Source organism: Streptomyces sp. NPDC045431, assembly GCF_040646655.1.
In the GTDB taxonomy this organism is placed as follows: domain Bacteria; phylum Actinomycetota; class Actinomycetes; order Streptomycetales; family Streptomycetaceae; genus Streptomyces.
On record NZ_JBEZAQ010000005.1, the window covers coordinates 274,176 to 330,033 of the forward strand.

The 55,858-nt window shown below is 73.1% G+C and carries 53 protein-coding genes (2 of these 53 only partly in view); 25 read left to right on the top strand and 28 right to left on the bottom strand.

Annotated features, from left to right (window positions below; all coding sequences use genetic code 11):
- Positions 1-500, bottom strand: the start of a protein-coding gene (locus AB0A69_RS14915) for a hypothetical protein (RefSeq protein ID WP_361420528.1). Its footprint begins 706 nt before the window's first position; only the first 500 of its 1,206 coding nucleotides appear in the window; its start codon is at positions 498-500; the stop codon falls past the left edge of the window.
- Between the two features lie 246 nt (positions 501-746).
- On the opposite strand from AB0A69_RS14915, the gene AB0A69_RS14920 reads away from it, so the two are divergent.
- Positions 747-1,904, top strand: coding sequence for an ROK family transcriptional regulator (locus AB0A69_RS14920; RefSeq protein ID WP_361420807.1), 1,158 nt, complete (start codon positions 747-749; stop codon positions 1,902-1,904).
- Positions 1,905-1,999: 95 nt separating this feature from the next.
- On the opposite strand, the gene AB0A69_RS14925 is transcribed toward AB0A69_RS14920, so the two are convergent.
- Positions 2,000-2,746 carry a GntR family transcriptional regulator gene (locus AB0A69_RS14925; RefSeq protein ID WP_361420531.1) on the bottom strand — a complete coding sequence of 249 codons (747 nt, stop codon included), beginning with the start codon at positions 2,744-2,746 and terminating at the stop codon, positions 2,000-2,002.
- A gap of 203 nt (positions 2,747-2,949) precedes the next feature.
- A complete protein-coding gene (locus tag AB0A69_RS14930) occupies positions 2,950-3,936 on the bottom strand; it encodes an RNA polymerase sigma-70 factor (protein WP_361420810.1) in 987 nt (328 codons plus the stop codon).
- 99 nt (positions 3,937-4,035) lie between these two features.
- On the opposite strand from AB0A69_RS14930, the gene AB0A69_RS14935 reads away from it, so the two are divergent.
- From AB0A69_RS14935 to AB0A69_RS14950, 4 genes are all read left to right on the top strand, one after another.
- On the top strand, positions 4,036-4,869 hold the full coding sequence (locus AB0A69_RS14935; RefSeq protein ID WP_361420535.1) for an alpha/beta hydrolase: 834 nt from the start codon (positions 4,036-4,038) through the stop codon (positions 4,867-4,869).
- Between the two features lie 135 nt (positions 4,870-5,004).
- The gene (locus AB0A69_RS14940; RefSeq protein WP_361420538.1) at positions 5,005-6,390 is read left to right on the top strand and encodes an SWIM zinc finger family protein; all 1,386 of its coding nucleotides are present in this window, start codon (positions 5,005-5,007) and stop codon (positions 6,388-6,390) included.
- The gene (locus AB0A69_RS14945) at positions 6,387-9,077 is read left to right on the top strand and encodes a DUF6493 family protein (RefSeq protein WP_361420541.1); all 2,691 of its coding nucleotides are present in this window, start codon (positions 6,387-6,389) and stop codon (positions 9,075-9,077) included. Before AB0A69_RS14940 ends, AB0A69_RS14945 begins: the two co-directional genes overlap by 4 nt.
- Before the next feature lie 76 nt (positions 9,078-9,153).
- Positions 9,154-10,614, top strand: a complete 1,461-nt coding sequence (locus tag AB0A69_RS14950; RefSeq protein ID WP_361420544.1) for a GNAT family N-acetyltransferase — start codon at positions 9,154-9,156, stop codon at positions 10,612-10,614.
- Here AB0A69_RS14950 and AB0A69_RS14955 read toward each other — a convergent pair.
- A complete protein-coding gene (locus AB0A69_RS14955; RefSeq protein ID WP_361420547.1) occupies positions 10,517-11,761 on the bottom strand; it encodes a PLP-dependent transferase in 1,245 nt (414 codons plus the stop codon). The two genes, AB0A69_RS14950 and AB0A69_RS14955, sit on opposite strands and share 98 nt — an antisense overlap.
- A gap of 60 nt (positions 11,762-11,821) precedes the next feature.
- On the opposite strand from AB0A69_RS14955, the gene AB0A69_RS14960 reads away from it, so the two are divergent.
- Both AB0A69_RS14960 and AB0A69_RS14965 read left to right on the top strand, forming a co-directional pair.
- Positions 11,822-12,328, top strand: coding sequence for an Lrp/AsnC family transcriptional regulator (locus AB0A69_RS14960; RefSeq protein WP_361420550.1), 507 nt, complete (start codon positions 11,822-11,824; stop codon positions 12,326-12,328).
- A gap of 48 nt (positions 12,329-12,376) precedes the next feature.
- A complete protein-coding gene (locus AB0A69_RS14965) occupies positions 12,377-14,065 on the top strand; it encodes a DUF885 domain-containing protein (RefSeq protein ID WP_361420553.1) in 1,689 nt (562 codons plus the stop codon).
- A gap of 77 nt (positions 14,066-14,142) precedes the next feature.
- Here AB0A69_RS14965 and AB0A69_RS14970 read toward each other — a convergent pair whose 3' ends face one another.
- Positions 14,143-14,655 (bottom strand): rhodanese-like domain-containing protein, encoded by a 513-nt coding sequence (locus tag AB0A69_RS14970; protein WP_361420556.1) that lies wholly within the window; start codon positions 14,653-14,655, stop codon positions 14,143-14,145.
- A 95-nt stretch (positions 14,656-14,750) separates the two neighbouring features.
- On the opposite strand from AB0A69_RS14970, the gene AB0A69_RS14975 reads away from it, so the two are divergent.
- On the top strand, positions 14,751-15,197 hold the full coding sequence (locus tag AB0A69_RS14975; protein WP_361420559.1) for an Lrp/AsnC family transcriptional regulator: 447 nt from the start codon (positions 14,751-14,753) through the stop codon (positions 15,195-15,197).
- A 72-nt stretch (positions 15,198-15,269) separates the two neighbouring features.
- On the opposite strand, the gene AB0A69_RS14980 is transcribed toward AB0A69_RS14975, so the two are convergent.
- From AB0A69_RS14980 to AB0A69_RS14990, 3 genes are read right to left on the bottom strand one after another with little or no spacing between them, the layout of a single operon-like run.
- Positions 15,270-18,326 (bottom strand): SMC family ATPase, encoded by a 3,057-nt coding sequence (locus AB0A69_RS14980; RefSeq protein WP_361420562.1) that lies wholly within the window; start codon positions 18,324-18,326, stop codon positions 15,270-15,272.
- On the bottom strand, positions 18,323-19,492 hold the full coding sequence (locus tag AB0A69_RS14985; RefSeq protein WP_361420565.1) for an exonuclease SbcCD subunit D: 1,170 nt from the start codon (positions 19,490-19,492) through the stop codon (positions 18,323-18,325). The genes AB0A69_RS14980 and AB0A69_RS14985 overlap by 4 nt, the downstream gene beginning before the upstream one ends.
- A 42-nt stretch (positions 19,493-19,534) precedes the next feature.
- On the bottom strand, positions 19,535-20,161 hold the full coding sequence (locus tag AB0A69_RS14990) for a YigZ family protein (protein WP_361420568.1): 627 nt from the start codon (positions 20,159-20,161) through the stop codon (positions 19,535-19,537).
- Positions 20,162-20,262: 101 nt separating this feature from the next.
- Between AB0A69_RS14990 and AB0A69_RS14995 the strand changes: the two genes are divergently transcribed.
- Positions 20,263-20,676: a CoA-binding protein gene (locus AB0A69_RS14995; protein ID WP_361420571.1), complete on the top strand. Its 414-nt coding sequence runs from the start codon at positions 20,263-20,265 to the stop codon at positions 20,674-20,676.
- Between the two features lie 11 nt (positions 20,677-20,687).
- On the opposite strand, the gene AB0A69_RS15000 is transcribed toward AB0A69_RS14995, so the two are convergent.
- Together AB0A69_RS15000 and AB0A69_RS15005 are read right to left on the bottom strand one after the other, a co-directional pair.
- Positions 20,688-21,257: a YbaK/EbsC family protein gene (locus AB0A69_RS15000; protein ID WP_361420574.1), complete on the bottom strand. Its 570-nt coding sequence runs from the start codon at positions 21,255-21,257 to the stop codon at positions 20,688-20,690.
- A gap of 57 nt (positions 21,258-21,314) precedes the next feature.
- Positions 21,315-21,887: an XRE family transcriptional regulator gene (locus tag AB0A69_RS15005; protein ID WP_361420577.1), complete on the bottom strand. Its 573-nt coding sequence runs from the start codon at positions 21,885-21,887 to the stop codon at positions 21,315-21,317.
- A gap of 97 nt (positions 21,888-21,984) precedes the next feature.
- Between AB0A69_RS15005 and AB0A69_RS15010 the strand changes: the two genes are divergently transcribed.
- A complete protein-coding gene (locus tag AB0A69_RS15010) occupies positions 21,985-22,851 on the top strand; it encodes a DMT family transporter (protein WP_361420813.1) in 867 nt (288 codons plus the stop codon).
- Here AB0A69_RS15010 and AB0A69_RS15015 read toward each other — a convergent pair whose 3' ends face one another.
- A complete protein-coding gene (locus AB0A69_RS15015) occupies positions 22,852-23,661 on the bottom strand; it encodes a DapH/DapD/GlmU-related protein (protein ID WP_361420580.1) in 810 nt (269 codons plus the stop codon).
- 141 nt (positions 23,662-23,802) lie between these two features.
- On the opposite strand from AB0A69_RS15015, the gene AB0A69_RS15020 reads away from it, so the two are divergent.
- The gene (locus tag AB0A69_RS15020; RefSeq protein WP_361420583.1) at positions 23,803-24,333 is read left to right on the top strand and encodes a gamma carbonic anhydrase family protein; all 531 of its coding nucleotides are present in this window, start codon (positions 23,803-23,805) and stop codon (positions 24,331-24,333) included.
- A gap of 150 nt (positions 24,334-24,483) precedes the next feature.
- Here AB0A69_RS15020 and AB0A69_RS15025 read toward each other — a convergent pair whose 3' ends face one another.
- The 3 genes from AB0A69_RS15025 to AB0A69_RS15035 form a co-directional block, all read right to left on the bottom strand.
- Positions 24,484-25,170 carry a DedA family protein gene (locus AB0A69_RS15025; protein ID WP_361420586.1) on the bottom strand — a complete coding sequence of 229 codons (687 nt, stop codon included), beginning with the start codon at positions 25,168-25,170 and terminating at the stop codon, positions 24,484-24,486.
- Positions 25,171-25,323: 153 nt separating this feature from the next.
- Complete coding sequence (locus AB0A69_RS15030; RefSeq protein WP_361420589.1) at positions 25,324-27,819, bottom strand: glycoside hydrolase family 3 N-terminal domain-containing protein; 2,496 nt, start codon at positions 27,817-27,819, stop codon at positions 25,324-25,326.
- A 123-nt stretch (positions 27,820-27,942) separates the two neighbouring features.
- Positions 27,943-28,395: a DUF4442 domain-containing protein gene (locus AB0A69_RS15035; RefSeq protein ID WP_361420592.1), complete on the bottom strand. Its 453-nt coding sequence runs from the start codon at positions 28,393-28,395 to the stop codon at positions 27,943-27,945.
- 95 nt (positions 28,396-28,490) lie between these two features.
- On the opposite strand from AB0A69_RS15035, the gene AB0A69_RS15040 reads away from it, so the two are divergent.
- The gene (locus AB0A69_RS15040; protein ID WP_361420595.1) at positions 28,491-29,582 is read left to right on the top strand and encodes a hypothetical protein; all 1,092 of its coding nucleotides are present in this window, start codon (positions 28,491-28,493) and stop codon (positions 29,580-29,582) included.
- Positions 29,583-29,650: 68 nt separating this feature from the next.
- Positions 29,651-31,054, top strand: a complete 1,404-nt coding sequence (locus AB0A69_RS15045; protein WP_361420598.1) for an MFS transporter — start codon at positions 29,651-29,653, stop codon at positions 31,052-31,054.
- On the opposite strand, the gene AB0A69_RS15050 is transcribed toward AB0A69_RS15045, so the two are convergent.
- A complete protein-coding gene (locus tag AB0A69_RS15050) occupies positions 31,016-31,864 on the bottom strand; it encodes a fused MFS/spermidine synthase (RefSeq protein ID WP_361420601.1) in 849 nt (282 codons plus the stop codon). The genes AB0A69_RS15045 and AB0A69_RS15050 overlap by 39 nt on opposite strands.
- A 150-nt stretch (positions 31,865-32,014) precedes the next feature.
- On the opposite strand from AB0A69_RS15050, the gene AB0A69_RS15055 reads away from it, so the two are divergent.
- Positions 32,015-32,440, top strand: a complete 426-nt coding sequence (locus AB0A69_RS15055; RefSeq protein WP_361420604.1) for a contact-dependent growth inhibition system immunity protein — start codon at positions 32,015-32,017, stop codon at positions 32,438-32,440.
- A gap of 17 nt (positions 32,441-32,457) precedes the next feature.
- Here AB0A69_RS15055 and AB0A69_RS15060 read toward each other — a convergent pair whose 3' ends face one another.
- On the bottom strand, positions 32,458-33,684 hold the full coding sequence (locus AB0A69_RS15060) for an SUKH-4 family immunity protein (RefSeq protein WP_361420607.1): 1,227 nt from the start codon (positions 33,682-33,684) through the stop codon (positions 32,458-32,460).
- 181 nt (positions 33,685-33,865) lie between these two features.
- Positions 33,866-35,044 carry an elongation factor Tu gene (gene tuf / locus AB0A69_RS15065; RefSeq protein ID WP_361420610.1) on the bottom strand — a complete coding sequence of 393 codons (1,179 nt, stop codon included), beginning with the start codon at positions 35,042-35,044 and terminating at the stop codon, positions 33,866-33,868.
- 301 nt (positions 35,045-35,345) lie between these two features.
- Here tuf and AB0A69_RS15070 point away from each other — a divergent pair, with 301 nt between their 5' ends.
- The 5 genes from AB0A69_RS15070 to lnt all read left to right on the top strand — a co-directional run bounded on the left by AB0A69_RS15070 (position 35,346) and on the right by lnt (position 39,790).
- Positions 35,346-36,053 carry a TVP38/TMEM64 family protein gene (locus AB0A69_RS15070; RefSeq protein ID WP_361420613.1) on the top strand — a complete coding sequence of 236 codons (708 nt, stop codon included), beginning with the start codon at positions 35,346-35,348 and terminating at the stop codon, positions 36,051-36,053.
- 126 nt (positions 36,054-36,179) lie between these two features.
- Positions 36,180-37,055: an undecaprenyl-diphosphate phosphatase gene (locus AB0A69_RS15075; RefSeq protein ID WP_361420616.1), complete on the top strand. Its 876-nt coding sequence runs from the start codon at positions 36,180-36,182 to the stop codon at positions 37,053-37,055.
- Positions 37,056-37,327: 272 nt separating this feature from the next.
- Positions 37,328-37,543, top strand: coding sequence for a hypothetical protein (locus tag AB0A69_RS15080; protein ID WP_073755598.1), 216 nt, complete (start codon positions 37,328-37,330; stop codon positions 37,541-37,543).
- Between the two features lie 49 nt (positions 37,544-37,592).
- Complete coding sequence (locus tag AB0A69_RS15085; RefSeq protein WP_361420619.1) at positions 37,593-38,051, top strand: nuclear transport factor 2 family protein; 459 nt, start codon at positions 37,593-37,595, stop codon at positions 38,049-38,051.
- A 56-nt stretch (positions 38,052-38,107) separates the two neighbouring features.
- Positions 38,108-39,790 carry an apolipoprotein N-acyltransferase gene (lnt, locus tag AB0A69_RS15090; protein WP_361420622.1) on the top strand — a complete coding sequence of 561 codons (1,683 nt, stop codon included), beginning with the start codon at positions 38,108-38,110 and terminating at the stop codon, positions 39,788-39,790.
- Here lnt and AB0A69_RS15095 read toward each other — a convergent pair.
- Together AB0A69_RS15095 and AB0A69_RS15100 are read right to left on the bottom strand one after the other, a co-directional pair.
- Positions 39,711-40,619, bottom strand: coding sequence for a Gfo/Idh/MocA family oxidoreductase (locus tag AB0A69_RS15095; RefSeq protein WP_361420625.1), 909 nt, complete (start codon positions 40,617-40,619; stop codon positions 39,711-39,713). The genes lnt and AB0A69_RS15095 overlap by 80 nt on opposite strands.
- Positions 40,616-41,884 carry an FAD-dependent monooxygenase gene (locus tag AB0A69_RS15100; protein ID WP_361420628.1) on the bottom strand — a complete coding sequence of 423 codons (1,269 nt, stop codon included), beginning with the start codon at positions 41,882-41,884 and terminating at the stop codon, positions 40,616-40,618. Before AB0A69_RS15100 ends, AB0A69_RS15095 begins: the two co-directional genes overlap by 4 nt.
- Before the next feature lie 93 nt (positions 41,885-41,977).
- Here AB0A69_RS15100 and AB0A69_RS15105 point away from each other — a divergent pair, with 93 nt between their 5' ends.
- The 3 genes from AB0A69_RS15105 to AB0A69_RS15115 all read left to right on the top strand — a co-directional run bounded on the left by AB0A69_RS15105 (position 41,978) and on the right by AB0A69_RS15115 (position 43,843).
- Positions 41,978-42,673, top strand: a complete 696-nt coding sequence (locus AB0A69_RS15105) for a TetR family transcriptional regulator (RefSeq protein WP_361420631.1) — start codon at positions 41,978-41,980, stop codon at positions 42,671-42,673.
- Positions 42,674-42,713: 40 nt separating this feature from the next.
- Positions 42,714-43,247: a DinB family protein gene (locus AB0A69_RS15110; RefSeq protein WP_361420634.1), complete on the top strand. Its 534-nt coding sequence runs from the start codon at positions 42,714-42,716 to the stop codon at positions 43,245-43,247.
- 92 nt (positions 43,248-43,339) lie between these two features.
- Complete coding sequence (locus AB0A69_RS15115; protein ID WP_361420636.1) at positions 43,340-43,843, top strand: hypothetical protein; 504 nt, start codon at positions 43,340-43,342, stop codon at positions 43,841-43,843.
- Between the two features lie 102 nt (positions 43,844-43,945).
- Here AB0A69_RS15115 and AB0A69_RS15120 read toward each other — a convergent pair whose 3' ends face one another.
- From AB0A69_RS15120 to AB0A69_RS15150, 7 genes are all read right to left on the bottom strand, one after another.
- Positions 43,946-44,419 (bottom strand): hypothetical protein, encoded by a 474-nt coding sequence (locus AB0A69_RS15120; protein WP_361420816.1) that lies wholly within the window; start codon positions 44,417-44,419, stop codon positions 43,946-43,948.
- A 163-nt stretch (positions 44,420-44,582) separates the two neighbouring features.
- Positions 44,583-45,269 carry a uracil-DNA glycosylase gene (locus AB0A69_RS15125; protein ID WP_361420639.1) on the bottom strand — a complete coding sequence of 229 codons (687 nt, stop codon included), beginning with the start codon at positions 45,267-45,269 and terminating at the stop codon, positions 44,583-44,585.
- A 140-nt stretch (positions 45,270-45,409) separates the two neighbouring features.
- Positions 45,410-46,984: an ABC transporter substrate-binding protein gene (locus AB0A69_RS15130; protein WP_361420642.1), complete on the bottom strand. Its 1,575-nt coding sequence runs from the start codon at positions 46,982-46,984 to the stop codon at positions 45,410-45,412.
- Between the two features lie 116 nt (positions 46,985-47,100).
- Entirely contained in the window at positions 47,101-47,871 is a 771-nt protein-coding gene (locus tag AB0A69_RS15135) for an SDR family oxidoreductase (protein WP_361420645.1), read from the bottom strand.
- Between the two features lie 14 nt (positions 47,872-47,885).
- Positions 47,886-48,647 (bottom strand): 3-oxoacyl-ACP reductase FabG, encoded by a 762-nt coding sequence (gene fabG, locus AB0A69_RS15140; RefSeq protein ID WP_361420648.1) that lies wholly within the window; start codon positions 48,645-48,647, stop codon positions 47,886-47,888.
- Positions 48,648-48,821: 174 nt separating this feature from the next.
- Positions 48,822-49,205, bottom strand: coding sequence for a DUF3037 domain-containing protein (locus AB0A69_RS15145; protein WP_361420651.1), 384 nt, complete (start codon positions 49,203-49,205; stop codon positions 48,822-48,824).
- A complete protein-coding gene (locus tag AB0A69_RS15150; protein ID WP_361420654.1) occupies positions 49,202-50,050 on the bottom strand; it encodes a HipA family kinase in 849 nt (282 codons plus the stop codon). Before AB0A69_RS15150 ends, AB0A69_RS15145 begins: the two co-directional genes overlap by 4 nt.
- A gap of 715 nt (positions 50,051-50,765) precedes the next feature.
- Between AB0A69_RS15150 and AB0A69_RS15155 the strand changes: the two genes are divergently transcribed.
- Entirely contained in the window at positions 50,766-52,154 is a 1,389-nt protein-coding gene (locus AB0A69_RS15155) for an RICIN domain-containing protein (protein WP_361420657.1), read from the top strand.
- A 51-nt stretch (positions 52,155-52,205) separates the two neighbouring features.
- Here AB0A69_RS15155 and AB0A69_RS15160 read toward each other — a convergent pair whose 3' ends face one another.
- Together AB0A69_RS15160 and AB0A69_RS15165 are read right to left on the bottom strand one after the other, a co-directional pair.
- The gene (locus AB0A69_RS15160) at positions 52,206-52,757 is read right to left on the bottom strand and encodes a hypothetical protein (protein WP_361420660.1); all 552 of its coding nucleotides are present in this window, start codon (positions 52,755-52,757) and stop codon (positions 52,206-52,208) included.
- A gap of 43 nt (positions 52,758-52,800) precedes the next feature.
- Entirely contained in the window at positions 52,801-53,889 is a 1,089-nt protein-coding gene (locus AB0A69_RS15165) for a hypothetical protein (protein ID WP_361420663.1), read from the bottom strand.
- Positions 53,890-54,292: 403 nt separating this feature from the next.
- Between AB0A69_RS15165 and AB0A69_RS15170 the strand changes: the two genes are divergently transcribed.
- Both AB0A69_RS15170 and AB0A69_RS15175 read left to right on the top strand, forming a co-directional pair.
- A complete protein-coding gene (locus AB0A69_RS15170; RefSeq protein ID WP_361420666.1) occupies positions 54,293-55,015 on the top strand; it encodes a hypothetical protein in 723 nt (240 codons plus the stop codon).
- Positions 55,016-55,082: 67 nt separating this feature from the next.
- On the top strand, positions 55,083-55,858 hold part of the coding region annotated (locus AB0A69_RS15175; protein ID WP_361420669.1) for an RICIN domain-containing protein (this coding region is incomplete at its 3' end). Its footprint extends 535 nt past the window's final position; 776 of 1,311 annotated nt are visible.

Sequence of the window (55,858 nt, forward strand, 5' to 3'; positions counted from 1 at the left end):
CGCAGGTCCGAGCGGGAGAGCTTGAGCGCGGTCGCGGTCTCGGTGGGAGTGACGGCGAAGTTCTCCCCCACGAGCACGCGGCTGAACAGGCCGTAGTCCGGGTCCCCGGAAGCGATCTTCGTCAGTACGCGCTGCTTGTAGCCCTCCTGGAACGCCTTCATGTCGGAGAACATGTAGAAGACGATTTCGCCGTGCCCGACGCGGTCGCTGCACACCCCGCGCTCGGTCACCGACCACTTGCCGGGGGCGGTGAACTCGGTGAGCGGCAGCCGGCCGTCGGTCGGGTCCGTACTCATCCGCTCGCACGAGGCGTACCGCTGGACGTAGACCTGCGCCTGCTGGAGCGTGTCGGCGTGGGCGCCGCCGTCCTTGGAGGGGCCGGGCCCGGTGGTGGGGCCGGACACGGCGGGCGTGCGGTCGGCGTCGGCGTCCTCGCAGGCGGTGACGAGAGAGAGGGAGACGAGGGCGGTGGTCGCAGCGATGATCCGCTTGAGATGCATGGTTCGCTTTCGTCGGGGCGGCGTGCCGCCCAGTCAGTGGCGTGCACATGCTAGGCAAGATCGATCTTGCCGGGCCAGCCTTCCCGTGACCGCACGCAGGCGGTGATCGGCGCGTACGCGGCGGGTTTCGCGGCACCGTCGGAACCGGCCCGGTGGCCCGCCGGGCCGGGCGCCGGGCGCCGCTCGCCGACCGTCCGGGCATTGAGTACGATCCGCAGACACGCGTTCGAGCTGGGAGGACACACGGTGGGCCGGCTGACCGGCGGAGATCCGTCGCTGTTGCGGCGGATCAACTCCGCGGTGGTACTCCATGCGCTGCGGGGCTCCGACGCGCGTACGCTCACGGACCTCACCCGCATCACGGGCCTGTCCCGGCCCACCGTCGAGGGCGTGGTCGAAGGGCTCATCGAGACCGGTCTGGTGGTCGAGGCAGCGGCCGAGGAGGGTGAGGCCCGGCGCCAGGGGCGGCCGGCGCGGCGTTTCCGGTTCCGCGCGGAGGCGGGGCACCTGATGGGCGTCGAGATCGGCCCGCACCGGGTGGCCGCGCTCATCTCGGGGCTGGACGGCCGGATCATAGGAGCGGGGTCCCGGGAGGTCTCGGAGACGGCTTCGGCGGACGAGCGGCTGGAGCGCGTGCGGACGGTCGTCGCCGATGTGCTCCGGCGCACGGGGGTGCCGCGCAGCAATCTGCGCGCCGTGGGCGTCGGCACGCCCGGCATCGTGGAGGCGGACGGGACGGTACGGCTCGGTACGGCGCTGCCCGGCTGGACCGGACTGGCGCTGGGCGAGCGGCTGCGGCGTTCGTTCCGCTGCCCGGTGCTGGTGGAGAACGACGCGAACGCGGCTGCGGTGGCCGAGCAGTGGAAGGGCGCCGCCACCGACTCGGACGACATCGTTTTCGTGCTCGCCGGGCTGAGTCCCGGGGCCGGCTCCCTGATCGGCGGGCGGCTGCACCGGGGCTTCGGCGGGGCCGCCGGGGAGATCGGCGCGCTGCACCTGCTGGGGCGGGGGGCGACGCCGGAGAAGCTGCTGTCGACGACCGACGAGCCGCTGCACCCGCTGGACGAGCACGCGGTGGCGGAGGTGTTCGCGCTGGCCCGGAAGGGCGACGCGCGGGCGCGGGCGGCGGTGGAGCGGTTCATCCAGCGGCTGGTGCACGACGTGGGGGCCCTGGTGCTGGCGCTGGACCCGGAGGTCGTGGTGATCGGCGGCTGGGCGGCCGGTCTGGACGGGATACTCCCGCCGCTGCGGGAGGAGTTGGCGCGGTTCTGCCTGCGCCCGCCGCGGGTGGTGCTGTCGATGCTGGGTGAGGCGGCGGTGGCGACGGGTGCGCTGCGACTGGCGCTGGAGCACGTGGAGGAGCAGCTCTTCGCGGTGGAGGGCACGGTGACGGCCCGCCGCTGAAGAGTGAGACGGCGGGCCGGTATCCCCTGACCCGTGGCCCGTGCGCGCCTGGCCCGACCACGCGGGTGAGGGCGCGGCGTGCTCGGGTGACGCCGTCAGGACGCGATCTGGAAGTCGCCCGCGTCGCCGAAGGTCAGCCGGCAGGTGTCGGCGCGGTACGTGGCCACCGAGACCGCCGCCGTACGGCCCTCGGAGACGTACCGCGTGGTGACGACGAGCACCGGGGCGCCGGGCAGCCGGTCGAGCTCCCTGGCGTCGTCCGCGCGGGCGGAGCCCAGCTCGACGGCGCGCTCCTGGCCCTCCAGGGTGAGGCGCTGCAGCTCGCGCAGGACGGTACGGGCGCGGGCCGGGCCGGAGGGTGCCTGGATGGCGGTGAGGTCCGGCACCGAGGCGGTGGGGACGTACAGCTGCTCGGCGGCGACCGGCTGGCCGTGCGTCACGCGCAGGCGGCGTACGGAGTGAACCGCCTCGTCGGCGTCGGGGGCGAGGTCGAGGAGGCGCACGACGGCGGCGGGCGGCACGGTGGAGACACAGTCGACCGGCTCCCAGGCCTCGTCGCCCGGGCCGGGCCACTGGTGCTGGGTGGTGGAGACGTCGACGCCCACGCGCGGCGGGGCCACGGTGGTGCCGACCCCGCGGCGGCGCTGGAGGCGGCCTTCGAGTTCGAGCTGTTCGAGCGCCTGGCGCAGCGTGGCACGGGCGACGCCGAAACGGGCGGCCAGTTCACGCTCGTTGGGCAGGATCTCCCCCACCGCGAAATCCGAGTCCAGCGCCTCGCTGATCACGGTCTTGAGGTGCCAGTACTTGGGCTCCGGCACCGATTCCAGCTGCGTGGTCCCCACCCTGATCCTCCGCGATCGCCCTGCCCCGGCGGCTTTCCGTGCCTTGTTTATTAAAGGTTCCTGCACTAACCCTCCGACCGACCATAAGGGGGCGCTCCCCCTTGGTCAAGACCAATGCGCGCCGGACACGAGCGTGGGAGCGCGCCGGCCCCGCGTCCGGGAGGGGAGCGCGGGGCCGGTGGGAAAGGAGGCGGACCAGCCGCTTACGGCAGCGGTCGCGGCAGCGTGAGAGCGGCCAGCTTGTCCGGGTTGCGGATGACGTAGACGGTGTGGATCCGGCCGTCGACCGCTTCCACCTGGATGAGGGTTTCGGGCTTTCCGTCCACGAGTACGACCAGCGCGGGGGCGCCGTTGATCTCGGTGTAGCGGTACTCCGAGCCCGGCAGGGGCGCCTTGGCGATGGCGAAGAAGAAGCGGCCCACCTTGTCGGCGCTCTCGATGACGCGCAGCGGCGCCTTGGCCTTGCCGCCGCTGTCGCCGACCAGCCGGACGTCGGGTGCCAGCAGGGCGAGCAGCTCGCCCAGGTCGCCGCCGGCGGCCGCGGCCAGGAAGCGCTCGGTGAGGTCACGGCGCTCGGCCGGGTCCACGTCGTACCGGCGCCGGCCCTCGTCCACGTGGCGCCGGGCGCGGCCGGCGAGCTGGCGCACCGCCGCCTCGGACCGGTCCAGGGTGGTGGCTATCTCCGCGAACGGGAAGCCGAACGCCTCGCGCAGCACGAACACGGCGCGCTCCAGCGGCGAGAGGGACTCCAGGACGACCAGGACGGCGAGCGAGACGGAGTCGGCGAGCACGGCGCGCTCGGCGGTGTCCGGGACGGTGGGCCCGAAGTCCGTGGTGACGGGCTCGGGGAGCCACGGTCCGACGTACGACTCGCGCCGCGCCTGCGCCTGGCGGAGCCGGTCGATGGCGAGCCGGGTGGTGATCCGTACGAGGAAGGCGCGCGCGTCGCGGACGGCGGCGTGGTCGGCGCCCGACCAGCGGAGCCATGCCTCCTGGACCACGTCCTCGGCGTCGGCGACACGGCCGAGCATCCGGTAGGCCACGCCGGTCAGGACGGGCCGCTGCGCTTCGAAGACCTCGGCGATGCCGGTGACGTCGGAGACGTCTGACTGGGTATCAGTTGCCACGCGTCCATCCCAGCCGACGGGAAAGGGCGTGTCCAGGTGAGAAGGATGCGGTTCTGACCACATGTGGACGGCCGTGCCCCTTGAACTGAACACTACCGAACGGTAATGGTTGCTGACAGCGTCGTCGACAGGGCGCCCAGGCAGGGAGCAGGTGCAGCCAGCATGGCCGGACAGGTCTCGTTCACCGTCGAGTCCCTCCAGGGGCCCCGCACAGTGACGCTCGAGTACGAACGGGCCGGTTCGGGCCAGCCGCTGCTCCTGCTCCACGGCATCGGGCACCACTGGCAGGCGTGGCAGCCGGTGCTCGACATCCTGGCCGCCGAACGGGACGTGATCGCCGTCGACCTGCCGGGCTTCGGTTCCTCGCCCGCGCTGCCCGACGGGCTGCCGTACGACCTGCCCACGGTGGGCCGGGTGCTGGGCATGCTGTGCGAGACCCTGGACGTCGACCGTCCGCACGTGGCGGGCAACTCCCTCGGCGGGCTGCTCGCCCTGGAACTGGGGCGCGAGAGGCGCGTGCGGTCCGTGACGGCGCTGGCCCCGGCGGGGTTCTGGAACGAGAGCGAACGGCGGTACGCCTTCGGGACGCTCCGCGCGATGCGGACGGGCGCCGAGTCCCTCCCCCTGCCGGTGATCGAACGGATGTCACGGTCCGCTGCCGGGCGGGCGGCACTGACCAGCACCGTCTACGCCCACCCGGGGCGGCGGTCACCGGAGGCGGTCGTCGCCGAGACGCTGGCGCTGCGTCATGCGTCCGGCTTCCACCCGACGCTCACCGCGGGGCGCGACGTCCTGTTCACCCACGACGTGCCGGGTGTGCCGGTCACCATCGCCTGGGGCACCCGCGACCGGCTGCTGCTGCGCCGGCAGGGCGTCCGCGCCAAGCGCGCCATCGCCGACGCCCGGCTGGTGAGCCTGCCGGGGTGCGGGCACGTGCCGATGAGCGACGACCCGGCCCTGGTCGCGCGCGTCCTGCTGGACGGGAGCCGCCGCTGAGCCGCCCCGCGAGAACGCCGACGGTGGACGGGCGTCGGCGGAGGGGGTCCGCTCACCGCGTCGGCGCTGAGGCCTGGACCGGGGGCGGGAGTTCGGCCGGGGCGATTGTCAGTGGTGGGTCCTACCGTCTTCTCCATGACGCGATCCGTGCAGGCACTCGCCTATTCCCGTCCGTCCGCCCTGGAGTCCTCTCAGGCCGGACGGCTACTCGGCCTGGAGACGTCGGGCGGGCTGACGCCCGCCGGCGCCGAGGCCCATCCCCGTTTCTTCTCCGGTTTCGTGACGTCGCCGCAGATAGCGGCGCGCGGCCTGCTGGCGGTCGCGGACGTCGCGGCCGCCCGGTACTTCCAGCGGCTGCGACCGGCGTCGCTGGACCCGGTGGTGACGGGGAACGGCGACCGGCTGCGCTTCGAGTCGTTCTCGGGCTGCGGCGGGGTGTACGCGCGGCTGGACGTGCTGAGCGAGGGCCTCGACGGCGCCGAGACCGGGCACGGCACGACCAATGTGGACGTCAACAACCCGCTGCGCGAGGCGCTCTCCCGGCTGACCGGCGAGGACCCGCTGCACCTGCGCGTCGGGCCCGAGGAGTTGGCCGTGACGACGCTCGGCGGCGCGGTGGTGGAGAAGAAGGTGCCGTTGCCGGACCGCTGGCTGCGGGGCTTCGCCGAGGCCCAGGTGGCGTGCGCCGGGTTCGACCTGCGCGCGGAGCTGTCCGCCGCCGAGGCCGTACGGTTCCTGCGGTCGCTGCCGCGGACGGCGGGCGGCTCCGGGCGCGGGCCGCTGTGGGTGGTGCCGGCCGGGAAGACCCTGCGGCCGACGACGCGGCCGGTGCCGGGCGCGGTGTGCCTGCCGGGTCCGGAGCGGCTGGTCGCGCTGCAGCGGGTGCTGCGGCACGCGACGGCGCTGCGCGTGTACGGGCCGGTGGCGGACGGGGCCGCGACGGCGAGCGCCTGGGAGGTGGCGCTGCCCGGGATGCGGCTGACGCTCACCCTGTCCCCGGACGCTTCGCGCGGCTTCTCCGGAGAGGGCGGGGTGCTGGAGGCGCTCGCCACGGAGGAGGCGGCGCAGGACGCCGAGCTGGTGTCGGTGCTGCTGGCGTGGGAGCCGCGGATCGACCTCGCCGACCTGGCCGCGCAGGCCGGGCTGTCGGTGGAGCGGGTGCGGGCGGCGCTGACGCGGCTGGGCACGGCGGGCCGCGTGGGCTACGACGTGGCGGACGCCGCGTACTTCCACCGTGAGCTGCCGTACGACGCGGGCCGCGCGGAGCGGCACAACCCGCGGCTGGTGGCCGCACGGGCACTGGTCGCGTCGGGCGCGGTCGAGCTCTCCGGGGACGAGGGCCTGGCGCTGGTGTCCTCGGGTGAACGCCGCTACCAGGTGCGGCGGTCGGAGGGTGGCGTGCTGAGCTGTACGTGCCAGTGGTGGGCGGACTACCGGGGCAGGCGGGGGCCGTGCAAACACGCGCTGGCGGTCAGGATGGTCCGCCGTGGCGCCCTGGCGGTCGCCGGAGGTGCCCGATGAAGGCGGTGGAGGAACTGCTGAAGGCCGTGCGCGAGGGGCGGCGGGACGATGTGCCGGCCCTGGTGAAGGGGCTGGACCCCGCCGGGCGCAAGGCGGCGCTCGCGGAACTGAAGGAGCTGCGCAAGGAACTGCGCGGCTGGGACTGGGACCGCTGGGAGGAGCGGCGGAGCATCTCGCGTGCGCTGCTGGTGGCGGGCGCGGGCTGCCACACGGGGGCCGCGGCGGCGGCCGCGTGGATCGGCGCCCGCGATCTGCGGGACTGGGAGCGGCTGCCGACGGGGATGCTGCTCGACCTGCTCGCGGACCGGGAGGCGGGGTGGCTGGGCGATGTGGCGCACCGGCTCGCCGGAAGGCCCGCCACGGCCGAGGAGGACTACCCGCTGGTCCACGAGCTCGTCCGGCTCGCCGACTGCCCGGTTCCGGTGACGGACGGGTACGTCCACGGCTGGTCGGACGCGGTGGCCCAGCAGGGCGTCCTGCCCGCGCTGCGCACCGACCCGTATGCGCCGGTGCTGGTTCCCCGCCTCTTCGAGACCACAGAGCTGCCGAGCACGCTGTCGTGGCGCTCCGACGACTGGCAGGCCGGGCTCGTGGCGCTGGCCGACGAGGGCGTGGTGGAGCGGGGCGTGCTCGTCGACGCCTGTGTGGCACGGCTGCTGCGCGGGGCCAAGCCGGGGGCCGTCCGGTTCTTCCTGGACCTGCTGCGGCGGTTGCGGCTGACGGCCGATGAGGAGCGGGTGCGCAAGGCCGACTGGATGGGCATGGCGGCCGACGGCCCGTCGATCGTGGCGGCGCACGCCCAGGAGGTGCTGGCGCGGCTGTCCGCGGCGGGTGACCTGTCGGCGCGGGAGCTGGCCGAGGTGTCGGGGTCGGTGCTGTTCCGTACGGAGAAGAAGCTGGTGCGGGCGCAACTGGTCCTGCTGGGCAAGGCGCTGCGGCAGGGTGGCGCGGACGCGGCGGCGGAGCTGCTGCCCGCGGTCACCGAGGCGTTCGGCCATGCGGACACCGGGGTGCAGGAGCGGGCGCTGAAGCTCGTCGGGCGCCATCTGTCCGGCGTGGGCGAGGAGACGCGTGCCGAGCTGGCCGGGGCGGCCGCTCTGCTGAGCCCGGTGCACCGGGCCGCGGCGGCCGAGGTGTTCGGCGAGGCGTTCCCGGCGGAGGGGGACGGGGAGGCGGAGCCGTACGAGGAGTTCCTGCCTCCGGCGCCGGAGGCGCGGCGCGTGGCCCCGGCGGCGGACAGCCTGCCGGAGCTGGTGGAGGACGTGGCGGTCCTGCTGAAGGCGGGCGACGACGTCCTGGGCGTCGAGCGCGCGCTGGACGGCCTGGTGCGGTTCGCGTACCGGGACCTCGACGCGCTGCGTGAGGCGCTGCTGCCGCTGGTCGCGGACCTGTGGTGGTACGAGCGCGACAAGCGGAACCTCATGGAGTACCTGCAGCCGGTGGACCTCGTCGTGGCGGCGGTGGTCGAGCGCGTGACGGTCGGGCGCCTGCACGCCGAGCTGCGGGCCGGGGGGACGCAGGCGTGCGTGCACCGGAGCCTGGACCGGATCCCGGTCCGCCGGGCGCAGGAGGCGGCGTTGACGATGCTGCGGTGTCCCGTGCCGTACCTGCTGGCCACCCCGACCTGGCACACCGGTGCCGTGGACCCGGGTGAGCTCGTCGAGCGACTGCGCGGCTACGAGCGCCTTGGCGCCCGGCCGGGCGAGGTCGACTTCGCTCAGGCGCTGCTGCGGGTACGCCGGACGGCGCCGGGAGCGGCGGAGGCGGCCGAGGCAGCCGCACGGCTGGGCACCAGGGAGGGGGAGCGCCTGGCACGGTGGCTGACGTCCGAGAAGTCACCGGCGCCCGCGCTGCGCGGCGTGGTGGAGGCCGAGAAGCGGAGCTTCCACTCGGGGCACTGGTCGCACGCCTTGGTGCGGCGGATCGTACTGACTCCTCGGGAGCGTCCCGTCGTAGAGCGGGAGTTCCCGCCGGCGTTCCACTGGTTGGGGCGTGTCACGGCGGGCACCGGCGGCTGCCATCGCTGGATGACCGGGGAGCCGCATTGGACCGCCGTGCTGCCGGAGGACCGCGAGACGCTGGCGACATGGCTGCTGCCCATGGCTTCCACGGCCGCCGACGACGAGATGCGCGGCGGCACCTGGTTCCTCGCGCCGCTCGCCGAGGCCGGCGGCGAGGCGGGGCCCGCGCTGCACCTCGCGCTGGCCACCGGGCTGGGTGCGCGGCACGCGGAGGACCGGCTCGTGGCGGTCGACGCCTTCCTGGTGCTGGCGGCGCGCGGCGAGCTGGACGCGGCGCGGCTCGGCCGGGACCTGGCGGAGCTGGTGCGCATCGGCACGGTCAAGCCCAACCGGCTGGCCGACTCGGCGCGTACGGCCGCGGCGACCGGGGCGTACGCCACCACATGGGCGGTGCTCGCGAGCGCGCTGCCCGGCCTGGTCGACGGCGGTGAACCGGTGCGCGGGCTGGGCGAGATACTGGCGGTCGCCGCCGACTGCGTCGAGCGGTGCGGTGCGGTGTCGGCCCGCGTCACGGTCCCGGGGCTGGACGCGCTGGCGGCCCGCCGCGGCTCGTCGCAGCTCGTCACGCAGGCGAAGCGGCTCGCGCAGGCCCTGGCGAGGACGCCGGACTCCCCCGTACATCCGGTCGAACAGTCCACGCCAGAAACGGCGGAAAGTGGTCGTTAAAGCACCAGATCCATGCTTAACCCATCAGTCACAAAGGGTTCGTGATCACGCAACACCGCTGGGTCACAGTGATGCCATGACTGATGTGACCGCTACGAAGAGCGCCCGCCGCCAGCACCGCCACCACCACTGGCGGCGGGACCTCGTCGAACTGGCCGCCCTGTTCACCGCCGTGGCCGTCGCGGACGCGGTGGCGAACACCATCGCGCACGGCCCCGAAGGGCCGTACCTCCTCGCCGTCTCGGCGGTCGTCCTGATCGCCACGGCGGCGTTCCACACCTGGTGGGCACGGCGCCACAGCCATGCGCCGCCGGCCGAGGGCGGCCTTGATACCGGCGGCGGCACGGCGCCCGCCCTGTCCGCCGTGTCCGCCGCCCCGGAACCGGCCGGGGCGACGACCCCCGAGGATTCCGCGCTGTGGCGGATGCGCACCACCGTGCGCGACGAGCCGGGCAGCCTCGCCGCCCTGTGCACGGCGCTCGCCCGACTCCGCGTCGACATCCTCACCCTCCAGACGCACCCGCTGGCCGAGGGCACGGTGGACGAGTTCCTGCTCCGCGCCCCCGCCTCGCTCCCGGCGGCCGAACTCACCCGGGAGGCCGCCGCGGCGGGCGGCACCTCCACCTGGATCGAGCGCGCCGACGCGCACGATCTGGTCGACACCCCGACGCGGGTGCTGGGCCTGGCCACCCGTACCGCGCTCGACGCCGCCGAACTGCCCCTCGCCCTGCGTCGGCTGCTCGGCCGGTGCACCATCCACTCCGTACCCGCCGTCTCGCTGTCCGGCCGCCCCACCGGTGCGACCGCCCCGGTGGAAGGAGCGCTGGAGGACGGCGACAGGGTGATGCGGCTGCGTGACCCGAACGGCGGGGTGATCACGATCGAGCGCCCCTACCTGCCGTTCACGCCCACCGAGTTCGCCCGCGCCCGCGCGCTCGTGGAGCTCGACGCCCGCCTCGGCCCGCGCATCCCCCGCGGGCAGGACGTGCTGACGCTTCCGGAGGGCAACGAGATCACCGTCCGCCGCGCCGACCGGAGCGACCTGCGGGCGGCACGCGCCATGCACGACCGCTGCTCGGACCGCACGCTCGGACTGCGCTACCACGGGCCGGTCGGCGACGCCGACCGCTATCTCGACCACCTCCTCAGCCCCCGCTTCGGCCGCACCCTCGCCGTCGAGACGGCGTCCGGCCGCCTCGTCGCCCTCGGCCACCTGCTGTGGGACGGCGACGAGACGGAGGTCGCCCTGCTCGTCGAGGACGAGTGGCAGCACCGCGGCATCGGCTCCGAGCTGCTGCGCCGCCTGGTCGAGCTCGCCGTCGAAGCCGGCTGCGCGAGCGTGTACGCCGTGACGCAGTCGTCCAACACCGGCATGGTCGCCGCCATGCGGGGGCTGAACCTGCCCCTCGACTACCAGATCGAGGAGGGCACCCTGGTGATCACCGCGCGGCTGGACGCCCCGGGCGCCCCGAACGGCGCTCCGAGCTCCGCTCCCGTCCACCGCTCCGGCGAGGGCCACGGACAGGCGCGGCGCTGAGCGCCTCCGTCAGATCCCGCCACAGGTCCTCGACGTCCTCCAGGCCGACCGACATCCGCAGCAGCCGGTCACTCACCCCGGCCGCGCGCCGGTCCGTCTCGTCGACCACGCGGTGACTGATGGACGCCGGGTGCTGGATCAGCGTGTCCACGCTGCCGAGGCTCACCGCGGGCGTGATCAGCCGCACTCCGGCGATCACGTCCCGCGGGTCCCCGTACACCTCGAAGGACACCATGGCGCCGCCGATCTCCGGGTAGTGCACCCGAGCGATCCGCGGATCGACCGCCAGCCGGCGGGCCAGCTCGGCGGCGGACACCGACGCGGCCCTCATGCGCACCGGCAGCGTGGACAGCCCCCGCAGCAGCAGATAGGCGGCCAGCGGGTGCAGTACGCCCCCGGTGGCGAACCGGATCCGCCGCAGCTGCCCGGCGAACTCCTCGTCGCACGCCACCACACCCGCGAGCACGTCGCCGTGCCCGCCCAGGTACTTGGTGGCGCTGTGCAGCACGATCCGCGCCCCGTGCTCGGCGGGCCGCTGGAGGACGGGGGTGGCGAAGGTGGAGTCGACGAGGAGCGGCACCTCTCCGCAGGCGTGGGCGACGGCGCGGATGTCGACCTCGGCGAGCGTGGGGTTGGCGGGGGTCTCGACCATCACCAGACCGGTGTCGGGCCGGATCGCGTCGCCGATGCCGGCGGGGTCCGTCCAGGTCACCTCCGTCCCGAGCAGCCCGGCCGTGAACAGGTGGTCACTGCACCCGTACAGGGGCCGTACGGCGACCACATGGCGCAGGCCCGCGCTCGCCCGGGCCAGCAGGACGGCGGTGAGGGCCGCCATGCCGCTGGCGAACGCCACGGCGCTCTGCGTGCCCTCCAGCCGGGCGAGCGCCGTCTCGAAGCGCGCGGTGGTGGGGTTGTCGAGCCGGGCGTAGACCGGCGGTCCGTCCGGGAGGGCGCCGGTTGCGGCGAACTCGTCGATCCGCGCGGCCTCCGCCCTCGCGTCGTACGAGGGGTACGTGGTGGACAGGTCGAGGGGGACGGCGTGCAGGCCCAGGGCGGCGAGGTCTTCGCGCCCGGCGTGCACGGCTTGGGTGGCCGGCGCCCACGGGGTGCGGGGCTCGATCGCGGCGGTGCGGTCCATGGCATCCATGGACCGCACTGTGAACACATTCCGGGGAGACGGCGGATAACCCCGTGCTACGTTCGCCGCATGGCCGAATCTGTCGTACTGGACACGGTCGATCTGCACATACTTCGCCTTTTGCAGAACGACGCCCGGACCACGTACCGCGAACTCGCCGCCGAGGTGGGCGTCGCCCCCTCCACCTGCCTCGACCGGGTGGCACGGCTGCGCCGCACCGGCGTCATCCTGGGGCACCGGCTGCGGCTCGATCCGGCCAAACTCGGGCGCGGCCTGGAAGCGCTCCTGCTGGTCCAGGTGCGCCCGCACCGGCGCGAGTTGATCGGGCCGTTCGTCGAGCGGATCCGCGCCCTGCCGGAGTCCCGGGCGCTGTTCCATCTGACGGGACCGGACGACTACCTGGTGCACGTGGCCGTCGCGGGCCCCGCTGACCTGCAGCGACTCGTACTGGACGAGTTCACGTCGCGGCGCGAGGTGGCGCGGGTGGAGACGCGGCTGATCTTCCAGCAGTGGGAGTGCGGGCCGCTGCTGCCGGCCACGGCGAGCGCGACGAGCGCTCATTTGTCAGCCGACTAGGTACGGATGAGGGTGACGCCGAGGCCGCCGGCATACCAGGATGGCTTCATGCCAGAGACCTCCAGCAGCGCTCTCCCCCGCCAGGTGGCCGACGCGTATGTCGACGCCCTGGTCGCACTCGATCCGATCACCGGTACGTACCTGGGCGTCAGGGAAAGCTCCGGGCTCCTCCCGGACTTCTCGCCCGCCGGACAGGAGGAGCTCGCCGCGCTGGCCCGCGACACCCTCGCCCGGCTCGACGAGGCCGAACGCCGGCCCGGGGCGGACAGCGACGCCGAGCGGCGCTGCGCCCGCCTGCTGCGCGAGCGGCTCACCGCGGAGCTCGCCGTCCACGAGGCCGGGGAGGGGCTGTGCGCGGTCAGCAACCTGCGCTCGCCCGCGCACAGCGTCCGCATCGCCTTCACGGTGATGGCGACGGAGACGGACGAGGACTGGGCGGCGGTCGCCGAGCGGCTGCGCGCCGTGCCCGCCGCGCTGGACGGCTACCGTGAGTCGCTCCGGGCAGGGCTGGACCGCGGCCTGAAGGGCGGTCCGCGCGCCACGGCCACCGTCGTCGGGCAGCTCACCGAGTGGACGGGCCGCGACGGGGGCCGGACCGGCTGGTTCGAGGAGTTCGTCACCGCCGGACCCACCGCGCTGCGCACGGAGCTGGACGCGGCGGCGCGCGGCGCCACCCGGGCCCTGGCCGAGCTGCGCGACTGGATGCGCGACGTGTACGCCCCCGCGGTGGAGGGCTCGCCCGACACCGTGGGCCGCGAGCGCTACGCCCGCTGGGCCCGCTACTTCACCGGCGCCGACTTCGACCTGGACGAGGCGTACGCGTACGGCTGGGCCGAGTACCACCGGCTCCTCGCCGAGATGCGGACCGAGGCGGAGAGGATCCTGCCGGGCGCCGGCCCCTGGGAGGCGCTCGCCCACCTCGACAAGCACGGCTCCCACGTGGGCGTCGAGGAGGTACGGGTCTGGCTGCAGGAGCTGATGGACGAGGCGATCGAGGCGCTGGACGGCACCCACTTCGAACTCGCCGAACGGGTACGGAGGGTGGAGTCGCGGATCGCACCGCCCGGCAGCGCCGCCGCGGCGTACTACACGGGTCCGTCCGAGGACTTCTCACGCCCCGGCCGGACCTGGCTGCCGGTCGACGGCGAGACCCGGTTCCCGGTGTACGACCTGGTGTCGACCTGGTACCACGAGGGCGTCCCGGGGCATCACCTCCAGATCGCGCAGTGGGCGCACGTGGCCGACCAGCTCTCGCGCTACCAGGCGACGGTCGGCGGGGTGAGCGCCAACCTGGAGGGGTGGGCGCTGTACGCGGAGCGGCTCATGGACGAGCTGGGTTTCCTGCCGGACCCGGAGCGGCGGCTCGGCTACCTCGACGGGCAGATGATGCGGGCGTGCCGTGTGATCGTGGACATCGGCATGCACCTGGAGCTGGAGATCCCGGCGGATTCGCCGTTCCACCCGGGTGAGCGGTGGACGCCGGAGCTGGCGCAGGAGTTCTTCCAGCGCCACAGCAGCAGGTCACCGGCGTTCGTGGAGAGCGAGTTCACCCGCTATCTGTCGGTGCCCGCGCAGGCCATCGGCTACAAGCTGGGCGAGCGGGCGTGGCTGCGGGGCCGGGAGAACGCCCGCAGGGCGCACGGTGCCGCCTTCGACGCGAAGAAGTGGCACATGGCGGCGCTGTCGCAGGGGCCGCTGGGCCTGGACGACCTGGTGGACGAGCTGTCCCGGCTCTGAGCTCCGCCCGGCCCCCGGCGCCGCGGCGTTCTCGCGGAGGGCGCCGGGCCGGGCGCCCCAGGGGCCGGGCGCCTCGGTCAGCAGCCGCAGTCGTCGGCGTCGATCGGGGCGGTCAGCGGGTCGGCGTCGCGCCGCGCGGGGCCCTCCCACGTCTCGTACGCGAACCCCTCGCGCACCCAGTACTCGAAGCCGCCCAGCATCTCCTTGACCTGGTAGCCGAGTTCGGCGAGGGCGAGCGCCGCGCGCGTGGCGCCGTTGCAGCCGGGGCCCCAGCAGTACGTGACCACCGGCACGGACTTGTCGAGCAGCTGCTCGGCCTGCTCGGGGATGAGCGCCGTCGGCAGGTGGACCGCGCCCGGGATGTGGCCCTGGTCCCAGGACACGGTGGAGCGGGAGTCCAGGACGACGAAGCCGGGGTCGCCGCCGGCCGCGAGCGCGGAGGCCACGTCCGACACGTCGGCGTGGAAGGCCAGGCTGGCGGAGAAGTACGCGGCCGCGGCGGCGGGTGAGGCCGGGGGGACCCGCAGGACGGCGTTGGCGGCGGGGGCCGCGGCGGATGCGGGGGCGCTGGTGGTCTGGGTCGTCGTCATGGCAGAGAATCTACGGCGCGATGATCATCTCGATGAAGTGACAATCCCCGGAGCTTGTCTTGATCGGCCGGTGATTCCCCTGTTATTCGTCGTCCATGACGGGATATTCACCGGACGCCACCGACTGGCGCATTCTGACCGCTCTTCAGGACCAGGGCCGGGCCACCTTCGCCGAGCTGGCGCGCACGGTCTCCATGTCGGCCAGCGCCGTCACCGAGCGGGTGCGGCGGCTGGAGGAGGCCGGGGTGATCAGCGGCTACACGGCGGTGGTCGACCGCGAGAGGCTGGGACTCCCCATCCTGGCCTTCGTCCGGCTCCGCTACCCGCACGGCAACTACAAGCCGTTCCACGACCTTCTGGAGACGACGCCGGAGGTCCTGGAGGCCCACCACGTCACGGGCGACGACTGCTTCGTACTGAAGGTGGCCGCCCGGTCCATGACGCACCTCGAGGAGATATCGGGAAAGATCGCCGCGCTGGGGTCGGTGACGACGAGCGTCGTCTACTCGTCGCCGCTGCCGCGCCGCCCGATCAGCCGCTGAGACCGATCAGCCCTGAGGCCGGTCGGCAGCCGTAGCCGGTCGGCAGCCGAGCCCCGTCACCGGCGAGGTCCCTCAGCCGCCGAGGCCGCTTCCGCCGGTGTGCAGCCTCACCCGGGAGCCCGCCCTCTCCTTGACGACCTCCAGCTGGACGGGGACGCGGCGGCGCAGGTCGCCGACGTGGCTGACGATGCCGACGCTGCGGTCCCGCTCCCGCAGGGAGTCGAGGACGTCCAGCACCTCGTCGAGGGTCTGGTCGTCGAGGCTGCCGAAGCCCTCGTCGATGAAGAGCGTGTCGAGGCGTACGCCGCCGGCCTCGTCCGTGACGACGTCGGCGAGGCCCAGCGCCAGGGCGAGCGAGGCGAAGAACGTCTCGCCGCCGGAGAGGGTGGCCGTGTCGCGCTCACGGCCCGTCCAGGCGTCGACCACGTGCAGCCCGAGGCCGGACCGCTTGGCGCCGGCGCGGGCGTCGGAGTGGACCAGGGTGTAGCGGCCGGCGGACATGCGCTGGAGGCGGGCGGTCGCCGCGGCCGCGACCTGTTCGAGCCGGGCCGCGAGCACGTAGGACTCCAGCCGCATCCTGCGCTCGTTCTCCGCGGACGTACCGGCGGTGAGTCCGGCGAGCCGCGCGACGCGGTCGTACTCCTCGCGCAGCGGTCCCAGCCGGCGGACCTCGGCGTCCGCCTCCCGGGACAGCCGGGCCAGCTGGGCGCACCGGTCGCGGTGGGCGTCGAGCGTGGAGGCGGCGTCGCGCAGGGCGCGGTCGGCGTCGGCCAGCGCGGCCCGCGCCGCGTCCGGGTCGGCGGGCGGGCGCTCGGCCGCGGCACGCGTCTCCGGCTCGGCGAGGCGGTCGGCCACCGCGGCGGACGCGGCCTGCCAGTCGTCCAGCCGGTGCTGGAGATCCCGCTGCCGTACGTCGTCGAGCAGCGCGGCGGCCGCGGCGTCCGGGGTGTCGAACCCGGCGCGGAACGCCGCGTCGGCGAGCCGGTCGTCGGCCTCTTTGAGGCGCCGGGCGGTGTCCTCGGCGGCCCGTACGGCCTCGGCGGCCTCGGTGAGGCGGGCGATCCTGAGCTCCAGGAGGGTGGCGTACTCGGCGACGCCGCCGGTGCCGTCGACGCCGCGCACGCGCGCGAGTTCGGCGTCGACGTCGGCCTGCGCACGGTCGAGGGCCTCGCGCTGCGCGGTGCGCGCGGCGGCGCGGCGCTCCACCTGGCGGCGTACGTCGAGGCGCCGCCGGTGCTCCGCCTCCTCCCGGTCGAGCCTCTCGCGGGCGGCGTGCATGCCGCCGGCCACGGCCCGGGCCTCGTCGTACGCGCGCTCCAGCCGCTCGACCGCCGTGGCGAGCTCGCCGACCGTGGGCTCAGCGTCGCCCTCCGCGCCCGCCAGGGCTTCGGCGCGGGCGGCCGTCAGCGCCTCCCGCACCACGGCGAGATCGCGCTCCGCGGCGGAGCGGTTCTCGTCCGCGTGGGTGTACGCCGCGTAGGCGCGGTCCTCCGCCGCGCGGTCGACGTGGTCGTCGGCGGCGCGGGCGGGCGCGGGGTGGTCGGGCGAGCCGCAGACGGCGCAGGGGTCGCCGTCCACGAGCCCCGCGGCGAGTTCGGCGGCGATGCCCCGCAGGCGGCGCTCGCGCAGATCGAGCCACGTCTCGTGGGCGTCGTTCGCCTGCTCGCGCGCGGCCGCGAGGCGGGACCCGGCGGCCTCGGCGTCGCGTATGAGGGCGTCGCGGCGGCGCGCGGCGGCGAGGCGGCGGCGCGCGGGGTCGAGGCGGCCCGCGAGGTGCTCGGCGCGGGTGGCGGCCTCCTGGGCGGCCTCGACGCCGTCCTGGAGGGTGCGGCGCAGGATGTCCCAGCCGGCCAGCCAGGCGTCCGCGTCGTGCAGGGTGTCCTCGTCGGCGCGGGCCTGGCGCTCCAGCTCGGCGCGCTCGCGGGCGATCTCTGCGCCGCGCCGCTCGGCCAGGCGGGCGTGCTCGAGGCCGCCGAGCTCCTGGCTCAGGTGTCCGGCCAGCGCCGTGAGGTGCTCGGTGCCCGCGTCGGCGAGCTCCGGCGCCAGCCCGGCGGCGGAGAGTGAGGCCGCGGCCCGCGCGTGGGCGGCGTGTGCGGCGCGGTGCGCCCGCTCGGCGTCGTCGCGCAGGCTCAGCGGCCCGGCCACCCGCTCGGCCTTGCGGGCCCGGTCGAGCCGGGCCTGCCAGGCGTCGCGCTCGGGGCGCCGCAGTTCGAGCTCCTCGCGGCGGCGCACGGCGTCCTCGTACCGCCGCTGCCTTGCTGCGAGCTCGCGCTCCTCGTCGAGGGCGCGGCGCGCGGCGGCCTGCCTGCTCTCGGCCGCGGCGAGCGCGCACGCGGCCACGTCCAGCGCCTCGCGGGCCCCCGCGCGGGCGACGGCGGCCCAGGCGAGCACGGAGTCGGCGAGCCCCGGGTCGCCGGGTTTGCCGTCGGGCGCGGGCCAGTCCGCGGCGGCGGGTCCCGCCGCCTGCGCCATCCGGTGGGCGAGGCCCAGGAGCCGCTCGTCGCCGTCCCGCACCTGCTGCTCGGCGACGCGCCGCAGTCCGGCGAGGTGCTCCTCGACGGCGGCGAAGCGCCGGGTGTCGAAGAGCCGGCCGAGGAGCTTGCCGCGCGCCTCGGCGTCGGCGCGCAGGAAGCGCGCGAAGTCGCCCTGCGGCAGGAGCACCACCTGGCAGAACTGCTCCCGGCTCATGCCGATGAGCTGGGTGATCTCCTCGCCGATCTCCTGGTGGGACTTGCTCAGCCCCTCCCAGGCACCGCGCTCGGGGTCGTATGCGCGCAGCCAGGACTGGGCCTTGTCCTTGGTGAAGCCGGAGCCGCGCTTCTTGGGGCGGAGCTGTTCGGGCCTGCGGGTGATCTCCAGCCTGCGGCCGCCGACGGTGAGGTCGAGCACGACCTCGGTGGCCGTCCCGGCCGGCGCGTGGTCGCTGCGCAGCGAGCCGCCGGGGCCCTGCCGGGCGCCGGGCACCGCGCCGTACAGGGCGTAGCAGACGGCGTCGAGGACGGAGGTCTTGCCGGCGCCCGTCGGCCCGTGCAGCAGGAACAGTCCCGCCTCGGTGAGGGCGTCGAAGTCGACGGTCTGGGTGGTGCCGAAGGGGCCGAAGCCGGTGATGTCCAGCCGGTGCAGCCTCATCCGGTCACCTCGCGCCGCTCCATGTCGACCCGTACCTCCTCGAAGGCACGCTGCAACGCCTCCCTCTCCGGTGCGTCGGGGCCCGCTCCGCCGCGTACGTGCGCCACGAAGTCCTCGGCGATCTGCTGGTCGCTGCGGCCGCGCAGGCGCTGGGCGTAGGAGGTGGTGGGTTCGTCGTCGGGCCGGTCGGGGTCGAAGACGAGGCTGAGGGTGTGGGGGAAGCGCGCGGCGAGCCGGGCCATGGGCTCGGCCGGGCGGACCGGGTCGGTGAGGGTGGCCTCGATCCAGGACCGCTCGTGGCGGGCGAGCGCGGGGTCGTCGAGCAGGTCGTCGAGGCGGCCGCGGACGCGGGCGAGGGGGCGCGGTACCGGGCAGTCGATCCGCTCGGCGGCGGTGATCCCCCCGTCCGGGCCGAGGTCGATGAGCCACATCGTCTTGCGGTGGTCGGTCTCGGAGAAGGAGTACGCGAGCGGGGAGCCGGAGTACCGCACGCGCGGGGTGATCGTCTGGCTGCCGTGCAGGTGCCCGAGGGCGGTGTAGTCGACGCCGTCGAAGACGGCGGCCGGGACGGCCGCCACTCCCCCGACGGTGATGTCCCGCTCGCTGTCGCTCGGCTCGCCGCCCGCGACGAAGGCGTGGGCGAGGACGACGGAGCGCGTGCCGGCGGGCCGCCCGGCGAGGTCGGCGCGGACCCGGTCCATGGCGGCGGACAGGACGGCCTCGTGGCCGGCCTTCTTCGCCCCGAACTCGTCCCGTACGAGGGCCGGTTCGAGGTACGGCAGCCCGTAGAAGGCGACGTCGCCGTGCGCGTCGGCCAGCACCACCGGGGTGCCGACCCCGGCCGGGTCGGTCTTCAGGTGGATCCCGGCGCGTCCGATGAGTCCCGCGCCGACGCCGAGTCTGCGCCCCGAGTCGTGGTTCCCGGAGATCATCACGGTGGGTACGCCGGCCTCGGCGAGCCGGTGCAGCGCCGTGTCGAACAGCTCGACGGCCGGCAGCGGCGGCACCGCCCGGTCGTAGACGTCCCCCGCCACCAGCACCGCGTCCACGTCGCGGTCGCGCACCGTCGCCACCAGGTGGTCGAGGAACGCCGCCTGGGCGTCGAGCAGGCCGACGCGGTGGAAGGACCGCCCCAGGTGCCAGTCCGACGTGTGCAGGAGTCTCATGGGCCCTGAGATTAACGGTGTGCTCTGACAACGCGTGCCGCTTCAGGCATCTCCGTACGCCTCGCCGCCCAGTTCCAGCGCCGCCGTCCCGGCCGTCGCATCCGCGAGCCAGGCACGGAAGTTGCCGACATCGGCGTCCGGCAGGCCGACCTCGATGGTGACGGCCTCGGCGTAACGCACGTCACGCACCGCCCGCCCGGTCGCCCGGAGGTCGTTCTCCAGCTTCCCGGCCCGCTGGTGGTCGACGGTGACGGTGGCGAGCCGGTAGCGGCGCCGGGTGACGGTGCCGAGGGCGTCCAGTGCTTCGCCGACGGCACCGCCGTACGCCCTGATCAGTCCGCCGGCGCCGAGCTTGACCCCGCCGTAGTAGCGGGTGACGACGGCGGCGACGTACCGCACCTCCCGGCGCAGCAGCATCTGGAGCATGGGCACACCGGCGGTGCCGCCCGGTTCGCCGTCGTCGCTTGCCTTCTGTACGGCGGCGTCGGCGCCGATGACGTACGCGAAGCAGTTGTGGGTGGCGGTCGGGTGCTCCCTGCGCACGCGTGCGACGAAGTCCTGCGCCTCCTGCTCGGTCGCGGCGGGCGCGAGCGCGCAGAGGAAGCGCGAGCGGTTGATCTCGGTCTCGTGCACGCCTTCGCGGGCGACCGTCCGGTACTGCTCCTGCATCCCGCCACCCTATGCGGGGCCGTCCGCGGGGAAGGAATCGCACCGGAGGGGGGTTGGCGCACTCAGAGACGTACACAGACAGGCACCACAGGAGGCAGAGCGTGCAGAGCGAGTCCGAGACCGAGACCATCCGCAGGATCCTGACCGAGTCCGGGGACACGTGGGCGGTGGTCGGACTGTCCAACAACCGCTCCCGCGCGGCGTACGGGGTCGCGGCCGTGCTCCAGCGCTTCGGGAAGCGGATCGTGCCCGTCCATCCGAAGGCGGAGACGGTCCACGGGGAGCAGGGGTACGCGTCGCTCGCGGACATCCCCTTCCCCGTGGACGTCGTGGACGTCTTCGTCAACAGCGACCTCGCCGGGGGCATCGCCGACGAGGCCGTGGCCAAGGGCGCCAAGGCGGTCTGGTTCCAGCTGGACGTGATCGACCGGGAGGCCTACGCGCGCACGCGCGCCGCCGGCCTCGACATGGTGATGGACCGCTGCCCGGCCATCGAGATCCCGAAGCTCGGCTGAGGGCGGGGGGCTCAGCTCGCGGCGGGGACCGCCCCGAGCCCCTCCAGGACCACCGCGCCCGGCAGGTCGGCGAGGGCCTTGCCGGGCACGATGAGCTTGCCGCGGCGGCGGCCGCTGCCGAGCAGCACCCACTCGCGGTCGACGACGGCGGAGTCGATCAGGAGCGGCCAGTCGCCGGGCAGGCCGATGGGTGTGATCCCGCCGTACTCCATGCCGGTCCCGCCCGTCGCGGTGTCCATGGGCGCGAAGGACGCCTTGCGGACGCCCAGGTGCCTGCGGACGACGCCGTTGACGTCGACGCGCGTCCAGGACAGCACCACGCAGGCCGCGAGCGAGCTCTCGCCGCCCCGCTTGCCCGCCACGACCACGCAGTTGGCGGAGGTGTCGAGCAGGTCCTGCCCGTGGTGCGCGACGAAGGCGGCGGTGTCGGCGATGGCCGGGTCGGTGTCCACGTACAGCAGCCGCTCGGCGGGCACCTGTCCCCGCCACGCGCGTACGGCGGCGGCGACGGGTGCGGTGAGCTCGTCGAGGCAGTCGGGGGCGGGGCGGGCGTGGTCGAAGTCTCCGATGGGTGCGCGCATGCGCCGGACGCTAACAGCGGTGCGGCGAGGGACGTTTGACCGTCTCGAAGGACGGGCTCAGCGGGCGGGCGGGACGGAGACGGCCATCGTCATCTCGACCGGCTCGTCCCCGTCGTTGCGGTACGCGTGCGGGACGTTGGACTCGAAGACGGCGGAGGTTCCGGTCGGTACGCGGTGCTCGACGGCGTCGACGACCAGGGTGAGCTCCCCGGCCGTGACGTGCAGCAGCTCGGTGGTCCCGCCCGGATGCGGGTCGGAGGCGTGGACGTCGCCCGGCATCAGGACCCACGACCACAGCTCCAGCGGCCCCCGCGCCTCGGTGCCGGCCAGCAGCGTGGTGTGACTGCCCTTGTCCGTGGACCACATGCGCACGGCCTGCTCCTGGGGCACGAGCCGTACGTGCGGGCCCTGTTCGTAGTCGAGCAGCGTGGTGATGGAGATGCCCAGCGCGTCGGCGAGCTTCACGGTCGTGCCGACGCTCGGGTTCGTACGCGCCTGCTCGATCTGGATGATCATGCCGCGGCTGACCCCCGAGCGGGCCGCGAGCGCGTCGAGGGTGAAGCCCCGCTCCCCCCGCCAGCGCTTCAGGTTGCGGGCGAGCGACTGCGTGAGCTGATCGAGGTCCGACACATTCCGTCCAATATTTTGGATGACAGAGTTCAACAGGCTGCACTACGGTGTGGTGCACTTCATTGTTCACCGCACTGTACTGCGAGGCGACGACACCATGACAGCGCTGTTCGCCCTGGCCACCAGCCTCCTGTGGGGGCTGGCCGATTTCGGCGGCGGGCTGCTCACCCGGCGCACCCCCGCCCTCACCGTGGTCGTCGTCTCCCAGACGATCGCCGTCGTCGTCCTCGGCGCCCTCGTCGTCGCGACCGGCGGCTGGAGCGAGGCGGGGCCGCAGCTCTGGTACGCGGTGGCCGCCGGCGCCGTCGGCCCGGTGGCGATGCTCGCCTTCTACAAGGCGCTGGCGCTCGGCCCGATGGGCGTGGTGTCCCCGCTGGGCTCCCTCGGCGTGGTCGTGCCCGTCTCGGTCGGCCTCCTGCTGGGCGACCGGCCGGGGGTGCTGCAGTTCGCCGGGATCGGCGTGGCCGTCGCGGGCGTGGTGCTGGCGGGCGGGCCCGAGCTGCGCGGTGCGCCGGTGCGGCGGCAGGCCGTGCTGCTGACGCTGGTGGCGGCCTTCGGCTTCGGCGCGGTGATGGCGCTGATCTCCGAGGCCTCCACCACCCTCACCGGGCTCTTCCTCGCGCTGTTCGTGCAGCGCGTCACCAATGTGGCCGTCGGCGGCGCGGCCCTGTACGCCTCCGTGAAGCGGGGCGGGCGCGCCCTTTCGGAGGACGGCGGCATACGCGTGGTCGTGGGGGCCCTGCCCGCCCTCGCCTTCGTGGGGCTCGCGGACGTCGCCGCCAACGGCACGTACGCCCTCGCCGCGCAGCACGGCCCCGTCACCGTGGCCGCCGTGCTGGCCAGCCTCTACCCGGTGGTGACGGCGCTCGCCGCGCGCGGTGTGCTCAAGGAGCGGCTGCGGGCGGTGCAGGCGGCCGGCGCCGGGCTGGCGCTGGTGGGCACGGTGCTGCTGGCCGCCGGCTGATCAGCGGCCTTCCGCTTCGGCCGGTGCCGCCAGTTCCGCCAGTTCCGCGACTTCCTCCAGTTTCCCCGGCTCCCCCAGTTCCGCCAGTTCCGCGAGCGCCTCCAGCTGCTCCGGCGTGACGCCGTCCGGTATCGGCCGGGGCGTGGGCGTGCGCAGCGGCGGCTGCCAGCCCTTCTCGGCGTCCCAGCTGCGTACGACGCGGGCGGGCGCCCCCGCCACCACCGCATGGTCGGGCACCTCGCCGCGGACGACCGCGCCCGCGGCGACCACGACGTTGCGGCCGAGCCTGGCACCGGGCAGGATCACCGCCCCGGTGCCGAGCCAGCAGCCGGGGCCGATCTCCACCGGCTCGCTGCGCGGCCACTGCCGGCCGATCGGCTCGTGCGGGTCGTCGTAACTGTGGTTGGTCGAGGTGATGTAGACGTACGGGCCGCAGAAGGTGTCCGCGCCGATGGTCACCCGGGCGTCGGCGATGACATGGCTGCCGCGGCCGAGGACGACGCCGTTGCCGAGGGTCAGGACGGGGTCGGGGCCCAGGTCCAGACCGGGCATCATGCCGGCGGTGAGGGTCACCTGCTCCGCGATGATGCAGCACTCGCCGAGCTCGATCCACCCCTCGCCGAAGACGGTGCCCTGGGGGAAGGCGAGCCGGGTCCCGGCGCCGAGCGCGCGGAACCGCAGCCGCCCGGGGTGCTCCGCGGTGACGGCCCCGGCCTCCTGCAGCCGGCGCCAGCCGGCGTGCGCCGCGCGGGAGAGGAGCTTTCGCCACCAGGCGACCGGCGATGAGAACGTGTTTCTGTTCTTCGGCACCCGCACACGGTAGTCCGCGAGGTCACGGCCGACCGGCACGCAGGCCTGTGATGTTCGCCCCACCGTCGTCCCGGCCGGGGCCGTCGCTTACGGTTCCCCCTGGCGCGACCCACAGCACATGAGCATCCGAGGGAGCAGGCGATGGCAGAGCGGGCGTTGATCACGGGCGTCGGCGGCAAGGAACCGAAGGTCGACCCGGAGGCCTTCGCCGCACCGACGTCCGTCGTGGTCGGCGAGGTGACGATGGCCCGCGGGTCGAGCGTCTGGTACCACGCCGTGCTGCGCGCGGACCTCGGGCCGATCACGCTGGGCGCCGACAGCAACATCCAAGATAATTGCACCGTACATGTGGATCCCGGTTTCCCGGTCACCGTCGGCGAGCGGGTCTCGGTCGGCCACAACGCCGTCCTGCACGGCTGCACGGTCGAGGACGACGTCCTCGTCGGCATGGGCGCCACCGTCCTGAACGGGGCCCACATCGGCGCCGGCTCGCTGATCGCGGCCCAGGCGCTGGTCCCCCAGGGGATGCGGGTCCCGCCCGGCTCGCTGGTCGCGGGGGTCCCGGCGAAGGTCAAGCGGGAGCTGACGGCCGAGGAGCGGGAGGGCATCAAGCTCAACGCCGCGATGTACCTGGAGCTGGCGCGGGCCCACCGTGAGGTGCCGGAGGGCTGAGCCGCCGCGGGCGGGACGGCGCGCCGGGCCCGACCGATCGCGCCGGCCCAGCGGACCCGCCCGGTCGAGCCGGCCCAGCGGACCCGCCCGGCCCAGCGGACCCGCCCGGTCGAGCCGGCCCATCCGGTCGCGGGCGCCTGGAGCGGCCGGTCAGTCGACGGCGACCGGTTCCGGGGCCACCGGAGTCGCCGGAGCCGCCGGGCCCTCGGCGGCGGCGCGGGCCTCCGCCTGGGCCGCCGCCTTCTTGGCGCGGCTCTTGAGGATCAGCATCGACGTCAGGCCGATGACGACGGCGAGGACGAGCCCCACCCACGAGAACCGCTTGAGCCAGGCCTCGGCGACGACGCCGACCGAGTAGATGACGGCCGTGGTGCCGCCCGCCCAGAGGATGCCGCCGAAGACGTTGGCGATGGCGAACTTCCAGTACGGCATGCGGAGCACACCGGCCAGCGGCCCCGCGAAGATCCGCAGCAGTGCCACGAAGCGGCCGAAGAAGACGGCCCACATGCCCCACTTCTCGAAGGACCGTTCCGCCAGGGCGATGTTGGCTTCGCTGAAGTGCTTGGGGAACTTGCCGCCGAGCCAGGCGAGCAGCGGACGGCCGCCCTTGCGGCCGATCGCGTACCCGATCGAGTCGCCGATGATCGCTCCGGCGGTGGCGCACGCGCCCAGGACGTACGGGTTGATGTCGCCGTGCTGCGAGGCCAGCAGCGCCGAGCTGACGAGGACGATCTCACCCGGCAGCGGGATACCGAGGCTCTCGAGCCCGATCACCACCCCCACCAGGAGGTAGATGCTGAGCGGTGGGACGGTCTCGAGCCACTCCTGGACGTGCAACGCCGGCTCCTCCGTGTGGATCCGTGGATCGTGGACCCGCGGATCGTGCGTCCGCGGATCGTGGATCTGCTGATGGGCTGCGGCGGCCTCGATCGGGCTGCCCGGGCGTGCGGCGCGGCGCGGCGGCGGCGCACGCCCGGGCAGCCTACCGCCTCACAGGGCGAGCACCCTCGCCCGCACGGTGAGCCGGAGGTCCCGGGCCGACGCCCCGAGCCGTACGGTGCGGGTTCCGGTTCCGAGGACCCAGGCGTGCCGCGCCGGGTCCCAGCAGGACAGGGTGCGGGGGGCGATGGGGACGGTGACGCGGCGGACCTGGCCGGGCCGCAGCTCCAGGCGCCGGTAGCCCACCAGCACCAGCGGAGCCTGGTCCAGGGCCAGGTCGGGCGAGGGCCCGACGTACAGCTGGGGGACGGCGACGCCGGTGCGCGAGCCGGTATTGCGGACGGTGAAGCTCGCCGTCAGGCCGCCCCCGCGCGCAGGCGTCACCACGAGCCCCGCGTACGCGAAGGTGGTGTACGAGAGCCCGTGCCCGAAGGGGAACAGCGGCTCCACGCCCTCCGCGTCGTACCAGCGGTACCCCGTCCTGACGCCCTCCGCGTACTCGGCGACGCCGTCGGCGCCGGGGTAGCGGCGCGGGTCGCCGGCGGTCGGGTGGCGTGAGTCGGAGGCGGGGAAGGTCTGGGTGAGCCGGCCGCCGGGGTCGCTGTCGCCGAACAGGACGGCGGCGGTCGCGGCGGCCCCCTCCTGGCCGGGGTAGTACATCTGCAGCACCGCCCCCGCCCTCTCCAGCCACGGCATGGTGACGGCGGACGAGGTGTTGAGCACGACGGTGGTACGGGGGTTGGCGGCGGTGACCGCGCCGATCAGGGCCTCCTGGTGGCCGGGCAGCGCCAGCGTCGCGCGGTCGCGGCCCTCGATGGCGTCCTCGTACGCGAACAGCACCACGCTGTGCGCGGCGCGGGCGGTGCGCACGGCTTCGGCCACGTCCGCCGCGCGCGTGGCGGACGTGATCCGGCGGAGCCGGAAGACCTGTCCCTTCGCACCGCCCTTCGCGGTGACGTGGAGGGAGTGGCGTCCGGCGGCGAGGGTGAGGGTGGTACGCCGCACCCTGAGGCCGTCCGGAGCGGTGGCCGCCAGGCCGAAGCCGTCGAAGAGCTCGGTCATGGCGTCCCGCCGGGGGAAGAGTTCGCGGCCGTCCAGCACGACCCGGGGCCGCTCGCCGCTGTAGTGGATGAGGAGCGTCCACTCGTCGGGCTCGTCGACCGTGAGCGTCCCTTCGTACGTCCACGTCTCGCCGGCCCGGACGCTCTGGCGCTCGAAGCGGGCGCCCGGGGACGTGGCGGGCAGCGGCTTGCCGTAGAGGTCCTCGCCGAGGGCGTACGTCACGCGTGCGCCCCGTCCCGCGCGGGTGGTCAGGGCTTCGAGCGGGCTCACGGCCCGGTCGGGCACCACGTGGGCGCTGCCGCCTCCGCCGGCGAAGGGCAGCGCGCCGGTGGGCCCGATGACGGCGAGGGAGCGGGTGGCTGGGCCGGCGAGCGGGAGGGTGGCGCTCCCGTCGCGCGGGGCGTTGCGCAGCAGGGTCGCGCCCGCCACGGCGACGCGGTACGCGACCCGGGCGCCGGCCTCGGCGTCCCGGGCGGGGCGGGCCGGGGCCGTGCCGTCGAGGAGTCCGAACCGCTCCATGATGGTGAGGATCCGCCGTACGGCGCGGTCGACGGTGGCCTCGGGCACGGTGCCGTCGCGCACCGCGCGGCGCAGGGGTTCGCCGAACCAGCGGCCTGCGGGCATCTCCATGTCGAGGCCCGCGCGGAGGGCGGGGGCGGCGCTGTGGGTGGCGTCCCAGTCGCTCATCACCCAGCCGTCGAAGCCCCAGCGTTCGCGCAGGATGCCGGTGAGCAGGGCCGGGTTCTCGCACGCGTGGAGGCCGTCGACCTTGTTGTAGGCGCCCATCACCGCTCCGGCCCCGGCGGCGACGGCGGCCTCGAAGCCGCGCAGTTCGGTCTCGTACAGGGCCTGTTCGCCGATCCGTACGTCGACGGTGGTGCGGTCGGTCTCCTGGTTGTTGAGGGCGAAGTGCTTGACCGTGGCGATCAGGCCCTCGCCCTGGATGCCGCGGATCTCCTCGGCGACGAGGTCGGCGGAGAGGAGCGGGTCCTCGGAGAAGGTCTCGAAGTTCCGTCCGGCGTACGGGGTGCGGATCAGGTTGACCATGGGCGACAGCAGGACGTCCTGGCCCAGCGCCCGCCCCTCGTGGCCGATGACCCGGCCGTACTCCCGGGCGAGGGCGGGGTCGAAGGTGCTCGCCAGCATGACGGGCGCGGGCAGGGCGGTGGCGCGGGCCGTTCTGAGGCGTACGCCGGCGGGGCCGTCGGCCAGCCGCAGCGGGGGGATGCCGAGGCGCGGGACGCCGGGGACGTAACCGGCCTGTCCGAGGTTCTCCGGGTCCTTCGCGCCGTGCAGGAGGCCGAGTTTCTCGTCGAGGCTCAGCCGGGCGAGCAGTTCGTCGACGCGGCTGTGCCGGGGGGTGGCCCGGGCCTCGGGGGCCGGGCCGGAGAGGGGCGTTCCGGTGGTGACGGCCGCGGCGGTGACGGCTCCGGTGAGCAGGCGGAGGGTGGTTCTCCGGGTGACGGTTTCCGACTCTTGTGACATAAGCGCACTATGCGGGACGACTCGCCTGACACCGGGTCAGACAGGGCCGCCCCCGCACCCGAAGAGGGGTGCGGGGGCGGCCACACGCGCGCGCGTGCGCACGCGTGGAGGTGTGGAGGTGCGTTACGCGTTCGGGCGCAGGGTCCAGGTGATGGTCATCTCGCCGGTGACGGCGCCGTCCTCGCGCGTGATCTCTATGTTGACCGGGAACTCGGGGCGCTGACCGGCGTCCAGCTCGGCGACGACCTCGGCCTTGGTGCGGCCCAGCGTGGCGGTGGCGGTGACGGGGCCCATCGCCAGCTTCTTGTAGGCGATCTCGGCCTTGACGGCGAGCGGCACGGCCCGGCCCAGCTGGTCGCCGAAGGCGCCGATGACGATGGCGCCGCTCGCGGACTCGCCGAGCGTGAACATCGCCCCCGCGTGCGGGCCGCCGACGTGGTTGTGGAAGTCGCTCTGGTCGGGAAGCCGCAGCACAGCGCGCTCGGTGGTCGCCTCGACGACCTCGAGGTTCAGGGTCTTGGCCATGGGAACGGTGGCCAGCAGCATCTCGCCGATGTTCGGCTGGGTCTCGGACATGGACCGAAGTTACCAGGCGGTAGCAAGTACGGGAACCCATGGCCGGGGGGGCGCGCGTGGCAGCCGGCACCCCGGCCCCTCTATGGTTACTCGCCATGTGGCCAGGACAGCAGCCGCCCGGGGGCGAGCAGAACCCGCAGGACCAGAACCCGTACCAGCAGCCGGCGTATCCGCAGCAGAACCCGTACCAGCAGCCGGGTTATCCGCAGCAGCCGCCGCACGCGCAACCCCCGCAGGGGCAGCCGCCGCAGGCCAACCCGTACCAGCAGCCGGCACAGCCGATGCAGCCGAACGCGTACGCACAGCCCAACCCTTACCAGCAGCCGACCGCGCCGCAGTACGCCGTGCCCGGGCAGCCGCCCGGCGCGCCCGTGCCGCCGCGCGGCGACGACAAGAAGAAGACGACGGTCATCGCGATCGTCGCCGCGACCGCCGTCGTCGTGGCCGCCGGTGTCACGGGCTTCCTGGTGCTGAAGGACGACGACAAGAAGGTGGAGGCCGGCGGGGACGCCAAGCCCTCGCAGAGCGCGCCCGCCGCTTCCAGCCCGTCCGCGATCGAGAATCCGCGCGACGGCTCCTCGGCGGCCAAGCCCACCATCCCCGGCTGGAAGGTCGTCTCCAACCCCAAGTACGGCACGCTCTTCGACGTCCCGCCGGAGTGGGAGGTCTCGAAGGTCGGCGCCATCTCCGCCTTCGACGACGTGAAGAAGGGCGACGGCAGCCCGGCGGTGGTGATGACCTCGCCCGCGTACTTCAAGAGCGAATGGTGCACGGACGACACCGACAAGGACGGCCGCCAGGAGACCTGGACCCTGAGCGGCACCGGCACCAAGGGGGCACAGGGCGCCAAGGACACCGCGGACGCGGCGTACAACGCGGCCGGCAGCTGGGTGTGGGCGGCGTACGCCCAGACCGAGCCCAAGGGCACGGTCAAGGCGACCAAGGCGGTGCCCTACACCAGCGCGTCCGGGCTCACCGGGCACATGGCGACGGCCACCGCGCTGGGCGTGAAGAAGACCGGCAAGTGCACGACGGACGGCAAGTCCATCGCCTTCTCCTTCAAGAACGACAAGGGCGACTTCGTCAGCTGGGTCCTGTACGGCGCCGAGGGCGTCGGTGACGAGCTGCCGGACGCGACGATCCAGAAGATCATGAGCACGGTCCGGCTGGCCGACTCCACGTCGTAGCCCGCCGTGGCCCGCGGTGACGGAGAAACCGTTTTGCATCGGGGCGGGGTGTTGGCGATAGTCCCGGAGTGAGAACTCCCGCCACCCCGCCCCGCCCCCCGCGCCGGCTGCGCCGCCCCGCGTGGGCCGGCCGCAACTACACCCTGCTGACCGGCGCCGCGTTCGTCACCAACCTGGGCACCCACGGCGCCCTGATCGCGGCGGCGTTCGCGGTGCTGGAGTCCGGCGGGGACGGCGGCGACGTGGGCCTGGTGACGGCGGCCCGCACGCTGCCGCTGGTGCTCTTCCTGCTCATCGGCGGCGCGGTGGCCGACCGGCTGCCCCGCCACCGGGTGATGGTGGCGGCCAACGCCCTCAACTGCGTCTCCCAGGGGCTCTTCGCCCTCCTCGTCCTCACCGGCGACGCGCGGCTGTGGCAGATGATGGTGCTGTCCGCGCTCGGCGGGACCGGGCACGCGTTCTTCAGCCCGGCCGCCGAAGGCATGCTGCTGTCGAGTGTCGGCGGCGAGCAGGTCAGCCGGGCCTTCGCGCTCTTCCGCATGGCCATGAACGGCGCGAGCATCGGCGGTGCCGCGCTCGGCGGCGCCATGGTCGCGGCGATCGGTCCGGGCTGGGTACTCGCGGTCGACGCGGCGGCGTTCGCCGTGGCGGGCGCTCTGCGTGCCTTCCTCGACGTCGGGCACATCAAGGAGCGGGCGCCCGGCGGCGGGCTGCTGAAGGACCTGCGGGAGGGGTGGACCGAGGTCGCGAGCCGGCCCTGGCTCTGGTCGATCATCGCCCAGTTCGCGGTGGTCGTGGCGGTGGTGGGCGCGGCGGAGTCCGTGTACGGGCCGCTGGTCGCCAAGGAGGAGCTGGGCGGGGCGCGGCCCTGGGGCCTGGCGCTGGCCGCGTTCGGCGTGGGCACCCTGGGCGGGGCGGTGCTGATGATGCGCTGGAAGCCCCGGCGGATGCTGCTCGTCGGGACCCTGTGCGTCTTCCCGCTGGCGCTTCCGTCGGCGGCGCTGGCCGTGCCGCTTCCGGTGGGCGGCCTGGCGGCGGTGATGTTCTTCAGCGGCGTCACGCTGGAGGTGTTCGGGGTGGCGTGGATGACCGCGCTGCACCAGGAGATCCCGGAGGAGAAGCTGTCGCGCGTCTCGGCGTACGACTGGTTCGGCTCGACGGCCATGCTGCCGGTGTCGACGGCGCTGGCCGGGCCGGCGGAGAGCCTGTTCGGGCGGCAGACGGCGCTGTGGGGGTGTGCCGGGCTGGTCGTCCTGGTGACGGCGCTGGTGCTGCTGGTGCCGGACGTACGCAACCTGACGCGGCGCACGAAGGAGGTCACGGCGGGGCCGGCCGCTTCCGCGCGGGCCGATGGCACGTCGGCCGACGGCCCGTCAGCCGACGGCCCGTCAGCCGGTGACGGGCCGGCCGCGGGCCGGTCGGGCGACGGCCGGTCAGCCGATACCGAAGGCCCCGTCGGGCGGCTCGGGTGACGCGACCGCGTCCTCGTCGCGTACCGGACGCGCGTCGCCCGTGAAGCGGGCCAACGACGGGCCGTGCTCCACGCGCGCGGGGAAGGCGTCGGCGGCGGCCCGGCGGGTCAGTCCGGCCGTGTCGATCTCCCGGTGCGAGGCGACCAGCACCGCGTTGCCGAACCGCCGGCCGCGCAGCACGGCGGGTTCGGCGATCAGCGCCAGCTCCTCGAAGACGGTGGCGAAGGTGGCGAGCTGCGAGCGCAGGAAGGTGAAGGGCGCGCCGTCCGCGAGGTTGGCGATGTAGGTCCCGCCCGGCCGCAGCGCGCGCTCGGCGGCTCGCGCGTAGGCGACGGACGTCAGGTGCGCGGGGACGCGTGAGCCGCCGAAGACGTCCGCGATGAGCACGTCCGCCGACCGCGCGGGCGCCGCCTCCAGCCAGGCGCGGGCGTCCGCGGCGTGCACGGTGATCCCCGCGCCGGGCGGCAGCGGCAGGTGCCGCTCGACAAGCGCGATGAGCCCCCGGTCCGCCTCCACGACGTCCTGCCGCGAGCCCGGCCGGGTCGCCGCGATCCAGCGCGGCAGCGTGAGCGCGCCGCCGCCGAGGTGCAGCACGTCCAACGGCTCGCCCGGCTCCCCGGCGGCACAGTCCACGGCATGGGCGAGCCGCCGCGCGTACTCGAACTCCAGGTACGCCGGGTCGTCGAGGTCGACGTACGACTGCGGCGCCCCGTCGACCGTCAGCAGCCAGGCCCGCTCGCGGTCCACGTCGGGCATGAGCTTGGCGGTGCCGTGGTCGACCTCGCGGAGTACGGGAAGCTGCTCGTTCACCCGGCCAGCCTAGGGGGTGTCTTCTCGACCAGGCCGGATCGAAGCTCTGGGGGTGCGGTGCCAGACGCCGCGAGCCCGGCAAGATCGGCGAAACACCTCCTGATGACCTGAGTCAGGGATCTCCCGCCTGTTCTGGCAGCACAATGAACCATGAACCATCTGCTGCACCTCGACCGCACACTCGATGCGCTGGACCCACCTCGCTGGGCGCCTCCTGCCTCCGACGCGACCTACTTGGTCCGCAAGGTGCATGAGTTGCGGGGCGTTCCGCTGGGCGAACTGGGCCCGGCCGATCTGCGCACCCTCGTCTCCCAGCAGGTCGCGCTGCCGTACGTTCTTCCGCTCGCGGTGCGCTTGCTGCTTGATGAGCCGATGCTCGACGCCTACTTCTACGAGGGTGACCTGCTGCTTGCCGCTGTGAACGTTCCGGCGTCGGCATGGGTCCCGTTCCCGGACCTCGCAATACGGCTGCGCACCGTGGTCATGACCCTGCCGGAGGCAGCGGCGGCCAGCCTGCCCCGCGGCGCCAGCGAGGAGCTCGCCCGCTTCGTCGCCCGGACCGCATCGCTTCGCTGACTGGTGGGGCTGGGCTGTCACAGCACGCCACCCGCCTCGTCGTGGAAGACCTCCGGCCAGTACCGGTAGTCGTCGGGGCCCTCGGCAGGGCGGCAGGCTATCGGGTCGACCGAGGACAGCACCTCGATCATGGTGTCGGCGAGCTGGTGGTAGAAGTCCTGGGTGAAGTCGTGCTCTTCGTCGAGGGCTTGCTCCCGCTGGTGCAGCCAGAGGGTGAAGGCGAGCGTGGAGAGGTCGGCGTTGACCGGGACGACGTGGTCGGCGCCGGTCTCCGTGTAGAAGAGGGCACCGGTCCGGCCGTCGATGAGGACGGTGAAGTCGTGGACGAGCCCGCCGAGCACGACCAGGTGCTCCGCGTCGGGCGGCAACTGCTTGTCGCCGTGCCACAGGTGCGCGTGCTGGGGGTTGCTCTGTGACTCGGCCCAGTCCTGCGGGAGAGTGGGCAGCGGCTCCGGTTCGGGGCCGTAGAACATGAATCCGTCGGAGGGCAGGCCCACGTCGGTCAGGAAACGGCGCGTCGGCGCGTGGACGAGGGCCGACGGCAGCTGGTCCTCCGTCAGCCGCACCATGTTCTCGGCGCCGAACACCCCTTCCAGCAGGCCTTCCGGCAGTGCCAGGGCAAGCTCCCGCCCGGGCCCGGCGATCAGGCCGAGGGGACGGATCGCCGCCGCGATCCGCCAGAACGCCGGTATCGGCTGGTCCCAGCCGGACCGCGGACCGGCCGGACCCCAGCCGTCCTCGCCCCACACCTCCTCGGTGAACACCGCGGTCAGCGCCTGCTCGGCCGCCCGCACCGCTTCGGGCCCCGTCCGCCCCGCCAGGGCGGCGAACCTGCCGCGCAGGCTCCGGAAGTCGTCCACCGCACCGAGGAAGCGGAGCAGCGCTCCGACCGACGGTGCCAGCGGGAACAGCTTGGCTCCGCCCGGCGACTTCTCGTAGAGCCACATGCTGAACACCCGCCCGGTGCCACCGTCGAGGACGACCTCCTCGCCCTCCTCCCCCTCCACGATCAGATGGCCGATCAGCAGCAGTTCCGCGAGGTCCGGATCGAGTCGCGCCGGATCGCCGCCCCGCACGATCAGATACTCACGGACCGACAGCAGCGCCGGCTCGATGAGCGGCCGGAAGCTGACCAGGCCCTGGCCGTCCAGCCGCTCCCCCGGGGCCAGAGCGCGGCGGGTCGGCGCATGGACGATCGACGGATGCGGCGCGTGCCCCGGCATGACGATGCTGGTCTCGGACATGGTTCCCCCTGTGTGCTGAGTTCGAGCGACAACCACCATAGGAGCCACCACTGACACAGCCCTGCCCCGCCGGCCCCGGCCCGTACGCCGACCGCGTGGGCGCACCGGAGTGGAGCGGGCGGTCATGGGCCCGCCCACCGGGCAGGCCCCGGGCCGCCCCCGCGGGGCGGGTGCCCGGCGCTCAGGCGGGGGCGGTGACCTCCGTCACCGTCCCGGCGCCGACGGTGCGGCCGCCCTCGCGGATCGCGAAGCCGAGTCCCGGCTCCAGGGGTACGTCCCGGCCCAGCTCGACGGTCATGGTGACCGTGTCGCCGGGGCGCGCGACGGCCGCCTCGCCGAGGTCGACGTCACCGACGACGTCCGCGGTGCGGATGTAGAACTGCGGCCGGTACCCCGTCGAGACCGGCGTCGTACGGCCGCCCTCGCGCGCCGACAGGACGTACACCTGGGCGGTGAAGCGGCGGCGCGGCACGACACTGCCGGGCGCCGCCACGACATGGCCGCGGCGGACGGTGTCGCGCGGCACGCCGCGCAGCAGCAGGGCGACGTTGTCGCCGGCCTGGGCGGACTCCATCGGCTTGCCGAAGGTCTCCAGGCCGGTGACGACCGTCTCCGTGTCCGCTCCCAGGACCTGCACCCGGTCGCCGACCCGCACGGTGCCGCGCTCGACGGCGCCGGTGACGACCGTGCCGCGGCCGGTGATGGTGAGGACGTTCTCCACGGGCAGCAGGAACGGCGCGTCCACGTACCGCACGGGCATGGGCACGTACGTGTCCACGGCGTCCAGCAGCGCCTCGATGGCGCCGGTCCACCGCGGGTCGCCCTCCAGGGCCTTGAGCCCGGAGACCCGTACGACGGGCACGGAGTCGCCGCCGTAGCCGTGGGCGGAGAGCAGCTCCCGAACCTCCAGCTCCACGAGGTCGGTGAGCTCGTCGTCACCCGCGTCGGCCTTGTTGAGGGCGACGACGATGTGGTCGACGCCCACCTGACGGGCCAGCAGGACGTGCTCGGCGGTCTGCGGCATGATCCCGTCGAGCGCGGAGACGACGAGGATCGCCCCGTCGAGCTGCGCGGCTCCGGTGACCATGTTCTTGATGTAGTCGGCGTGGCCGGGCATGTCGACGTGCGCGTAGTGCCGGGTGTCGGTCTCGTACTCGACGTGCGCGATGTTGATGGTGATGCCCCGCTGCGCCTCCTCGGGCGCCCGGTCGATCCGGTCGAACGGCACGTACGTGCCGGTTCCGCGCTCGCTGAGGACCTTGGTGATGGCGGCGGTCAAGGTGGTCTTGCCGTGGTCGACGTGGCCCATGGTGCCGATGTTGAGATGCGGTTTGGTGCGGACGTATGCCGTCTTGGACATGGCGACGTGGTTCCTTCCCGGAACGCGAAGCGGTGAAGAGGGGACCCCCGGGCCTCGCCGACCCTCCCCCTGTGGGGTCCGCCGGACTGTCCGGGAAGGGTCAGCTTCGGGCGCCGTCGAGGGCGGCCGGGAAGTGGCAAGCGGCAGCCTTCGGCGCGTCCGCGACTGCGGACGGCGCTGCGGGGAAGGCGTACCGGGACATGTCGTCGATGATCGCGCGGCGGGTGGGTGCGCGTCGAACGGTTTTCGGCGGCGACGCGCGTTACGGCGATCACCGGGCTTCGTCGGTTAGTCTCCCCGGATGCTCGACCCCGTCACGCGGCCCCAGGCCCCCGCCCTCGCCGTCCGCTGCTCACGGGCGCTCGTCTCCCCGTGGTCGCGCCTGTCCCTGCTCCTGCTGCTGCTCGTGTCGGCGGCGGCGACCGTGGTCCTGTACGAGCCGCAGCGGCTGCTCTCGGCCGGCTGGCCGCCGCAGATCGGCGGCGCGGGCGCGGTGGTGCTGTTCGCGCTGGCGTACGGGCTGTGCACCGCCGCCTTCGTGCCGCGGCCGATCCTGAACCTGGCCGCCGGGGCGCTGTTCGGCTCCCAGGCCGGCCTCGGCGCGGCGGTCGCCGGAACGGTGCTGGGCGCGGGGATCGCGTTCACGCTGGGCCGGGTGCTGGGGCAGGACGCGCTGCGTCCGCTGCTGCGGGGGCGCTGGCTGACGGCGGCGGACGGGCAGCTCAGCCGGCACGGGTTCCGTTCGATGCTGGCGATCCGGCTCTTCCCCGGGGTGCCGTTCGCCGCGGCGAACTACTGCGCGGCGGTCTCCCGGATGGGGTACGCGCCGTTCCTGCTCGCGACGGGTATCGGGTCGGTGCCGAACACCGCCGCGTACGTGATCGCGGGCAGTCAGGCCGCGTCACCGACCTCGCCCGCCTTCCTCCTCTCGACGGGGTTCATCGTGCTGACGGGGCTCGGCGCGGCGGTGGTCGCGTGGTGCAAGCGCCACCGGCTGCGTGGCCGGTGAGTCGCCTGCGTGACGCCCTCCATTCACCTTCGCGCTGTACGCTGCGCACCGATCTGCCGCCGGTCGCCCGTCGACCGCTGCGGCCCGCCATGACCGCACGAGTACATTCGGGACGGCCCTAGCCCCATGACTTGGTTCGAATCACTCATCCTCGGACTCGTCCAGGGGCTGACGGAGTTCCTCCCCATCTCCTCCAGCGCGCACCTGCGGCTGACCGCCGCCTTCGCGGGCTGGTCCGACCCGGGCGCGGCGTTCACCGCGATCACCCAGATCGGTACGGAGACGGCCGTCCTCATCTACTTCCGCAAGGACATCGCGCGGATCGTCTCGGCGTGGTTCCGCTCGCTGACGGACAAGGCGATGCGCGCGGACCACGACGCGCGGATGGGCTGGCTGGTCATCGTCGGGTCGATTCCGATCGGCGTGCTGGGCGTCACCCTCAAGGACCACATCGAGGGGCCGTTCCGCGATCTCCGGCTGATCGCGACGACGCTCATCGTGATGGGTGTCGTGCTGGGCATCGCCGACCGCCTGGCGGCCCGGGTCGAGGAGGGCGGCCGGCACCGCGCGGTACGGGAGCGCAAGACGCTGCGGGACCTGGGTGTGAAGGACGGCCTGATCTTCGGCGTCTGCCAGGCGATGGCCCTGATCCCCGGCGTTTCGCGGTCGGGCGCGACGATCAGCGGTGGCCTGCTGATGAGCTACACGCGCGAGGCGGCGGCCCGCTACTCGTTCCTGCTGGCCATTCCGGCGGTGCTGGCCTCGGGGCTCTTCGAGCTGAAGGACGCGACCGAGGGCGGCCATGTCTCCTGGGGGCCGACGGTCTTCGCGACCGTCATCGCCTTCGGTGTCGGATATGCGGTCATCGCGTGGTTCATGAAGTTCATCACCACGAAGAGCTTCATGCCGTTCGTGATCTACCGCATCCTCCTCGGCCTCGTGCTGTTCGCCCTGGTGGCGCTGGGGGTGCTGAGCCCGCACGCGGGCGAGTCCGCCGGGTGACGCGCGCGGGCGACGGACGTACGCCGGGTGTACGCCGGGCGCGCGACGGGCCGCCGGCAGGGGGGTGACCGGCGGCCCGTGGCCCGGGTCCTCCGGCCCGAACACGCAGGAGCAGCGTCCCGCGCGGAGCGGAACGGGCGCCAGGGCATGCGCCGCATATATGCAGGCATTTCCTTCACACCCCGTGTGAAGGAACCCCTCTGCCGGACGGGTTTGCCCGACGGGTTTGCCGGACGGGTGCGATCATGTGCCGCCCGGCGCACCCTGGTCCCATGGCCTGGCAGGCACCCATCGTCGTGCACCGCCCCTCCCCCGGCGGCGGGCGGCGCGTCACCATCCGCGGACAGATCGTCGGGCTCGCGCACAACGACGCGGACCTGATCGAGTTCCTGCGGCGCGCGGGGCTCGACGAGGCGGACATCTCGCTGGACGACCCCCACCTGGTGGAGTGGCGCGGCGGGCGCGCGCACCACTGGGAGGCGGCGTGAGCCGTGCGGCGCTCTTGGCGCGGGGGCCCGGCTGCTCGACACTGACCGAATGACACAGCGCGCGGATCTCGCGACCGTGATGGACCGCCTGGCCATCGACGAGGTGATCACCGGGTACGCGGTGGCCCTGGACGACGCCGACTGGCCCGGCTACCGGGAGTTGTTCACCCCGGACGGGCGGGCGGACTACCGGGGCGCCGGCGGGATCGAGGGCGCGGCGGCCGAGGTCGCCGACTGGCTGGCGGGGACACCGCGGCTGCGCCCGGCGCGCCAGCACCTCCTGGTCAACCGCCGGGTGCGGATCGAGGACCTGGGCGGCTATCCGGGCGACAGCGCCGACGCGCTGGCCGACTACCTCGCTCCCCTGCCGCTGGACTCGGGTGACGACGCCCTCGCGGGCGGGCGGTACAGCTTCTCCCTGGCGCGTACGGAGGCGGGCTGGCGGCTGCGTTCGGTGGTGGTGCGCGAGACGTGGCGACGCGCCGGGGGCCCGCTGTCGGCGGGCTGACCGTCTCGCGGGCACGTTCACGCACACTGGAGGCGTCACTCCGAGGGAGGCGCGGTATGCGGATGCGCGGGCTGCGGATCCCGCCCGGCCGACGGGCTCCGGCCGGCCGGGCGGTTCCGGCCGGCCGGGCGGTTCCGGCCGGCCGGGCGGTTCCGGCCGGTCGCCAGGACGCTCTCGGGCGGGTGCTCACCTCGCCCCGGTGGCGCGCGGCCCTCGCGGTCGCGGCGGGGGCGCTGCCCGCGCTGGCCTTCCCGGCCCCGGCCCTCTGGTGGATCGCGTACGTGGCGCTGGTGCCGTGGATGCTGCTGATCCGTACGGCGCGGACCGGGAGGCGCGCGGCGCTGGACGGCTGGCTCGGCGGGCTGGGGTTCATGATCGCCGTGCATCACTGGCTGATGCCGAGCCTCCATGTGTTCATCGTGGTGCTGGCCGGGCTGCTGGGACTGCTGTGGGCACCGTGGGGCTGGTTGGTGCGCCTGATGCTGGCCCGTACGCCGTCGCGGGGGCGGGCGGCCGCCGCTCTCGCCGTCGTACCGTCCGGGTGGCTGATGGTGGAGCTGGTGCGGTCGTGGGAGGGGCTCGGGGGTCCGTGGGGGCTGCTGGGCGCGAGCCAGTGGCAGGTGGACGCCGCGCTGCGGGTGGCGTCGCTCGGCGGGGTATGGCTGGTGAGCCTGCTGGTGGTGGCGGTCAATACGGCGGTGACCGTGCTGGTGGCGGTTCCCTCCGTCCGTGCGGTGGCGGTGGCCGGGGTCACCGTGTGCGCGCTGACCATGGGCTCGGCGTGGCTGTGGGTGCGGTCGCCACAGCCGACCGGCGAGGTGCGGGTCGCGGTGGTGCAGCCGGGCGTGATCAACGGCGTCGGCGGCGCCGAGCGGCGGGTGGCGCGGGGCGAGGAGCTCACGCGGGAGCTGGCCGGACGCGACGTGGACCTCGTGGTGTGGGGCGAGAGCAGCGTCGGCGCGGACCTGGCGGCGCGGCCGGACCTGGCGCGGCGGCTCGCGGCGCTGTCGCGGGAGGTCGGGGCGGAGGTGCTGGTCAACGTGGACGCGCGCCGCTCGGACGTGCCCGGCATCTACAAGAGCAGTGTGCTGATCGGCCCGCAGGGCCCGACCGGCGACCGCTACGACAAGATGCGGCTCGTGCCCTTCGGCGAGTACGTCCCGTTCCGCTCGGCGCTGGGCTGGGCGACGTCGGTCGGCAAGGCGGCGGCCGAGGACCGCAGGCGCGGCGAGCGGCCGGTGGTGATGGCCGTCGGGGACGACGGGCTGCGGCTCGGCCCGCTGGTGTGCTTCGAGTCGGCGTTCCCCGACATGAGCCGCCATCTGGCTCGCGGCGGCGCCCAGTTGCTGGTGGCCCAGTCGGCGACGTCGACGTTCCAGGACAGCTGGGCGCCCGGGCAGCACGCCTCACTGGCGGCGCTGCGGGCGGCGGAGACGGGGCGGCCGATGGTGCACGCGACGCTCACCGGCGTGAGCGCGGTGTACGGCGCCGACGGTGACCGGATCGGCGCCCCGCTGGGGACCGAGCGCAGCGCGTCGGCGGTGTACGACATCCCGCTGACGGACGCGACGACGCCGTACGCGCGCCTCGGCGATTGGCCGGTGTACGCCGCCCTCGCGGTGCTGGCCGGGCTGTGCGCCGCCGAGGCCGCGGGCTCGTTCAGGCGGCGGCCTGGGCCAGGGCGTCCCGTACCACCCGCTCGCACAGTTCGTGCGTCCGCAGGGCGTCCTGGGCGCTGAGGGTCTTGCCGGCCGCCACGGCGTCGAGGAAGGCGCCGACGACCTGCTCGATGCCGCGCTGGCGGGCGACGGGGACCCAGTCGCCGCGGCGCCGGACGGTGGGCTGGCCCTTGTGGTCGACGACGTCGGCGAGGTTGAGGACCTGCCGTTTGGTGTCCTGGCCGGAGACCTCGAGGATCTCCTCGGTGGAGCCGCTCATCCGGTTCATCACGCCGATGGCGGTGAACCCCTCGCCGGACAGCTGGAGCACGACGTGGTGCATGAGCCCGTCGCGGATCCGGGCGCGTACGTCGATGTGGTCGGCCGGCCCGGGCAGCAGGAAGCGGAGGGTGTCGACGACGTGGATGAAGTCGTCGAGGACGAGGGTGCGCGGGTCCTCCGGGAGCCCGACGCGGTTCTTCTGCAGGAGGATCAGGTCGCGCGGGTGGTCGGCGCACTGCGCGTAGCCGGGCGCGTAGCGCCGGTTGAAGCCGACGGCGAGGCTCACGCCGCGCCGCTCGGCGAGCTCCACCAGGCGGCGCGAGTCCTCGATCTCGTACGCGAGCGGCTTGTCGACGTACGTGGGAACGCCGGCCTCCAGCAGCCGCGTGACGATCTCGGCGTGGACGTCGGTCGGCGCGTGCACGAACGCGGCGTCGATTCCGGCGGCGAGGAGGGAGTCCAGATCGGTGTGGCGGCGGTCGGCGGGGACGTGGTACGCCTCCGCGACGTCGGCGAGGGTGGCCGGGGTGCGGGTCTGGAGGTGCAGTTCGAGCCCGGGGCGGGTGGCGAGGACGGGCAGGTAGGCCTTCCGTGCGATGTCACCGAGGCCGATGCAGCCGATCTTCACGGGGGGTCTCCCTGTCGATGTGCGTGGCGGTCCTGACTGTCCTGACGGTCGTCCCGGTGATCGTATGCCGGGGCCGGTTCCGCGTGGCACGGGGGGCGCCAGTCCGCTATGGAGTCGAAGGAGCGCAGCGCGAGGCCCGGGACCGCCCCGGCGAGCGTCATGAGGGCGTCGCGCAGGAGGACCGCGGGCGCGGCCGTGCGCGTGTGCAGGCGCGCGACGCGGGCGGCGGTGCGCACGACGGCCGTGGTGCGGGGCAGCCGGTCGGCGGAGTACGCCGCGAGTCCGGCGTCCGTGGCGCGCCGGGGCGGGAGGTGGTGGGCGAGCACGATCGCGTCCTCGATCGCCTGGTTGCCGCCCTGGCCGAGGGTCGGGGCCATCGGGTGGGCGGCGTCGCCGAGCAGGGCGGTACGGCCGCGGTGGAAGGCGGGCGGCGGGGCGGTGAGGTGCCGGATGTCGTGGCGCAGGATCCCGTCGTCGTCGGCGGCGGTGAGGATCGCGGGGATGGGGTCGTGCCAGTCGCCGAAGCGGCGCAGCAGCTCGGCCCTCTCGCCGTCGGGGGCCTTCGCGCCGGCGGGGGCGACGGCGGACGCGTACGCGTAGATCCGGCCGTCCTTGAGCGGCTGGGTGCCCCACAGGGCGCCGCGGCCCCAGCTCTCGTGGGGGTGGAAGGGACGCGCGGGCGCCGGGACGAGCAGGCGCCAACTGGTGAGGCCCGTGTACGCGGGGGCGGGGTGGGCCGGGAACAGGGCGGCGCGGACCGCCGAGTTGATGCCGTCCGCGCCGACGACGAGGTCGGCCTCGAGGTCGCCGTGCGGGGTGGTGACGACGGCGGGGCGGCGGTCCGCGGTGCCGCCCGGCTCGGCGAGCGTCGCGGGAGCGGCACAGCGCACCGTGCCGTCGGGCAGGCGGGAGGCGAGCAGGTCGACGAGCGTGGCCCGGGGCAGTACCACGAGCGGCCCGCCGAAGCGCTCCGCGGCGGCCCGGGCGTTCGTACGGGCGAGCCAGCGGCCGCGCGCGGTGCGCAGACCGCCGTCGCCCTGCCAGGCGGCCAGGGCCCGGACGTCGTCACCGAGGACGAGGGTGTCGAGGGCCCGCAGGGAGTTCGGGGCCAGGCTGATGGCGGCGCCGACGGGCCTCAGCGAGGCGGCGCGTTCCAGGACGGTGACGCGCCAGCCGCGCCGGTGCAGGGCGACGGCGGCGGTGAGCCCGCCGATGCCGCTGCCGATGACGACGGCGTGGGGCGTGCTGGGCGGGTGGGTGTCCATGGCTCCTCCGGTGGTCCGGGCGAGCGGCACTACACCTGTAGTGCCACACGACGAACCGTACTACAGGTGTAGTGGAGACGGTAGGTTGTCCGTATGACCGCACGTGCCGAACTGATCGCCGACGCCGCCCTCGCCCTCCTCGCCGAACGGGGCATGCGCGGCCTGACCCACCGCGCGGTGGACGAGCGCGCGGGCCTGCCGCAAGGCTCGACGTCCAACCACGCTCGTACGCGACAGGCCCTGCTGGAGGCGGCGGTTCGGCGGCTGGCGGACCGCGAGGCGCAGGTGATCGGCCCGGAGGAGCTCGGCGCGGCGGGAGGTGTCGACGCGCTCGGCGCGCGGGGCCAGGGCGGCGCCGACGCGCTCGGCGCGGTGGGGGGTGCCGACGCGCTCACCGCACGGGACCAGAGCGGTGCCGACGCGCTCGGGCAGGGGGGTGCCGACGCGCTCGGCGCCCTGCTCGACGTGCTCGCCCTGGCGCTGCACCGCTACCTCACCGACCATGGCGACCTCCTCGTCGCCCGCTACGAGCTCGCCCTGGAGGCGACCCGGCGGCCCGAGCTGCGGGCCTTCTACGACGAGACCGGCCGACGGTTCCGGGAGCCGCTGACCGCGCTGATGCGGGCGGTCGGGTCCACCGAACCCGAGCGTCACGCCCTGTCGCTGGTGGCGTGGTGCGAGGGGCTGATGTTCTCCTGCGCCGTGGGCGCGTACCACTCCGCCGTGCCCGGCCGGGAGGAACTGCGGAACGGCTTCGCGGAGTTGCTGCACGGCATGATCGACCGATAACCGCTCGCTACGCGGCCCGAGGTCGGCGAGGATGCCGGACATGACGACAACCGAACAACCCGCACGGGACCCGCGCCTCGGGCCCTCAGGACTCGCCGGCGAACGCGAGATGCTGGAGGGCTGGCTGGAGTACCACCGGGCGACCCTGGCGAAGAAGTGCCAGGGCCTGGACGACAAGCAGGTGCGGGAGCGGTCCGTCCCGCCGTCCGACCTGTCCCTCCTCGGGCTCGTACGGCACATGGCCGAGGTCGAACGCGCCTGGTTCCGCCGGATCCTGATCGGCGAGGACGCCGGACCGATCTACTACACCGAGGAAGACCGCGACCGGGACTTCCACGCCTCCGAGGACGACACCTGGGAGGAGGCGTACGCGACCTGGCAGGCGGAGATCGCGCGGGCCCGCGACATCGCCGCCGAGCACGGTCTCGACGATGTGGCCGTGCGCCCGGACCGCCGCAGTGGGGAGCCCTTCAACCTGCGCTGGATCTACACGCACATGATCGAGGAGTACGCGCGCCACAACGGCCACGCCGACCTGCTGCGCGAGCGCGTCGACGGCGCGACCGGCGACTGAGCGCGTCGCCCGCGCGGCGGGCTGTCACCCGTGCGGATCAACAACCGCGCGTAGCCGTCCCGAACGGGCCCCGGAACCACCAGAGTTACGGCGTGCAACGAACGAGAACCACCGCGAAGATCCTGGCCGCCGTGGCGATGGCCGCCGTCTCCGGCTGCGTGGCGGTCGAGCCGCACCCCGGTTCCGCGCCGGCCGCGCCGGAGGCGAGCCACCCGGCGTCGCGGGGCGCGGCGCCGCAGATCGTCGAGGGCCCGGCGCGCGAAGCGCTGGAGGCCGCGCTGCCCTCACCGCCGGCCGCTCCGACGCGGCCCCCGTCCGCCGCGCAGGACCGGCGGAAGGCCGGCGGCGCAGGCTCGGGCGGGGGCGCGGGGTCCGGCGGCGCGCACCGCGACGACCGTCCGCCGCGCCGCACGCCGCGCGCACCGGGCGTCCCGGACGCGGACGAGCTGCGCGCGCGACTCCCCAAGCTCCGGACCCCGGTCCGGCCCTCCCTGCCCGTCCACGTGCCGGACGTCTGCGCCCTCGGCGAGGACTACGGCGGCTGGCAGCGCAGCAGCCAGGAAGCCCGCGCCTGCCGGGAGGCCTACGGTCACTGACCGCCGGGCGCCGGGGAGCACCCCCGACGCGTGGGGTGCGGGCGCGGGTGCGCGCTCCGTGTCCGCGTGCCTCAGTGGCCGCGCGCTCAGTGTCCGCGTGCCTCAGTGTCCGCGCAGCCGCCGGTCCAGCCGCTCGATGGCCGCGCGGACGCCGCTGCCGTACCCGCCGGCGTCCAGCGCCTCCGAAGCCGCGCGAGCGCGGTCGAGATGGGCCCGGGCCGCGTCCGGACGGTGCAGCTTCAGGTAGTCGGCGGCGAGGTTGAGGTGGAGCGAGGGGTACAGCGCCCGCAGCGCCGCAGCGGCGGGGCGGGCGGCCGGCTCGGCGTCCGCGCCGCCCCGGATCTCGGCCCCGCCCTCGATCGTGACCTCGCCCTCGGCCGCACTGAGCGCCCGCAGGTCCCAGGCCAGCTCGTCGTCGGGGTCGTCCTGGGCGTCGGCCAGGCAGTGCGCGAGCGTGCAGCGCTGGAGGGGGTCGCCGTCCGCGCCGATCTGCTCCCACAGCGCGGCGAGGCGGTTGCGGGCCTCCTCGCGGTCCCCGCCGTGGAGCAGCATCGTCGCCTGCCCGATCCTGGTCATGACGGCGTCGTCCGGCGCCGCCTCCCCCTGCTCCTGCTGCTCACGCACTGCGGCCTCCGCTCGTCGGTCCTGCCACCGACGCTAGCGGCGGGCGTCCGGCGAGCCCGGGAAGCGGGGCCCGCAGGCCCCGGACCACCGCACGCATCGTGCCGACGGCAGCGCCTCAGCCGCCCAGGTTCGGGAGGCGCCAGTCGATCGGGTCGTGGCCCTGCGCCTTGACCGCCTCGTCGATCTGCGTGAACGGACGCGAGCCGAAGAACTTCTTCGCGGAGAGCGGCGAGGGGTGGGCGCCCTTGATGACCACGTGCCGCGTCTCGTCGATCAGCGGCAGCTTCTTCTGGGCGTAGTTGCCCCACAGGACGAAGACGGCCGGGTCGGGCCGGGAGGCGACGGCGCTGATCACCGCGTCCGTGAACTTCTCCCAGCCCTTGCCCTTGTGGGAGTTGGCCTCGCCGCCCCGCACCGTCAGGACGGCGTTGAGCAGCAGGACGCCCTGCCGGGCCCACGGCATGAGGTAGCCGTTGTCCGGCACCGGGTGGCCGAGCTCCTCGTGCATCTCCTTGAAGATGTTGCGCAGGGAGGGCGGGGTCTTGACGCCGGGCCGCACGGAGAAGCACAGCCCGTGCCCCTGCCCCTCCCCGTGGTACGGGTCCTGGCCCAGGACGAGGACCTTGACCTGGTCGTACGGGGTGGCCTCGAGGGCGGCGAACACCTGGTCGTGCGGCGGATGGACCGGCCCCTTGGCCCGCTCCTCCTCGACGAACTCGGCGAGCAGCTTGAAATACGGCTTCTCCAGCTCGTCGCCGAGGACGCCGCGCCAGGACTCGGGCAGCGTGTAGGTGTCGGTCACGTCAACAACCTCCGGTGTGTGATCGTCTTACGTGACAGAAACTACCGGCCACCACTGACAACCGGCCCTCCGCCTCCCACCGGCTCTCCCCCACCGGCCTTCACCCGCCGGCCGGCCTTCGCCTGCCGGCCGGCCTTCGCCTACCAGCTGGCCTTCCGCTCCAGCTCCCACATCTGCATGACGGTCTGCGGGTCGAGGGCCCGCTCGCCGCCCGCGATCTCCTCCGTCGCCGCCACGTACAGCTTGCCCTGCCACAGCGGCAGCAGGCGCACGTCCTCGGCGAGGATCTCCTGCGCCTTCTCGAACTGCTTGGAGACCGCCGCACGGTCGCTCTCGCGGCGCGACAGCAGCAGCTGCTCGGTGATCTCGGGGCGCTCGTACGGCGTGGAGTGGACGTTGTCCTTGCCGACGAAGGGCGCGACGAAGTTGTCCGGGTCCGGGAAGTCCGGGGACCAACCGCGGCCGAAGACCGGGTACTGCCCCTTCTGGTAGCCCGCCTGGAACTCCTTCCACGCCTTGCTCTTCAGCGTGATCTTGAAGAGGCCCGACGCCTCGAGCTGCCGCTTGAGCTCCGCGAACTCCAGAGCGGTGGCGGAGCCATAGCGGTCGGTGATGAACCAGAAGGTCAGCTCCACCGGTGCGTCGATGTTCGCGTCGCGGAGGATCTCCTCCGCCTTGTCGACGTCCGGCTCGCCGAACCGGTCGAAGAACTCGGTGGTGTGCCCGGCGATGCCCTTCGGGACCATGGAGTACAGCGGCTCGGCGGTGCCCTGGTAGACCTTGCCGACCAGCGCCTCGCGGTCGACGACCTGGGCGATGGCCTGCCGTACCGCGGGCTTGGAGACGGAGGCGTCTTCGGCGTTGAAGACGAGGTAGCGGATGTCGGCGCCGGTCGCCTCGACCAGTTGGAGGCCCTCGTTGGCGGGCTTCCTCTCCCGCAGGTCGACGACCTCCTCCGCGGTCAGACCGCGGTACGTGGCGTCGATCTCCTTCTTCTTCAGCGCGTCGACCATCGCCTCCGATTCCGCGAAGTAGCGGATGGTGACGCCATCGTTCTTACGGTTGGCGAAGCCCTTGTAGTTCGGGTTCTTCGACAACTCCGCCTTGACGCGCTCTTGGTAGGAGTCGAGGACATACGGGCCCGAACCGGTCAGCTTGCCGTCCTCGCGGAGCCTGTCCGCGGGGTATTCCTCCGGGTCGACGATCGACATCGCAGGGGTGGCGAGGATGAACGGGAACGTCGCGTCCGGTTCCTTCAGGTGGAAGACGACGGTGGAGTCGCCGTTCGTCGCGACGCGGTCGAGCGAGCCGAGAAGGCCGCTGGGGCCACCCTTCACGTTGATCGTCCGGATACGGTCGATCGAATGCTTCACGGCCTGCGCGTCGAGCTTGCCACCGTCGGAGAACGTCAACCCGTCCTTGAGGTCACACTGGAAGACCTTGCTGGACGCGTCGGTGAACTTGCACTCGGCGGCGTCGGGCTGCGGAGTCGTGCTGCCGGTGGGGAAACTCAGCAGCGTCTGGAAGACATTCCGGTACAACTCCCATGAATTGTCCCAAGCGGCTGCGGGATCGAGCGTGGTGGGGGCGCTCGTCGTACCGACAACGATCTTGTTCTGCCCGTCGGTCTCGCCATCGGAGAAGAGGCTACAGCCCGCCAGCAGAGATATGGACGCAAGGGCTGCAGCGGCCTGCAGGCTGGTCCGGTTGAACACGTGCACGCTCCTCGTTCAGCCATGGGTCGGCCGACCATACCGCAGCGCCCCGCCCGGGCAATGCGCAGGCCCGGCGGGGCGCTTGGCTGGCAACAGTCAATCGGGAACAATCCGACTCAGCCGACTCCGGCATTCAGGAAAATTCCCCCGTCGACGACGAGCGTCTGGCCGGTGATCCAGTCCGACTGGCCGGAGGTGAGGAATGCGGCGGCACCCCCGATATCCGCCGGGACGCCGAGCCGCCCGAGCGGATAACCGGCCGTGACCTCCTCCTCCCGACCCTCGTAGAGGGCGGTGGCGAATTTCGTCTTCACGACCGCGGGGGCGATCGCATTGACCCGGACGACCGGAGCGAATTCATGGGCGAGCTGCAGGGTCAGATTGACCATGGCCGCCTTGCTCATGCCGTACGCCCCGACGAAAGGCGAGGCGGTGAGACCGGCGATGGAGGCGATGTTCACGATCGCACCGCCGTGGTCCTTCTGCCATGCCTTCCAGGTCTGCTGCGCGAAGCCGAGCGCGGAGATCACATTGGTCTCGTAGACCTTGCGGACCACGTTCAGGTCGAGCTCGGCCATCGGGCCGAAGACCGGGTTCGTACCGGCGTTGTTGATCAGGAAGTCGACGCGGCCGAAGGCCTCCATCGTGCGCTCCACCGCGAGCGCCTGGTGCGCCTCGTCGTGGGCCTTGCCGGCGACGGCGATCACCCGGTCGGCGCCCAGCCGCTCGACGGCCTCCTTGAGCGCCTCCTCGCCGCGCCCGGTGATGCACACGCGGTCGCCGCGGGCGACGAGCGCCTCCGCGACGCCGTATCCGATACCGCGGCTGGCGCCCGTGACGAGCGCGACCTTTCCGGACGGCTCGGGCAGTTCCTGTGATGCGGTCATGTCCGTGACCCTCCTCAGTTGAGCGGGCCGCCGGCCACGTACAGGACCTGGCCGGAGACGAAGCCGGCGTCGTCGCCCGTGAAGAAGGCGATCGCATTCGCGACGTCCTCGGGCTTGCCGACCCGCTGCACCGGGATCTGGGTGGCCGCGGCGGCCTGGAAGTCCTCGAAGCCCATGCCCACGCGGGCGGCGGTCTGCGCGGTCATCTCGGTGACGATGAAGCCGGGCGCCACGGCGTTGGCGGTGATGCCGAACTTGCCGAGCTCCTTGGCGAGGGTCTTGGTGAAGCCCTGCAGCCCCGCCTTGACGGCGGCGTAGTTGGCCTGGCCGCGGTTGCCGAGCGCGGAGGACGAGGAGAGGCTGACGATGCGGCCGAAGCCGGCGTCGACCATGTGCTTCTGGCACGCCTTGGCCATCAGGAACGCACCCTTCAGGTGCACGTTCACGACCGTGTCCCAGTCGGACTCGCTCATCTTGAAGAGCAGGTTGTCGCGGAGCACGCCCGCGTTGTTGACGAGGATCGTCGGCGCCCCGAGCTCCTCGGCGACGCGCGCGACGGCCGCCTCCACCTGGGCGCTGTCGGAGACGTCGCACCCGACGGCGATGGCCTTGCCGCCCGCCGCGGTGATCTTCTCGACGGTGTCCTTGCACGCGGCCTCGTCGAGGTCCAGTACGGCGACGGCGCGGCCCTCGGCGGCCAGCCGGACGGCGGTGGCGGCGCCAATGCCCCGCGCGGCCCCGGTGACGACGGCTACGCGCTGCTCGGTGGTGGACATGCTGGTTCTCCTCGCCCTTGGATCCCTGGGATGCGGCCGCCCGCCCCCTGACACGTCCATGTCGGTGAGCGACCGCTTAGTACCTTCAGCAGACGAGACGCTAGAAGCCCTGGCACCCGGTGTCAACGGCCCACCGGGTGCCCCCGGTCACGTGGCGTGCGCCCGACCGGGCTCTCAGCGCACCAGCAGGTCGAGCAGCCGCTCGGCCTCCGCTTCCGGATCGGTGGTCAGACCGGTGTGCACGGGGCCGGGTTGGACCACCGTGGAGCGCGGCGCGATCAGCCACCTGAAGCGCCGTCCGGCGTCGTCGCCCGCCGCCTGCCCCGCATGCTCGCCGCCCTGACAGACGCCCTCCACGGCGCGCAGGGCGGCCCGTACGCCCACCACGTCGGCGTGCGGATCCAGGGCCGTCAGCTTGGCCTCGTCGAGGTGCGTACGGGCGCACACGAAGGACTTGGCGCGGCAGTAGACCACCACGCCCGCGTTGAAGCACTCGCCGCGCTCGACGCGCGGTACGACGCGCAGCAGCGCGTACTCGAAGACGTCCCGGTCGGTCACGTGGTGCTGTCCTTCGTACGGTCCTGCTTGGAGGGGGGTGCCAGCCGTTCGGCGAGCCAGCCGGGGGCCCGCGAGGGTCCCGGTTCGGTCCGCTCCCCGATGGTGATCCGTTCGTGGATGGTCGCGGCGCGCGACAGGAGCGTCTCCACATAGGCGCGGCGCAGCGCGTCGGTGGTCGCGAACCCCGGCTCGTCCACGAGCCATTCGTCGGGTACGTCGGCGGCGACCTCGGTCAGCAGCTCCTCGGTGACGAGCGGCGCCAACTCGGCCGCCGCGGTGGCCACGTCCGGGCCGAACGTGGCCAGGACGTGGTCGGAGGCGTCGTACGGCTTCGCGGCGGAGGCTGCTGCGCCCGGCCAGTTGTGGTGCCAGATCATGGTGGCGCCGTGGTCGATGAGCCAGGGTTCGCCGTGCCAGACGAGCATGTTGGGGTTGCGCCAGGAGCGGTCGACGTTGTTGACCAGCGCGTCGAACCAGACGACCCGGCCCGCCTCCACCGGGTCCATCGCGTAGGCGAGCGGGTCGAACCCGATGGAGCCCGGCAGGTAGTCCATGCCCAGGTTCAGCCCGCCGCTCGCCTTGAGCAGCTCCTGCACCTCCTGGTCGGGCTCGGCGAGTCCGATGACCGGGTCCAGCTGAATGGCGACCAACTCCGGCACCCGCAGCCCGAGCCGCCGGGCCAGCTGCCCGCACACGACCTCGGCGACCAGGGTCTTGCGGCCCTGCCCGGCGCCGGTGAACTTCATGACGTACGTACCGAGATCGTCGGCCTCGACGATCCCGGGGAGCGAGCCGCCCTCACGCAAGGGCGTGATATAGCGGGTCGCGACGACCTCTTCCAGCACTTTCCCAGGCCACCAATCTTTTCAGCCTTGCGATCCGCGGACGACTTCTCGGGGGCGTAGGGGCAGGAACCACCGGTCGACGGCGCGGGGAGAATCCGGGGAGTTTCGGCCGACGGGCCGGTCACCCCGCTCCCCGGCAGACCGTCGACGACTCGCGCCCCTTACTGCCGGCCGCCGGCATGAAGTGAGCATAGTAACCGAGGGTGATCTCCGGTGAGCAGCGCCCGGGCATCGAGCCAGGCTCACAACGGACTCACCCGGGCCGCGGCCAGGGCCACGGGAGGCCGGAGGTCGGAACCGCCGCATGCCGCAACAGGCGACAGCGACAGCGACAGTCGAGCCCTTCTTCGTCAACCTCGCACCTGTTGTTCCCTCATGAGGGTGGCTGACCTTTCGGTCGCGTGTCGACGAGTGGGTCGCCTCGCGCAGGAGGCGCCCCAAAGCCGCAGATGGGCAAACGCTCCGTTTCCAGACAGTGGTGAGATCCGGCGTCCTGCTTCTCGTTCTGTTCGTCCGCTCTCGGCGTCACCATCAGGTCGGCGGTCGGGTGAACGGTGAAGGGACGAAGATGAACGCTGCACACGCGGGAGCTGCGGATGGCGAGCACTCCGCTCGCCTGATCAGCACGGTGGCGGGGACGGGTAACCCAGGGGCGCCCAAAGGGGATAAGGAGCTGGCCGTTTCGGCTGAGCTGAACAATCCGTACGGGGTCGTGGTGGACCGCGAGGGGACCCTCTACATCTCCGAGTACGCCGGCCATCGGGTCCGAAAGGTCACGACTGACGGGAAGATCAGTACGGTCGCGGGAACGGGGAGCCCGGGACGTGGGGCAGAGGGTGTCTCCGCCCTCTCGGCAGCGCTGCAGAATCCGCGCGGGATCGCCTTGGACAGCGCGGGCGATCTCTACATCACCGACTGCGGCAACCACCGGATCCGGAAGATCACGATGGCCGACGGAAAGATCCGTACGTTCGCCGGGACGGGTACCGGGGCCCATGGCGGTGACGGCGCCTTGGCCACCGCCACCCATCTGCACACACCTCTGGATGTCGCGGTGGACAGCGCAGGCGACGTCTACATCGCCGACTACGGCAACCACCGGATCAGGAAGGTGACAGCCGACGGGAAGATCAGCACGGTCGCCGGGACGGGCTCCCCGGGGTTGGCCCCTGACGGCACCCTCGCCACCGCCGCCCAGCTGAAGAACCCCACCGCCGTGACGGTGGACAGCGCGGGCAACCTCTACATCGCCGACTACGGCAACCAGCGGGTGCGGAAGGTCACGAAGGCCGACGGGAAGATCAGAACGGTCGCCGGCACGGGCGCCGCGGCCTTCGGCGGTGACGGCGTCCAGGCCGTCTCGGCCCCGTTGAGCACCCCCATGGCGATGGTGGTGGACAGCGCGGGCGACCTCTACATCGCCGACCGCGACAATCACCGGGTGCGAAAGGTCGCGGCCGACGGAAAGATCAGCACCGTCGCCGGCACAGGCACCGCGACCTACGGTGGTGACGGCGAGTCGGCCGCTTCGGCCAAGCTGAAGTCCCCGCACGGGCTCGCCGTGGACTGCGTCGACACCCTCTACATCGCCGACCACGCCAACAACCGGGTACGGAAGGTCGCGTCGGTGAAGTTGGCCGGGTTGCCCGATTCGGGCGCGGTGGTCTCCTGGGCCAATGTGCGCAGCAGGTTGCGGATGGCGGTCGTGCGCGAGTCGACCAAGGACGGCGCCGAGGTTCACCAGACTCTCACCGTCCCCAGGGATCACCAGCGGTGGCGGCTGGTGGCGGCGGGCCAGGACGACGGCGAGGTCCTGTACCGGATCGAGAACGTGCGCAGCGGCAAGGTCCTGGAGGTCGTCGGAGCGCAGGAGACCGAGGGGGCGGTGGTCGCGCAGCGTGCCTACGAGGGTGTTGACGCGCACCACCAGCAGTGGCGGCTGATCCCGGTGGGACCGGTGACCGATTCTCCGCGGGTGTTCGAGATCGCGAACCGGAACAGTGGTCTGCTGCTGCGGGTCGACACCAACGCCCGCACGGTGATCAAGCAGTACGAGGCGGAGGGCGAACCCCGGGACCGTCAGTGGCAGCTGCTCCCGGTATGACGCACGAGGGGGCAGGGGTGTTCGCGCCCCTGCCCCCTCAGGCCTTGGGCGCTACTGGGAACCGGATGGTTCCTCGGTGGTCGTCTCGGTCGTCGTGGTTTTTCCCAGCTTCTGCGGGGTCTCGGCGGCCGCCTGGGGCGGCTTGGGGGGCTCCGCGGCCTTGGGCGCCTCCGGGGCCTTGGGGGCCTTGGTGTATGCCGCCTTGTCCGGCTTCTCCTGGAGGTCCTCGTTCTTTTGCAGGCCGTCCTCCTTCTTCACCGTCTCCTTCGCCTTCGCCATGCCGGCGGACGCCGTTTCGGAGACCGAGCCGGCATGGGCCGACTGGCTCTGGGTGTGGGCCGAGTCCCGGGTGGTCTGGATGAAGGAGCCGAGGATGCCCATGATGACCCGCGCTTCGGGCGACTGCTCCTGTACGACTTTCGCCCGGGAGGAAGCCCCGTGGACCGAATGGACGAACAGGCTTGTGCTCTTGTCGTCGTATGCGCCCTCCTCGGCGTCCTCGAAGTCGACGTCCGCATCGGACTGCGCATCGGCTTCGCCGGGCTTCACCGAGAAGAGCCCCGCACTGTTCTTCGCGAAACCGAAAATGTTGTCGAACACCATGGTCATCACCCCTGGTCGTCGTCGTGGCGGTGCTGCCGCCCGGTCAAGGCCCCTTGTGCAAAGCTCGCGGGTTGAAGGTCAGGGCTTCGGCTTGGAACATCGTGTGGTGGACGTCCAGGGAGGAGACGACCTCCATCCGCCCCTTCATGCGGTATCCACCGCCGGCCAGGTTGATGTCGGCGATGTCGCGGGCGACTACCTGGGCGAGGCCGGGGCTTCCTGCTTGCGGGGGAGACAGGACCGGAACCGGCACGGCGTACTCCACCGCAAGGAACCCGGCGAAGGTCACCGGGATCTCGTACTCGAAATGCCTGTGGGCACGCCGCTGCGTGGCGATGGTTTCCACCCGGGAGTCCACCGGGACCTTGCCGGAGATCTGCGATTTCGAGACCCAGCTCGTCGTCAGGGAGCCGCCGACGGTGGCCGCGAGGCCCAGCGCCAGCTGCGCGTTGAGCGAAGCGCTGCCGGTGGCGCTGCCCTGGGTCGTGAACGCCACCGAGTTCGTCATCGAGTTCGACGCCGAGTTGCCCGTCGAGTTCGTCGTGGCCGTTTCGGTGGCGTTGGCGTTGTCGACTCCGACGCTGTCCTTGCTGTTCTTGTTGGTCACCGTGTTGGCGTTCTTGTTCGCCATGTCGTTGCGCAACTGCGTCCCGAACTGCGCCTGCAGATCCATCTTGAGCTGGTTCTGCAGCTGCAGTTGCAGCTGAGCCCCGATGGTGCCGCCGAAGGTCAGCTTGGCATCCCCGTGGAGCGACCACGTCACCCCGTTCGACACGGTGAATTCGACCGAGTCGGTGAAGGTCATCTCATGTGTCGCGCTGCGGTTGACGTAGGCGCGTGAGGAGAAGGTGTCGGGCGCGGGCGGAGTGATGTCGCCCCGCTCCTCGATCAGCGGTTCCCCGAGATTCATGTAGGCAAGCCAACCCCGATCGAACGCGGAGCCGGCGAAAGTGCCGTGGCTCAACTTGTTGATGGAGATGCCGACGGGCCTGTGCTGCACGCCGTTGTTGTCGGTGTAGACCAGGTTGGGGTGGTTCAGGAGGGACGGCAGGTCGATGCCGAGTTCCCGCAGGTTCTTCTTCGTCAGCGGATGGCGCTTGAACCGTTCCAGGTTGTACGCAGTGGAAGGCATTCCCCGTCCTCGACTGATCTGTCCGAAACGCGCTCAATGAAATGGAACAGGCGTCCGCGCGCTTTCCGAAATTCGAAGCTATCAGGGTTGCCATTTCCTGGGAAGGCACCTTCATGCATCACGCCCAATCGAGTGAAAAGTGTTCCCTGGTCTCTCCCAACTCCCTTAGAAGAACGGTAAGTTGAAGCGCTGCCGGTCACTCGATCGATGGCTTCGAAAAAGTCCTGCACATGCATGTTGCATCCGCGCTTGATGCGGTGGATGGGGTTTTTGATTCAGCCGTCCATTAAACCCCCGAATTATGCGGATGCAGGGCGGCCAAATGCTGCGGTAATGGCACGTGGCAAGCACGGCACTGCGGCTGGCTTACTGTTCTCCACTTCAACAAGAGGTGAGGTTCCGGATGTACACCCAAGAACGCACGGCGATGTCGAATCTGGTGGTCGGCGGCCCGGTGGCGGTGAACAGCTACGACAACGCGATCGTGGCCGCGCTGGTCGAGAACCGGCCGGTGATGCTCGTCCACGCCTTCAACGGCGGCTTCCTGCGTCCCGTCGAGCTGAAGGACAGCATCCACGACAAGGGGGTCAAACTGTCCACCGCGCTCGACCCGGCCACCAAAGAGGCGCAGGGCCACCTCTGGTACATCACCCCCGCCGGCTTCTTCGGGCAGCGGCCGCTGTACTTCATCGAGAGCGCCGCGGGCCAGGTGCCGCCCAAGCCCCCCGTCGCCGGCCAGGCCGATGCCGGGCGTGGCGACGACGGCGTACCCAAGCCGCAGCGCCGGCGCATCACCGTCCACCAGGACGCCCCCAAGGGCACCACGGCCGACGTCGTCCAGGTGGGCCTGCCCGACAAGGTCGGCGACCTGTGGCGCGGGAAGAACGGCGCGCCGGAGGACACTCAGCTGTGGGTCGTCACGGTGACGCCGTGGGGCGGGATCACCTTCGTGCCGATCACCCACCCGGACACCATCCTCGGGTTCAAGGACCACGCGGTGGCGGCCGACAGCGAGGTGCGCGTGACCTACAACTGGGGCGGGGACTTCACCGGGACGGTCATCAACACGTTCTACCCGCGACTGGCCAACGAGTGGAGCGTCCCCTACCACCACGTCTTCACGTGACCCGCGGCCGCCGCCCCGTCACACCTGTCCCGATCCCACGCCCGTACCGCCTGGAAGAGGCACCACGATGCCCGTGCCCACGCAAGAACTGAAACTGGAGATCGTCAACGCGGCCACGGGGAAGATCCTCGGCGCCAGGTCCACGCCGGGAACGGACGGGGCACTGGTCGTGCGCGACTTCCCTGACGGTGGCCCGAGCCCGGAGCAGTGGCAGCTCACCCCCGTGCAAGCCGGAAACGTACAGGACGAGCAGCGCTATGTGATCCGCAACGCGGGCGGCGGCAAGGTCCTCGACAACCCCGCGGCCGCAGACCGCGGCATCCGCCAGTGGGACGCCGCCGCCGGCAGGAAGGCCCAGCAGTGGCGCGTCGTCCCCGTCGAGGACGGAGCGGGTCTCTTCTTCATCGAAGACGCCACCGACGGTGCCGTTCTCGACCTCGCCGATCCCGCTGCGGACGAGATCCGGGTCGTCCTGCGCGAGTACGACGACAGCGCGGCAAGCCAGCACTGGCGGTTCGTGCCGGCCACACCCGAGCGCACCAGCGATCCCGTGCTGCGCTGGGCGCCACTGAGCCACTGGAACAGCCGCCAGTCCTGGCGACTGGCCCGCTCGGCCGCGCTGCGGCCGGCACCCGACGCGACACCCTCCTTCAGCGACATGCTGCTGGTCCTCAAGCGGTTCGGCAGCGACCAGGACGCCGGCGCGTGGAAGAGCGTGGGCGCCGACGGCTCAACCGGCGGGCAACCGGGCCGGTGGGCCGGGCTCGGTGACCGGTTCCTCGCCGACACCACCGGAGCGGGCCGAGCGGACATCGTCGGGTGCAAACCCGCGAAGGGGACGGT

Coding starts and splice junctions, on each gene's coding strand:
- AB0A69_RS14930 (WP_361420810.1), bottom strand. CDS start 3,936: ATGTGGTCAGAACCGCATCCTTCTCACCTGGACACGCCCTTTCCCGTC.
- AB0A69_RS14935 (WP_361420535.1), top strand. CDS start 4,036: ATGGCCGGACAGGTCTCGTTCACCGTCGAGTCCCTCCAGGGGCCCCGC.
- AB0A69_RS14940 (WP_361420538.1), top strand. CDS start 5,005: ATGACGCGATCCGTGCAGGCACTCGCCTATTCCCGTCCGTCCGCCCTG.
- AB0A69_RS14945 (WP_361420541.1), top strand. CDS start 6,387: ATGAAGGCGGTGGAGGAACTGCTGAAGGCCGTGCGCGAGGGGCGGCGG.
- AB0A69_RS14950 (WP_361420544.1), top strand. CDS start 9,154: ATGACTGATGTGACCGCTACGAAGAGCGCCCGCCGCCAGCACCGCCAC.
- AB0A69_RS14955 (WP_361420547.1), bottom strand. CDS start 11,761: ATGGATGCCATGGACCGCACCGCCGCGATCGAGCCCCGCACCCCGTGG.
- AB0A69_RS14960 (WP_361420550.1), top strand. CDS start 11,822: ATGGCCGAATCTGTCGTACTGGACACGGTCGATCTGCACATACTTCGC.
- AB0A69_RS14965 (WP_361420553.1), top strand. CDS start 12,377: ATGCCAGAGACCTCCAGCAGCGCTCTCCCCCGCCAGGTGGCCGACGCG.
- AB0A69_RS14970 (WP_361420556.1), bottom strand. CDS start 14,655: ATGACGACGACCCAGACCACCAGCGCCCCCGCATCCGCCGCGGCCCCC.
- AB0A69_RS14975 (WP_361420559.1), top strand. CDS start 14,751: ATGACGGGATATTCACCGGACGCCACCGACTGGCGCATTCTGACCGCT.
- AB0A69_RS14980 (WP_361420562.1), bottom strand. CDS start 18,326: ATGAGGCTGCACCGGCTGGACATCACCGGCTTCGGCCCCTTCGGCACC.
- AB0A69_RS14985 (WP_361420565.1), bottom strand. CDS start 19,492: ATGAGACTCCTGCACACGTCGGACTGGCACCTGGGGCGGTCCTTCCAC.
- AB0A69_RS14990 (WP_361420568.1), bottom strand. CDS start 20,161: ATGCAGGAGCAGTACCGGACGGTCGCCCGCGAAGGCGTGCACGAGACC.
- AB0A69_RS15000 (WP_361420574.1), bottom strand. CDS start 21,257: ATGCGCGCACCCATCGGAGACTTCGACCACGCCCGCCCCGCCCCCGAC.
- AB0A69_RS15010 (WP_361420813.1), top strand. CDS start 21,985: ATGACAGCGCTGTTCGCCCTGGCCACCAGCCTCCTGTGGGGGCTGGCC.
- AB0A69_RS15020 (WP_361420583.1), top strand. CDS start 23,803: ATGGCAGAGCGGGCGTTGATCACGGGCGTCGGCGGCAAGGAACCGAAG.
- AB0A69_RS15030 (WP_361420589.1), bottom strand. CDS start 27,819: ATGTCACAAGAGTCGGAAACCGTCACCCGGAGAACCACCCTCCGCCTG.
- AB0A69_RS15035 (WP_361420592.1), bottom strand. CDS start 28,395: ATGTCCGAGACCCAGCCGAACATCGGCGAGATGCTGCTGGCCACCGTT.
- AB0A69_RS15040 (WP_361420595.1), top strand. CDS start 28,491: ATGTGGCCAGGACAGCAGCCGCCCGGGGGCGAGCAGAACCCGCAGGAC.
- AB0A69_RS15055 (WP_361420604.1), top strand. CDS start 32,015: ATGAACCATCTGCTGCACCTCGACCGCACACTCGATGCGCTGGACCCA.
- AB0A69_RS15060 (WP_361420607.1), bottom strand. CDS start 33,684: ATGTCCGAGACCAGCATCGTCATGCCGGGGCACGCGCCGCATCCGTCG.
- tuf (WP_361420610.1), bottom strand. CDS start 35,044: ATGTCCAAGACGGCATACGTCCGCACCAAACCGCATCTCAACATCGGC.
- AB0A69_RS15070 (WP_361420613.1), top strand. CDS start 35,346: ATGCTCGACCCCGTCACGCGGCCCCAGGCCCCCGCCCTCGCCGTCCGC.
- AB0A69_RS15075 (WP_361420616.1), top strand. CDS start 36,180: ATGACTTGGTTCGAATCACTCATCCTCGGACTCGTCCAGGGGCTGACG.
- AB0A69_RS15080 (WP_073755598.1), top strand. CDS start 37,328: ATGGCCTGGCAGGCACCCATCGTCGTGCACCGCCCCTCCCCCGGCGGC.
- AB0A69_RS15085 (WP_361420619.1), top strand. CDS start 37,593: ATGACACAGCGCGCGGATCTCGCGACCGTGATGGACCGCCTGGCCATC.
- lnt (WP_361420622.1), top strand. CDS start 38,108: ATGCGGATGCGCGGGCTGCGGATCCCGCCCGGCCGACGGGCTCCGGCC.
- AB0A69_RS15100 (WP_361420628.1), bottom strand. CDS start 41,884: ATGGACACCCACCCGCCCAGCACGCCCCACGCCGTCGTCATCGGCAGC.
- AB0A69_RS15105 (WP_361420631.1), top strand. CDS start 41,978: ATGACCGCACGTGCCGAACTGATCGCCGACGCCGCCCTCGCCCTCCTC.
- AB0A69_RS15110 (WP_361420634.1), top strand. CDS start 42,714: ATGACGACAACCGAACAACCCGCACGGGACCCGCGCCTCGGGCCCTCA.
- AB0A69_RS15120 (WP_361420816.1), bottom strand. CDS start 44,419: ATGACCAGGATCGGGCAGGCGACGATGCTGCTCCACGGCGGGGACCGC.
- AB0A69_RS15135 (WP_361420645.1), bottom strand. CDS start 47,871: ATGACCGCATCACAGGAACTGCCCGAGCCGTCCGGAAAGGTCGCGCTC.
- fabG (WP_361420648.1), bottom strand. CDS start 48,647: ATGTCCACCACCGAGCAGCGCGTAGCCGTCGTCACCGGGGCCGCGCGG.
- AB0A69_RS15160 (WP_361420660.1), bottom strand. CDS start 52,757: ATGGTGTTCGACAACATTTTCGGTTTCGCGAAGAACAGTGCGGGGCTC.
- AB0A69_RS15165 (WP_361420663.1), bottom strand. CDS start 53,889: ATGCCTTCCACTGCGTACAACCTGGAACGGTTCAAGCGCCATCCGCTG.
- AB0A69_RS15170 (WP_361420666.1), top strand. CDS start 54,293: ATGTACACCCAAGAACGCACGGCGATGTCGAATCTGGTGGTCGGCGGC.